7 protein-coding genes and 1 pseudogene are annotated in these 43,561 nt (G+C 75.0%); 6 read left to right on the top strand and 2 right to left on the bottom strand.

Going from position 1 to position 43,561, the window contains the following annotated elements:
- The first annotated feature begins 16 nt into the window (after window positions 1–16).
- The 5 genes and pseudogenes from ACH01S_RS38480 to ACH01S_RS38460 all read left to right on the top strand — a co-directional run bounded on the left by ACH01S_RS38480 (window position 17) and on the right by ACH01S_RS38460 (window position 33,582).
- Entirely contained in the window at window positions 17–10,801 is a 10,785-nt protein-coding gene (locus ACH01S_RS38480; protein ID WP_067904344.1) for a type I polyketide synthase, read from the top strand.
- Window positions 10,802–10,874: 73 nt separating this feature from the next.
- Window positions 10,875–16,181 (top strand): annotated as a pseudogene (locus ACH01S_RS38475) (type I polyketide synthase); the annotation flags it as partial.
- A gap of 30 nt (window positions 16,182–16,211) precedes the next feature.
- On the top strand, window positions 16,212–27,776 hold the full coding sequence (locus ACH01S_RS38470; RefSeq protein ID WP_067904339.1) for a type I polyketide synthase: 11,565 nt from the start codon (window positions 16,212–16,214) through the stop codon (window positions 27,774–27,776).
- A complete protein-coding gene (locus tag ACH01S_RS46695) occupies window positions 27,773–32,125 on the top strand; it encodes a type I polyketide synthase (RefSeq protein ID WP_067904336.1) in 4,353 nt (1,450 codons plus the stop codon). The genes ACH01S_RS38470 and ACH01S_RS46695 overlap by 4 nt, the downstream gene beginning before the upstream one ends.
- A complete protein-coding gene (locus tag ACH01S_RS38460; protein WP_067904333.1) occupies window positions 32,122–33,582 on the top strand; it encodes an FAD-dependent monooxygenase in 1,461 nt (486 codons plus the stop codon). The genes ACH01S_RS46695 and ACH01S_RS38460 overlap by 4 nt, the downstream gene beginning before the upstream one ends.
- Window positions 33,583–33,663: 81 nt before the next feature.
- On the opposite strand, the gene ACH01S_RS38455 is transcribed toward ACH01S_RS38460, so the two are convergent.
- On the bottom strand, window positions 33,664–33,876 hold the full coding sequence (locus ACH01S_RS38455; RefSeq protein ID WP_246236704.1) for a ferredoxin: 213 nt from the start codon (window positions 33,874–33,876) through the stop codon (window positions 33,664–33,666).
- Entirely contained in the window at window positions 33,870–34,943 is a 1,074-nt protein-coding gene (locus ACH01S_RS38450) for a cytochrome P450 (RefSeq protein WP_218010541.1), read from the bottom strand. Before ACH01S_RS38450 ends, ACH01S_RS38455 begins: the two co-directional genes overlap by 7 nt.
- A gap of 332 nt (window positions 34,944–35,275) precedes the next feature.
- Between ACH01S_RS38450 and ACH01S_RS45585 the strand changes: the two genes are divergently transcribed.
- Window positions 35,276–43,561 (top strand): type I polyketide synthase (locus ACH01S_RS45585; protein WP_067904327.1); only part of this gene is annotated, 8,286 nt, incomplete at its 3' end.

The following is a 43,561-nucleotide window of genomic DNA, read 5'->3' as shown; positions in this document are numbered from 1 at the left end:
GCAGGGTCAGCCCGCCGTGTCCCTCGCGTGGGGGCCCTGGGCGATGACCGGGATGGCCGGTGAGCTGACCGAGGCGGACGCGGCGCGGCTGGCCCGCAGCGGTGTCGCGCCGCTGTCGGCCGAGCAGGGGCTCGCGCTGTTCGACCTCGCGGTCGGCGCGGACGCGGCGGCGCTGGTCCCGGCGCGGCTGGTGCGGTCGCCGGGGCGGCGGGCGCGGCCGTCGTCGGCGGCCCGGCCGGGCGCCTCGAAGCTCGCGGGGAAGAGCCGCGCCGAGCTTGAGACCGTCCTGCTCGACCTGGTGCGGGAGGAGGCCGCGGCGGTGCTCGGGCACGCGACGGCCGAGGCCGTCGAGCCGACGCGCCCGTTCCAGTCGCTCGGGTTCGACTCGCTCACCGCCGTCGACCTGCGCAACCACCTCAGCCGGAGCACGGGGCTGCGGCTGCCCGCCGCGACGCTGTTCGACTATCCGACGCCCGAGGCGCTGGCCGCCCATCTCGCGGGCGAGCTGTCGGCCGAGTCGGCGGAGACGGCGGCGCCGGTCGCGTCGGCGATCGTCCAGGCGACCGACGAGCCGATCGCGATCGTCGGGATGGGCTGCCGCTTCCCCGGCGACGTCCGCGATCCCGAGGGCCTGTGGCGGCTGGTCGCCGAGGGCATCGACGCCGTGACCCAGTTCCCGGACGACCGGGGCTGGGACAAGGCCGCCCTCTACGACCCGACCCCCGGCACCCCCGGCCGCACCTACACGACGCAGGGCGGCTTCTTCGACGGCGTCGACCGGTTCGACGCGGACTTCTTCGGCATCAGCCCCCGCGAGGCCCTCGCGATGGACCCGCAGCAGCGGCTCATGCTGGAGACCGCGTGGGAGGCGTTCGAGCGGGCGGGCATCGACCCCGCGACCGTGCGCGGCAGCGCGACGGGCGTGTTCGCCGGGGTGGCGACCGCCGAGTACCTGTCCCTCCAGCACCACGGGCCGGAGGAGCTCGGCGGCTACCTGCTGACCGGCAACACGGCGAGCGTCGCGTCCGGCCGGATCGCCTACACCTTCGGGCTGGAGGGCCCGGCGGTCAGCGTCGACACGGCGTGCTCGTCGTCGCTGGTCGCGCTGCACCTGGCCGTTCAATCGCTGCGCAACGGCGAATGCGGGCTGGCGCTCGCCGGAGGCTCCACGATCATGGCCTCGCCGGGCATGTTCGTGGAGTTCAGCCGCCAGCGCGGGCTCGCCCCGGACGGGCGCAGCAAGTCGTTCGCCGCGTCCGCCGACGGCGTGGCGTGGGGCGAGGGCGCCGGGATGCTCCTGCTGGAACGGCTGTCGGACGCGAAGGCCAACGGGCATCCGGTGCTGGCCGTGGTGCGGGGCACGGCGATCAACCAGGACGGCGCGAGCAACGGCCTCACCGCGCCGAACGGCCCGTCGCAGCAGCGGGTGATCCGCGCCGCGCTCGCCAACGCCGGACTCACCGCCGACCAGGTCGACGCCGTCGAGGCCCACGGCACCGGGACGACGCTGGGCGACCCGATCGAGGCGCAGGCGCTCCTCGCCACCTACGGGCAGGCGCGGACGGCCGACCAGCCGCTCCGGCTCGGCTCGATCAAATCGAACATGGGGCACACGCAGGCCGCGGCGGGCGTCGCCGGGGTCATCAAGATGGTGCAGGCGATGCGGCACGGAATCCTGCCGAAGAGCCTGCACATCGACGCCCCCTCACCGCACGTCGACTGGGAGTCCGGGGCCGTCAGCCTGCTCACCGAGGCGATCGAATGGCCCGACTACGGCCATCCGCACCGCGCCGGGGTCTCATCGTTCGGGATCAGCGGCACGAACGCGCACGTCATTCTCGAAGAGGCGCCTCGGGCGGACGTCCCCGAGCCGGAACGGCCCCGGTATCCGCTGCCGGTGCTGCTCTCGGCCAAGACGGAAAGCGCGCTGTACGAGCAGGCCGCGCGACTGCGCGAATTCGTCGCCTCCGACCCGGCGGCCGACGTCGCGGACATCGCCCACACGCTCGCGAACGGACGCAGCCATTTCGCCCACCGCGCCGGGATCGTCGCCGGAAGCGCCGCGGAACTCGTCCGGGGACTGGACGACCTCCAACCGGTCGTCAGCCGTCCGGGCAAGGTCGCGTTCCTTTACTCGGGGCAGGGCGCGCAGCGCGCGGGAATGGGCCGGGAACTGTACGAGACGTTCCCGGTATTCGCCGAGGCGCTCGACGCCGCCTGCGAACACCTCGATCCGCGACTCAAGCAGATCATGTTCGCCGACGACCCCGAGGAACTGAACCAGACCCTTTACACCCAGCCCGCCCTGTTCGCCTACCAGACGGCATTGCACGCGCTGCTGGCCGACTGGGGAATCACGCCCCACTTCCTGGTCGGGCATTCACTGGGCGAAATCACCGCCGCCCACACTTCCGGGACGCTCTCCCTCGCGGACGCGTCCGCGCTGGTCACGGCACGTGCCCGGGCCATGCACGACACCCCGACCGGGGCCATGGCCGCCATCAACGCCACCCCGGACGAAATCACCCTCAGCGAGGGCGTCAGCATCGCCGCCGTCAACGCGGCACAAAGCACCGTCATCTCGGGCCCACGCGACGCCGTAGAGGAAATCGCCCAGCACTGGAAAGACCAAGGACGGCGCACCCGTCTACTCACCACCAACCGCGCCTTCCACTCGTCGCTCATGGACCAGGCCGTCGAGCCGCTGACCGAGGCGGCCCGCGGCCTCGTCCACAACCCGGCCGCGATCCCGGTGATCTCCAACCTCACCGGGGAGCCCGCCGAGCACACGCCCGAATACTGGGCCGAACACCTTCTCGGCACGGTCAACTACCACAAGGCCGTCCAATACCTCGACCGGAACGGCGTCACCGCCTTCGTCGAGATCGGGCCGGACGCCACCCTCGCCGCCCTCACCGCCGACACCGCCTCCGGCGCGACCATCGTCCTGCAGAATCCGAAACAGCCGCAGAGCACGGCGCTGCTCACCGGGGTCGCCGACGCGCACAGCGCCGGTGTCTCCGTCGACTGGCCGAAGGTCATTCCCGCCGGGCGGCAGGTCGAACTGCCGACCTATCCGTTCCAGCACGACCGCTACTGGACCACCAAGAGCCTCGCCGTCTCCGGGGCCACGAGCCACGGCCTGCAGAGCACCGACCATCCGTTCCTCACGGCCGTCACGGATCTGCCGGGCGAAGGCGGATTCCTCTTCAGCGGGCGGGTCTCGCTCGACTCCCACCCTTGGCTCGCCGACCACGCGATCCACGGCGCCGTACTGCTGCCCGCCACGCTCTACCTCGAACTCGCGCTGCACGCCGCGAGCCATGTCGGGTGCGACACGGTCGACGAACTGACCCTGCACGCGCCCGTGATCCTGGCGGCCGGTGAGGCGGCGCAGCTCCAGGTCATCGTCGACGACGACCGGGCGATCACCGTCCGGGCCCGCGCCTACGGCGATTCCGCCGACAAGCGGGAATGGACGATCTGCGCCACCGGCGGCGTCACGGCGACGGGGAACCCCGTCCACGCGGACCTGGCGGCCTGGCCGCCGCCCGGCGCCGCCCCGGTCGACATCACGGACCTCTACGACCGGCTGGCCGGGCGCGGCTACGTCTACGGCCCCCTGTTCCAGGGCCTCAAGGCCGCCTGGCAGGACGGCGGCGACATCTACGCGGAGGCGGAACTCCCCGAGGAGCCCGGCGCCGGATTCCACCTGCACCCCGCCCTCCTCGACGCCGTCCTGCACTCGACCCTCCTCTCCGGCGAGACCGGCGATCCGAACGCGATCCGGCTGCCGTTCTCCTGGAGCGGCGTCACGTTCGGCGGCACCGGGACGGGGACCCTGCGGGCCAGGCTCACCCAGACGTCCGCCGAGACGCTCGCCCTCCAGCTCGCCGACTCCGCGGGGACGCCGGTCGCGACGGTCGGGGCGCTGGCCACGCGTCCCGTCCGGACGGAGCAGCTCGTCAAGGCGGCGCCGCCGTCCATCTACCGGATCGAGTGGACGCCGAAGACCGTCACGCCCGAAGACCCGAGCGGCTGGGCGGCCCTGGGCGACCCGGCCGGATTCCTGGCCGACGACGAACCCGCCTACCCGGACCTCGCCGCGCTCCGGGACGCGATCGAGTCCGGCGCGGCGGCGCCCGGCCTGCTCTTCGTCCGCTGCGCGCCGGACGACGGCGCCGACCCGGCCGCCCGCGCGCACACCCTCACCAGGGACGTCCTTGCCCTCCTCCAGGACTTCCTTCCGGACGAGCGGCTCAGCGACGTCCGCCTCGCGGTCGTCACCCACGGCTCGGTCATGGACGACCCCGACCCCGCCACGGCGGCGGTGTGGGGGCTGGTCCGGTCGGCGCAGGCGGAGAACCCCGACCGCGTCGTCCTGCTCGACCTCGACGCGGACGCCACCCGCGCGGCGGTCGCGGCGGCCGTCGCGACGGACGAGCCGCAGCTCGCCGTCCGCGACGGCGGGACGCACGTCCCCCGCCTCACCCGGGCGGCGACGGACACCCCACCGGCCGTCCCGGCGTTCGACCCGGACGGCACGGTCCTGATCACCGGCGGGACCGGCGCGCTCGGCGGGCTGGTCGCCGGCCACCTCGCCGCCGACCACGGCGTGCGGCGGCTGCTGCTCGTCAGCCGCCGCGGACCCGACGCGCCGGGCGCGGCGGAGCTGGAGGCGGAGCTGACCGCGCACGGCGCGGACGTCACGATCGCGGCGTGCGACGTGTCCGACCGGCGGGCGCTCGCGGACCTGCTCGCCGAGCATCCCGTCACGGCCGTCGTCCACACGGCCGGGATCCTGGCCGACGCGACCGTCACCGGCCTGACCGCCGACCGGCTCGACGCGGTGCTGCGCCCGAAGGCGGACGCCGCCTGGAACCTGCACGACCTCACCGGCGACCTGGACGCGTTCATCCTGTTCTCGTCCGTGGCGGGCACGCTCGGCAGCCCCGGGCAGGCCAACTACGCCGCCGCCAACGCGTTCCTCGACGCGCTCGCGCGCCGCCGCCGCGCCGCCGGACAGCCCGCGACGTCGCTCGCCTGGGGGCCGTGGGCGTCCGACGGCATGGCCGCCGGGGCCGACGCGGACACGGCGGCGCGGATGTCCCGCGACGGGATCACCCCGATCGGCTCCGAGCAGGGGCTCGCGCTCTTCGACCTCGCCCGGTCGCTGGACGACGCCGTGCTCGCGCCCGTCCGGCTCGAACCGGCCGCGCTCGGCGGCCTCGGCGACGCGCTGCCCGCGGTGCTGCGCGGTCTCGTCCGCACCGGGGCCCGGCGGCCGGGACGCGGGTCGGCCGCGCTCGTCCAGCGGCTCGCGCGGCTCGGCGCGGAGGACCGGCGCGCCGCGCTCCTCGACCTGGTCAGGTCGGAGGTCGCGACGGCGCTCGGGCACAGGTCGGTCCAGGCGGTCGAGCCGGACCGGCCGTTCCAGGAGCTCGGGTTCGACTCGCTCACCGCCGTCGAGCTGCGCAACCGGCTCAAGCGGACAAGCGGGCTCGCGCTGCCCGCCACGCTCGTCTTCGACTATCCGACGCCCGCCGCGCTCGCGGACCTGCTCGGCGAGCGCCTCCTCCAGACGCGTCCTGAGACGGCGACCGCGCCCGCGGCGCGGCGCGTGGCCGTCGACGAGCCGATCGCGATCGTCGGGATGGCGTGCCGCTACCCCGGCGGCGTGCGCGGCCCGGGCGACCTCTGGGACCTCGTCACGTCGGGGACGGACGCCGTGTCGCCGTTCCCGACCGGGCGCGGCTGGGACGTCGCCGCGCTCTACGACCCGGACCCGGAACGTCCTGGCAAGAGCTACACCAGGCACGGCGGGTTCCTGCACGACGCCGACCACTTCGACCCGGCGTTCTTCGGGATCACCCCGCGCGAGGCGCTCGCGATCGACCCGCAGCAGCGGCTCCTGCTGGAGACGACCTGGGAGGCGCTCGAACGGGCGGGCCTGGACCCCGGCGGGCTGCGCGGCAGCCGGACCGGCGTCTTCACCGGGATCATGTACAGCGACTACGGGGGCCGCCTGGCCCGGCAGATCCCGAAGGACGTCGAGGGGTACGTCGGCACCGGCAGCTCCGGGAGCGTCGCGTCCGGGCGCGTCTCCTACACGTTCGGCTTCGAGGGCCCGGCCGTCACGGTGGACACGGCGTGCTCGTCGTCGCTGGTCGCCCTGCACCTGGCGGCGCAGGCGCTGCGCAACGGCGAATGCGACCTGGCGCTCGCCGGAGGCTCCACGGTGATGGCCACGCCGAGCACGTTCGTGGAATTCAGCCGCCAGCGCGGCCTTTCGCCGGACGGACGGTGCAAGTCGTTCGCCGCCGCCGCCGACGGCGTCGCGTGGGGCGAGGGCGCCGGAATGCTGCTGGTGGAACGGCTGTCGGACGCGCGGGCGAACGGCCACCCGATCCTCGCCGTCGTGCGCGGCTCCGCCATCAACCAGGATGGCGCGAGCAATGGCCTGACGGCGCCGAACGGGCCGTCGCAGCAGCGGGTGATCCGCGCCGCGCTCGCCAATTCCGGGCTTACGCCGGACGACATCGACGCGGTCGAGGCCCACGGCACCGGGACCACCCTCGGCGACCCGATCGAGGCGCAGGCATTGCTCGCCACTTATGGGCAGGAACGGCCTTCCGATCGGCCGCTGCGGCTCGGCTCGATCAAGTCGAACATCGGCCACACCCAGGCCGCCGCGGGCGTCGCCGGAATCATCAAAATGGTCGAGGCGATGCGCCACGGCGTCCTGCCGAAGACCCTGCACGTGGACGAGCCTTCACCGCACGTCGACTGGGAAAGCGGCGCGGTCAGCCTCCTCACCGAGCAGATCGACTGGCCGGAGAGCGACCGTCCCCGGCGCTCGGCGGTCTCGTCATTCGGGATCAGCGGCACCAACGCGCACATCATCCTCGAACAGCCCCCCGGCACCACGGACGCCGGACAGGCCGAGCAGCCCGCCCATCCGCTGCCGGTGCTCCTTTCGGCCAAGACGGAATCCGCGCTGCGGGAGCAGGCGGCGAGGCTCCGCGGTTTCGCCACCGCGAACCCCTCGGTCGGACTCCCCGACATCGCCCGGACCCTGGCGACGGGACGCGCCCATTTCCCGCAGCGTGCGGGCGTGGTCGCGAGCACCGTCGACGAACTCGTCCGAAAGCTGGACGACGACCTGGAGCCGGTCACCGCCAACCCCGGGAAAGTCGCGTTCCTGTACTCGGGCCAGGGTTCGCAGCACGCGGGAATGGGCCGGGAACTGTACGAGACGTTCCCCGTCTTCGCCGAAGCGCTCGACGCCGCCTGCGAACACCTCGATCCGCGACTCAAGCAGATCATGTTCGCCGACGACCCCGAGGAACTGAACCAAACCCTTTACACTCAGCCCGCCCTGTTCGCCTACCAGACGGCACTCCACGCCCTCCTCGCAGACTGGGGAATCACACCCCATTACCTGGTCGGGCATTCACTGGGCGAAATCACCGCCGCCCACATCTCCGGGACGCTCTCCCTCGCGGACGCGTCCGCGCTGGTCACCGCACGCGCCCGCGCCATGCACGACACCCCCGCCGGGGCCATGGCCGCCATCAACGCCGCCCCCGACGAAATCAACCTCAGCGACGGCGTCAGCATCGCCGCCGTCAACACGGCGCACAGCACGGTCATCTCGGGCCCGCGTGACGCCGTAGAGGAAATCGCCCAGCACTGGAAGGACCAAGGACGGCGCACCCGCCTGCTCACCACCAACCGCGCCTTCCACTCCTCCCTCATGAACGACGCCGTCGAGCCGCTGACCGAAGCGGCCCGCGCCATCACCCACAACCCGGCGTCCATTCCGGTGATCTCCAATCTCACCGGACAACCCGCCGAGCACACCCCCGAATACTGGGCCGAACACCTCCTCGGCACGGTCGATTACCACAAGGCCGTCCAATACCTGGATGAGCAGGGCGTCACCACCTACATCGAAATAGGCCCCGACACCACGCTCACCACCCTGACCGGTGAGACGACCACGAACACGACCATCGCCCTGCAGAACCCGAAACAGCCGCAGACCTCGACGCTGATCGGCGAAATCGTCCGGGCCCACAACACCGGAGTCCCGGTCGACTGGACGACGATCATCCCGGCCGGACGGCACGCCGACCTCCCCACCTACCCGTTCGAGGAACGGCGGTACTGGCTCGACAGCCCGGCCACGGGAATGGACCTGACCGCCGCCGGTCTCGACACGTCCGAGCACCCGTTCGTCGGGGCCGCCGCCGAACTCCCGGACGGCGGGCACCTGCTCACCGGCCGGATATCGCTCGACTCCCATCCCTGGCTGGCGGACCACGCCGTCCAGGGCACGGTCCTCCTCCCCGGAACGGCGTTCCTCGAACTGGCGCTGCACGCCGCGCGGCAGACCGGCGACGACACGGTGGACGAACTGACGCTCCACGCGCCGCTCGCGGTCACCGCCGACGACCCCGTCCAGCTCCGCCTTTCGCTGACGCCGCCCGACAACGACGGCCGGAGAACCGTCACCATTCATTCGCGCTCCGCCGCCACCGACTGGACGCACAACGCCACCGGCACGGTCACCGCCACCGGAGCGGTTCCCGAAAGCCCGGAGACCGCCTGGCCGCCCGCCGATGCCGCCCCGATCGACATCGACGGCCTCCACGCGAAACTCGCCGCGCAGGGGCTCACCTACGGTCCGGCGTTCCACGGTCTGAAAGCGGCCTGGCAGGACGGCGACGGCCACATCTACGCCGAAGCGGAACTCCCCGAGACCACCGGAGGCGACCCGACCGCCTACGGCCTCCACCCCGCGCTGCTCGACGCCGCGCTGCACACCCTCGCCGCGCGGCAAGGGGACGGCCCGGTCCGCCTCCCGTTCTCCTGGAGCGGCGTCACGCTGAGCGCCACCGGCGCGAAGAGCCTGCGGGTGCGGCTCGGGTTCGACCGTCCCGACGAGGTGAGGCTCGACCTCGCGGACGGGACGGGCCGACCGGTCGGCGCCGTGCGGGCGCTGGCGCTGCGCGAGGTCAGCGGCGAGCAGCTCGCGGCGGCCCGCACCGGCCGGGACTCCCTGTTCGGCCTCGACTGGACGCCCCTCCCCCTCGCCGCCGCGACGCCCGGCACCGAGTACACGACCCTCACCGTCGCCACCGACGAGGAGGACCCGGTCGCGGCGGCCCATTCCGTCGCCGAGAACGTCCTCGCCGAGATCCAGCGGTGGCTGAAGGACGAGCGCTCCTCCGACGCCCGGCTCGTCGTCGTCACCCGGGGCGCGGTCGCCGTCCGCCCGGACGAGGACGTCAGCGACCTGCCCGCCGCCACCGCCTGGGGCCTGGTCCGCTCCGCGCAGACCGAGAACCCGGGCCGGATCCAGCTCGTCGACGTGGGCGTCGGGGCGGGCGGCGCCGACGCGCTCCCCGCCGCCGTGGCGACGGACGAGCCGCAGCTCGCGCTCCGCGACGGCGCGGCGTTCGCGCCGAGGCTCGTCCGGGCCAGGCCGCCCGCCGAGCCGGAGGCCCCGTTCGACCCGGACGGGACGGTCCTCATCACCGGCGGCACCGGCACCCTCGGGATCCTGATCGCCCGGCACCTCGTCACGAACCACGGCGCCCGCCGCCTCGTGCTGGTCAGCAGGCGGGGCGGGAACGCCGGCACGGCGGCGGCGCTCGACGGCCTCGACGCCGACGTCACCGTCGCCGCCTGCGACACCACCGACCCGGAGGCGTTCGGCCGGCTGCTCGCCGAGCACACCCCGGCGACCGTCGTCCACGCCGCCGGGATCATCGACGACGCGACCGTCGACAACCTCACCCCGCACCAGCTCCACGCCGTCCTGCGGCCCAAGGTCGACACGGTCCGGAACCTGCACGACCACCCCCACCAGCCCGACCACCTCATCCTGTTCTCGTCGGCCGCCGCCACCCTCGGGAACCCGGGACAGGCGAACTACGCCGCCGCGAACACCTACCTGGACGCCCTCGCCCACCACCGCACCCGCGCCGGGCTGCGGACGACCTCGCTCGCCTGGGGCCTGTGGAACACGGCCAGCGGCATCACCGGCGACCTCAGCGCGGCCGACCTCGCCCGGCTGTCGGGGACGGGCGTCGTCCCGCTCGGCGCGGACGACGCGCTCGCGCTGTTCGACGTGGCGCTCGGCGGGGATCGGCCGCTGCTCGTCCCGGTGCGGCTCGACCTCGGGACGCTGCGCTCGCACGCCGCGTCCGGGATGCTGCCCGCGGTGCTAGGCGGGCTGGTCCCGGCGCCGCCGTCGCGGGCGTCCGCGAACGGGTCGGGGACGGCGGGGACGGAGCTGCGCCGCCGCCTGTCCGGCAAGAGCGAGCCGGAGCAGATCCGGGTGCTGGTGGACGTCGTCAGGACGGCGCTCGCCGCCGTCCAGGGACGCCCGGAGGGCGAGACGATCCCGGCCGAGCGCAAGTTCCTCGACATGGGGCTCGACTCGCTCGGCGCCCTCGAACTCCGCAACCGGCTGAACGCGGCGACCGGCCTGCGGCTGCCCGCGACGCTCCTCTTCGACTACCCGAACCCGCTGGCGAGCGCCCACCACCTCCGCGCGGAGCTGGGCGTCGCCGCCGCCACCCCCGAGGACGCCGAGGAGGCCGAGATCCGCCGGACCCTCGCCGCCATCCCGCTCCCGAAGCTGCGCGAGTCCGGCCTGATGGGCGCCCTGCTGCGGCTCGCCTCCGGCGACGACGGCGAACCCGCCGGGACGGGCGGCGACGGGACGGACGCGATCCGCACCGCGGACGTGGACGACCTCGTCCGCCTGGCCCTCGGCGACACCGAATGACCACGGACCGGATGACCACGCACCACGAGCACCGACACATGACGACGACGGCGCACAGAACACGGAGCTGGCGATGAGCACGTCCCCCGACGGCAAGGTCGTGGCGGCGCTGCGCGCGGCGCTGCTGGAGAACGAGCACCTGAAGGCGGAGCGGCGGCGGCTCGCCGAGGAGGCGGCCGAGCCGGTCGCGATCGTCGGGACGGCGTGCCGCTTCCCCGGCGGGGTCGCGTCCCCGGCCGGGCTGTGGCGGCTCGTCGCGGACGGCGTGGACGCGATCTCGGAGTTCCCCACCGGACGCGGCTGGGACCTCGACGCGCTGTTCGACCCCGACCCGGAGCGGCAGGGCAGGAGCTACGTCCGCGAGGGCGGGTTCCTGCACCCGGCCGACCGGTTCGACGCCGACTTCTTCGGCATCAGCCCGCGCGAGGCGATGACGATCGACCCGCAGCAGCGGCTCCTGCTGGAGGTCGCGTGGGAGGCGCTGGAGGGCGCGGGCATCGTCCCCGGCGCGCTGCGCGGCAGCCGGACCGGCGTCTTCACCGGGATCATGTACGGGGACTACGGCGCGCGGCTCTACGGCCGCGTCCCGGACGGCTTCGAGGGCTACGTCGGGACGGGCAGCTCCTACAGCGTCGCGTCCGGCCGGGTCGCGTACACGCTGGGGCTCGAAGGCCCGGCGGTGTCGGTGGACACGGCGTGCTCGTCGTCCCTGCTCGCCATCCACCTGGCCTGCCAGTCGCTGCGCGACGGCGACTGCGAGCTGGCGATGGCGGGCGGCGTGACCGTCATGGCGACGCCGACGACGTTCGTGGAGTTCAGCCGCCAGCGCGGGCTCGCCCCGGACGGGCGCAGCAAGTCGTTCGCCGCGGCCGCCGACGGCGTCGCGTGGGGCGAGGGCGCGGGGCTCGTCCTGCTGGAGCGGCTGTCGAACGCGCGCCGCAACGGGCACCCGGTGCTCGCGGTGATCCGCGGCTCGGCGGTGAACCAGGACGGCGCGAGCAACGGCCTCACCGCGCCGAACGGCCCGTCGCAGCAGCGGGTGATCCGCGCCGCGCTCGCCAACGCCGGACTCGCACCGAAGGACGTCGACGCCGTCGAGGCCCACGGCACCGGGACGACCCTCGGCGACCCCATCGAGGCGCAGGCCCTCCTCGCCACCTACGGGCGGGAGCGTCCCTCCGACCGGCCGCTGCTGCTCGGGTCGATCAAGTCGAACATCGGCCACACGCAGGCCGCCGCGGGCATCGCCGGGGTCATCAAGATGGTCGAGGCGATGCGGCACGGCGTCCTGCCGAAGACGCTGCACGTGGACGAGCCGACCCCGCACGTCGACTGGACGTCCGGCGCGGTCAGCCTGCTCACCGAGACGACCCCGTGGCCGGTGGAGGGCGACCGTCCCCGCCGCGCGGCGGTGTCGTCGTTCGGGATCAGCGGGACGAACGCGCACATCGTCCTCGAACAGGCGCCGGACGCGGCGGCACCGGCGGAGCCCGGACCGGCGCGGCCGACCGTGTGGCTCGTGTCCGGCCGGGACGAGACGGCGCTGCGCGCCCAGGCCGAGCGGCTGAGCGCCCGCCTCCGCGACGACCCCGGCCTCGACCCGGCGGACGTCGGCCTCACCCTCGCCACCGCGCGGACGCACTTCGAGCACCGCGCCGCCGTCGTCGGCGACGACCGGGACGCGCTGGAACGCGGCCTCGCCGCGCTGATCCGGAACGAGCCCGCCGCCGAGCTGGTGCGCGAGCCGCGGAGCGGCGCGGGCGGCAGGGTCGCGTTCGTCTTCCCCGGCCAGGGCGCGCAGTGGGCGGGCATGGGCGTGGAGCTGATGGCGGAGTCCGCCGTGTTCCGCGAGCACGTGGACGCGTGCGCGGACGCGCTCGCCCCGCACGTGGACTGGTCGCTGCACGACGTCCTGCGGCAGGCGCCCGGCGCGCCCACGCTCGACCGCGTCGACGTCGTGCAGCCCGCGCTGTTCGCGCTGATGACGTCGCTGGCCCGGCTGTGGGAGTCGCTCGGCGTCCGGCCGGACGCCGTCGCCGGGCACTCGCAGGGCGAGATCGCCGCCGCGTACGTGTGCGGGGCGCTGTCGCTGGACGACGCCGCCGCCGTCGCCGCGCTGCGCAGCCGGGCGATCGCCGGGCTCGCCGGGCGGGACGGGCGCGGCACGATGGCGTCGGTCCCGCTGCCGTCGCGGGACGTGGAGAAGCGGCTGAACGGGCGGGTCAGCGTCGCCGCCGTCAACGGGCCGTCCGCGACCGTGGTGTCCGGCGACCGGGACGCCGTGCTCGACCTCGTGGAGTCCTACCGGGACGAGGGCGTCCGCGCGAAGGCGATCCCGGTCGACTACGCGTCCCACTCGCACCAGATGGAGGAGATCCGCGCCGAGATCCTCGACCGGCTGGCCGGGATCGCGCCGCGCACCGCCGAGATCGCGTTCTACTCGTCGCTGACCGGCGGGCGGCTGGACGACACGGCCGCGCTCGGCACCGACTACTGGTACGACAACCTGCGCGGGACCGTCCAGTACCAGCGGGCCGTGCAGGCGCTGCACGCCGACGGGCACCGCCTGTACGTCGAGACGAGCCCGCATCCGATCCTCACCGGCGCGACGGCCGAGACGCTCGGCGACGACGGCGTGGTCGTCGAGTCGCTGCGCCGCGACGACGGCGGGCCGCGCCGGTTCCTCGCGTCGCTCGCGCACGCGCACACGGGCGGCGCGGACGTCGACTGGGCGGCCTGGCACGCGGGGACGGCGGCGCGGCGCGTCCCGCTGCCGACCTACGCCTTCCAGCACCGCTCGTACTGGCTGGACGGCTCGGCCGCCGCGCGCGACGCGGCCGGGCTCGGGCTGGAGCCCGCCGGGCATCCGCTGCTCGGCGCGGTCGCGGACCTGCCGACCGGCGGGCACGTGTTCAGCGGCCGCGTCTCCGCCGACGCGCTCGGGTGGGCGGGCGAGCACACCGTGCGGGACGCCGCCGTCCTGCCGGGCTCGGTGTTCGCCGAACTGGCCCTGCACGCCGCCGCGCACACCGGTTTCGGCGGCGTCGAGGAGCTGACCGTGCACGCGCCGCTGGTGCTGCCCGAGCGCGGCGGCGTCCGGCTGAACGTCACCGTCCGGGACGGCGCCGTCGCCGTCTACGCCAGGCCGGACGACGAGGGCCTGGCCGCCGAATGGGTCGAGCACGCCAGCGGCACGCTCGGCTCCGGGCGGCCCGTCGAGGACGGCTTGGCGGAGTGGCCGCCGCAGGGCGCGGAGCCCGTCGACGTCGACGGCCTGTACGGGCGGATGCTCCGGGCGGGCCTCGCCCACGGGCCGGTCTTCCAGGGGGTCCGGGCCGCCTGGCGGCACGACGGCGAGGTCTTCGCGGAGCTCGACCTGCCGGACGGCACCGACGTCGCCGGGTACGGCCTCCACCCGGCGCTGCTCGACGCGGTCCTCCAGCCGGTGCTGCTCGGCGACGACGGCGGGATCCGGGCGCCGTCGCGGTGGACGCGGCTCGCGCTCGCGGCGCCGGGCGCGTCCCGGCTGCGGGCCCGGCTCGTCCCCGGGCCGGACGCGGTGGAGGTCACCGTGGCCGACGACGCGGGCGCGCCGGTCGCCGCCGCGTCCGTCGAGCTGGCGCCGCTCGACACGGGACGGCTGCGCGGCGGCCGCGACCCGCTGTACCGGGTGGAATGGCAGCCGGTCGCGCCGGCGGCGGCGTCCGGCGACGTCCCGTACGAGACGCTGACCATCGACACCGAGGCCAACGATCCGGCGGCCGGGGCGCACACCGCCGTGGAGGACGTCCTCGCGCGGCTCCAGGCGCTCGACTCGCCGCTGGTCGTCGTCACGCGCGGCGCGGTCGCGGCCCGTCCCGGCGAGGACGTCCGCGACCTTCCGGCCGCCGCCGTCTGGGGGCTCGTCCGCTCGGCGCAGACCGAGAACCCGGGACGCGTCCAGATCATCGACGTGGACGGCGACCCGGCCGACGTCGCCGCGGCCGCCGCCACGGGCGAACCGCAGCTCGCGGTGCGGGACGGCGTCGCCTACGCGCCGCGCCTCGTCCCGGCCGCCTCCGGCGCGGACGGCGAGACCGCCCTCGACCCGGACGGCGCCGTCCTGATCACCGGCGGCACCGGCACGCTCGGCCGCCTCGTCGCCCGGCGGCTGGTCGCCGAGCACGGCGTCCGGCGGCTGCTGCTGGTCAGCCGCCGCGGCCCGGACGCCGAGGGGCTGGACGAGCTGGCCGACCTGCCCGCCGGCGTGGACGTCACCGTCGCCGCGTGCGACGCCGCCGACCGCGACGCGCTCGCCGCGCTGCTCGCCGAGCATCCGGTGCGCGCGGTCGTCCACACCGCGGGCGTCCTGGACGACGCGACCGTCGGCTCGCTGACGCCCGAGCAGGTCCACCGGGTGCTGCGGCCGAAGGTCGACGCGGCGTGGAACCTGCACGAGCTGCTCCCCGACCTGGACGCCTTCGTGCTGTTCTCGTCGGCGGCGGGCGTCCTCGGGAACCCGGGGCAGGCCAACTACGCCGCCGCCAACGCGTTCCTCGACGCGCTCGCCGCGCACCGGCACGCCGCCGGGCGGCCCGCCGCCTCCCTCGCCTGGGGCCTGTGGGCCACGGCGAGCGGCATGACCGGCGGGCTCGGCGACGCGGACCTCGCCCGGCTCTCCGGCAGCGGGATCGTCCCGCTCGGCACGGAGGAAGCCCTCGGGCTGTTCGACAGGGGGCTGCGGGGCGGGGCGCCGCTGCTCGTCCCGCTGGGGCTCGACCCGGCCGCGCTGCGGGACCAGGCCGCCGACGGGATGCTGCCGCCGGTGCTGCGCGGGCTCGTCCGGACCCCGGCGCGGCGCGCCGACCGGTCCGGGCCGCCGCTGGCCGCGCGGCTCGCCGCGCTGCCGGAGGAGGAGCGCGGCCCGCTGCTGCTCGACCTCGTCCGGTCGCACGCGGCGACCGTCCTCGGGCACGCGTCCGCCGACGCGATCGCCCCCGACCGCGCGTTCAAGGACCTCGGCTTCGACTCGCTCACCGCCGTCCGGTTCCGGAACCAGGTCAACGCCGCCACCGGCCTCCAGCTCCCGGTCACGGTCGTCTTCGACTTCCCGAGCTCGGCGGCGCTGGCCGACCACCTCGCGGCGGAGCTGGTCCCGGCGGGCGCCGACCCGGCCGACCGGCTGATCACCGAGATCGACCGGCTCGACGGCGTCCTGCGCGACGCCGCGCCGGACGCCGCGGCCCGCACGAGGATCGCCAACCGGCTCCGGGCGCTGCTGTGGAAGGTCGGCGACGTCCCGGCGGCGGGCGGCCCGGCGGCGGGCGGCGATCTCGACACGGCGTCCGACGCCGAACTGTTCGACGTGCTCGACAACGAGCTCGGTGTGTCCCACGACTGAGACGTCCGTTTCCAGGAGGCGACGCCAGGCATGAACCAGGAGAAGCTGCGCGACTACCTGCGGCGCGCGACCGCCGATCTCCGGCTGACCCACCAGCGGCTGCGGGAGGCGGAGGCACGCGACCACGAGCCGGTCGCGATCGTCGGCATGGGCTGCCGGTTCCCTGGCGACGTGCGGTCCGCGCGGGACCTGTGGCGGCTCGTCGCGGACGGCGTCGACGCCCTTTCGCATTTCCCGGACGGACGGGGATGGGACGTCGACGCCCTTTACGACCCCGACCCCGAACAGCGCGGGACGACGTACGTCCGGGAAGGCGGATTCGTCTACGACGCCGACCGGTTCGACGCGGACTTCTTCGGCATCAGCCCCCGCGAGGCCCTTGGAATGGACCCGCAGCAACGGCTGCTGCTGGAGACCGCGTGGCAGTCGTTCGAGGACGCCGGGATCGACCCGGCGTCGCTGCGCGGCAGCCGCACGGGCGTCTTCGCCGGGACGAACGGGCAGGACTACGTCCGGCACGCGCTGAACGGCCTCGACAAGGTCGAGGGATATCTCGTCACCGGCACGTCGGTGAGCGTCGCCTCCGGCCGGATCGCCTATTCGTTCGGTCTGGAGGGCCCGGCGGTCACGGTCGACACGGCGTGCTCGTCGTCGCTCGTCGCCCTCCACCTGGCGATGCAGGCGCTGCGGCGCGGCGAATGCGACCTGGCGCTCGCGGGCGGCGTGACGGTGATGTCCACCCCCGATATCTTCCTCGAATTCAGCCGCCAGCGCGGACTGGCGGCGGACGGGCGGTGCAAGGCGTTCGCCGCCGCCGCCGACGGGACCGGCTGGGGCGAGGGCGCGGGCCTCCTCCTCGTCGAACGGCTGTCGGACGCCGAGGCCAACGGCCACCGCGTCCTCGCCGTCGTGCGCGGTTCCGCGCTCAACCAGGACGGCGCGAGCAACGGCCTCACCGCGCCCAACGGGCCGTCGCAGCAGAGGGTGATCCGGGACGCGCTCGCCAACGCCCTCCTGACCCCGGACGACATCGACGCGGTCGAAGCGCACGGCACCGGGACGACGCTCGGCGACCCGATCGAAGCGCAGGCGCTCCTCGCCACCTACGGGCAGGAGCGGCCCGCGGATCGTCCGTTGTGGCTGGGGTCGATCAAGTCAAACATCGGCCACACCCAGGCGGCGGCGGGCGTCGCCGGAATCATCAAGATGGTCGAGGCGCTGCGGCACGGCGTCCTGCCGAAGACGCTGCACATCGACGAGCCGACCCCGCACGTGAAATGGGAGTCGGGCGCGGTGCGCCTGCTCACCGAGACGGCCCCGTGGCCGGAGCGGGACCGGCCCCGGCGCGCCGCCGTCTCCTCGTTCGGCATCAGCGGGACGAACGCGCACATCGTCCTCGAACAGGCAGCGGACGCGGACGTCCCCGAACCGGAGCAGCCCCGTCATCCGCTGCCGGTGCTCCTGTCGGCGAAGACGGAGCCCGCCCTGCGGGAGCAGGCGACGCGGTTGGCGGAATTCGTCGCCGAGAACCCTGGGACGAGCCTGACCGACATCGCCCACACCCTGGCGAACGGACGCGCCCGCCTCCCGCGGCGCGCCGCCGTCGTCGCCGGTTCCACGGACGAACTCGTCTCGGGCCTGCGAGAGCTGAGTCCCGCGAGCGCCACGCCCGGAAAGGTCGCGTTCCTTTATTCGGGCCAGGGCTCGCAGCACGCGGGAATGGGGCGGGAACTGTATGAGACGTTCCCGGTATTCGCCGAGGCGCTCGACGCCGCCTGCGAACACCTCGATCCGCGACTCAAGCAGATCATGTTCGCCGACGACCCCGAGGAACTGAACCAGACCCTTTACACCCAGCCCGCCCTGTTCGCCTACCAGACAGCGCTCCACGCGCTCCTCGCAGACTGGGGAATCACACCCCACTTCCTGGTCGGGCATTCGCTGGGCGAAATCACCGCCGCCTACACCTCCGGCACCCTCTCACTGGCCGACGCGGCGACGCTGGTCACCGCCCGCGCCCGCGCCATGCACAACACCCCCGCCGGGGCCATGGCCGCCATCAACGCCGCCCCCGACGAAATCACCCTCACCGAAGGCGTCAGCATCGCCGCCGTCAACGCGGCACAAAGCACCGTCATCTCCGGCCCCGCCGACGCCGTTCAAGAAATCACCCAGTACTGGAAAGACCAAGGACGGCGCACCCGCCTGCTCACCACCAACCGCGCCTTCCACTCCTCCCTCATGGACCAAGCCGTCGAGCCGCTGACCGAAGCGGCCCGGGCCATCACCCATAACCCGGCGTCCATTCCGGTGGTCTCCAACCTCACCGGACGCCCTGCCGAGCACACGCCCGAATACTGGGCCGAGCACCTCCTCGGCACGGTGAACTTCCACAAGGCCGTCGAGTATCTCGATGGGCAGGGCGTCACGACGTTCATCGAGATCGGGCCCGACGCCACGCTCACCGCTCTTGCCGGCGAGACGGCCACCGGTGCGGCCATCGCCCTCCAGAACCCGAAGCAGCCGCAGAGCACGGCGCTGCTCACCGGGATCTCCCGCGTCCACAACAGCGGCGTGGACGTCGACTGGTCCACGATCCTGCCCGCCGGGCGCCACACCGACCTCCCGACCTATCCGTTCCAGCGGGAGCGGTACTGGCTCGACCGGGGCCCGTCCGCCGGGGACGTCGACCAGGCGGGTCTCACCCCGGCCGACCATCCGCTCCTGGCCGCGACGACGCTGCTCGCCAACGACAACGGCCACCTGCTCACGGGGCGCATCTCCCTCAAGGACCAGCCGTGGCTGGCCGAGCACGCGATCCACGACTCGGCCGTGCTGCCCGGGACGGCGTACGTCGACCTGGCGCTGCGCGCCGCGCAGCGCGCCGGATGCGACACCGTCGAGGAGCTGACCCTCCAGACGCCTTTGGTGCTGCCGCCGAAGGACGGCGTCCAGATCCAGGTCTACGTCGACGCGGCGGACGCCGAGGGGCGCCATTCCATCACGATCCATTCGCGGCGCGAACCGTCCGATCCCGACGACGCCGACGGGCCCTGGACGTGCCACGCGACCGGCCTCCTCCGAGCGGGCGGCCCGACCCCGCCCCCCGCCGAACAGGAGAGCTGGCCGCCCGCCGGCGCGACGCCGCTCGACGTCGGCGACGTCTACGGCACATTCGAGACGATCGGCCTGCGCTACGGCCCGCTTTTCCAGGGGTTGAAAGCGGGCTGGCGTGACGGCACCGACATCTGCGCGGAAGTGGAACTGCCCGACGACACCGACGTCGAGGGTTTCGCGGTTCATCCGGCGCTTCTCGACGCGTCCCTGCACGCGACCCTTCTCGCGGGGGACGCCGACGCGCTGAAACTGCCGTTCTCGTGGAGCGGCGTCTCGGTCCACTCCGTGGGCGCGGTCGCCGTCCGGGTCCGGCTCAGCCGGGGCGACGGCGACACGGTGTCGCTGGCGGTCACGGACCCGGCCGGTGGTCCCGTGGTGACGGTGGACGCGCTGGCCGTGCGTCCGATCACGAACGAGCAGTTGTCGGCCGCGCGGACCGGGCCGTCCGAGCCCGCCCACCACGTCGAGTGGACGTCCATCGACGGCGGCCCCGAAACGCCGTGGACGGCGATCGGCGAACCGTTCCCCGCCCTCACCGGCAAGGCCGCGAAGGAATTCCCGGATCTCTCCGCACTGCGCGAAGCGCTCGCCGCAGGCGAGGACGTCCCCCCGACCGTCCTTTTCTGCCACCACTCCGACCAAGAGAACGGCGACCATCTCGAAAGCGTCCACGACGCGGCGGTGCGGCTGCTGGAACTGGTCCAGAGCTGGCTTTCCGACGACGCGTTCGCCGACCTGACCCTGGTCGTCGCCACCCGGGGCGCGGTCGCCGCGCAGCTCGCCGAGCCGGTCAGCGACCTGGCCGCCGCCCCGGCGTGGGGCCTCGTGCGGTCCGCGCAGGCCGAGCACCCGGGCCGGCTCCGCCTCGTCGACCTGGACGACCGCGCCGGGGACGCCGCCGCCCTGCCCGCCGCGCTCGGCCGCGACGAACCCCAGCTCGCGCTGCGCGACGGCGGCGTCTACGCCCCCCGGCTGACGCGCAGCGACCCGGCCCTCGCGCCGCCCGCGGACACCGACCGCTGGCGGCTCGGGATCACCGAGCCGGGAACCGTGGAGAACCTCGTCCTGTCCGCCAACCCGGACGCGGCGCGCCCGCTCGGCCCGGACGAGGTGCGCATCGCCGTGCGCGCGGCGGGCGTGAACTTCCGCGACGTGCTGATCAGCCTCGGCATGTATCCGGGAGAGGCGGTCATCGGCAGCGAGGCCGCCGGAATCGTCACCGAGACCGGGTCCGCCGTCACCGAGCTGGCGGTCGGCGACCGCGTCATGGGAATGGTCGACGGGGCCGTCGGCCCCACGGCCGCCACCGACCGGCGGCTGCTCGCCCGCGTCCCGGACGGGTGGTCGTTCGTCCAGGCCGCGACGACGCCGATCGTGTTCCTGACCGCCTACTACGGCCTGCGCCACCTCGCCGAGATCGAGCCGGGCCAGCGCATCCTGATCCACGCCGCCACGGGCGGCGTCGGAATGGCCGCGACGCAGCTCGCCCGGCACTGGGGCGCGGAGGTCTACGGCACCGCGAGCCCCGGCAAATGGCACACGCTCCGCAAGAACGGCTTCGACGCCGACCACATCGCCAATTCCCGCACGCTCGACTTCCACGACGCGTTCCCCGGCGGCATGGACGTCGTCCTCAACTCCCTCACCGGCGACTTCATCGACGCCTCGCTCGACCTCCTGAAACCGCGGGGCCATTTCCTCGAAATGGGGAAGACCGACCTCCGCGACCCCGAGTCCCTGCCGGACACCGACTACCGCCCGTTCGACCTCACCGAGGCCGGGCACGACCGCATCCAGGAGATGCTCGCCGCCCTCGTCGAGCTCTTCGAGGCGGGCGCGCTCACCCCGCTGCCCGTCACGGCGTTCGACGTGCGGCAGGCGCCGCAGGCGTTCCGGTACCTGAGCCAGGCCCGGCACATCGGCAAGGTCGCGCTGACCGTGCCGCGCCCGATCGACCCGGACGGCACAATCCTGATCACCGGCGGCACCGGCACGCTCGGCGCCCTCGTCGCCCGGCACCTCGTCACCGCGCACGGCGCCCGCCGCCTGCTGCTGGTCAGCAGGCGCGGCCCGGACGCCGACACCGCCGCCGACACGGCCGCCGCCCTGCGCGCCCTCGGCGCGGACGTCACCGTCGCCGCCTGCGACGTCGCCGACCGCGCCGCGCTGGCCGCGCTGCTCGCCGCCGTCCCCGCCGAGCACCCGCTGACCGCCGTGGTCCACGCGGCGGGCGTCGTCGACGACGGGACGGTCGACGCCCTCACCCCGGAGCGCCTCGCCCCGGTGCTGCGCGCCAAGGCCGACGCGGCCTGGAACCTGCACGAACTCACCGGCGACCTGGACGCGTTCGTCCTGTTCTCGTCCGCCGCCGGGACGCTCGGCAACCCCGGGCAGGCCAACTACGCCGCCGCCAACACCTACCTCGACGCCCTCGCCCACCACCGCGTCCACCGGGGAGAGCCCGCCGTCTCGCTCGCCTGGGGGCTGTGGAAGACCACGAGCGGCATCACCGCCACGCTCGACGGGACGGACCAGAAGCGCCTCGGCCGCAGCGGGCTCGTCCCCCTGCCGGACGAGGACGCGCTCGCCCTGCTCGACACGGCCCAGCGATCGGGACGTCCCGCCTCCGTGCCCGCGCGGTTCGACCTCGCCGTCTTCCGGCGGCTCGCGGAGGCGGGGGTGCTGCCGCCGATGCTGCAAGGGCTGTTCCGCGCGCAGCCCGTGCGGGCGAGGGCGCGCCAGGCCGGGGCCGGGACGCTGCGCGACCGGCTCGCCGGACGCCCGCGCGCCGAGCAGGACCGGGCCATGCTCGACCTGGTCCGCGAGCACGTCGCGGCGGTCCTCGGCCACACCGCGCCGGACGCGATCGACCCCGACCGCCAGTTCCAGGAACTCGGCTTCGACTCGCTGAGCGCGGTCGAGTTCCGGAACCGGCTGAACGGCGCGACCGGGCTCCGCCTCCCGCCCACGGTGATCTTCGACCGGCCGACCGCCGCCGGGCTCGCCGTCCACCTGCGCACCCTCCTCCTCGGCGAGGACGCGGACGCGGGACCGGCCGCGCCCGCGCGGGCCGCCGCGCCGGCCGGCGACGCCGAGCCGATCGCGATCGTGGCGATGGCGTGCCGCTTCCCCGGCGGCGTCCGCACGCCGGAGGACCTGTGGAGCCTCGTCGCGGACGGCCGCGACGCGATCACCCGGTTCCCCGACACGCGCGGCTGGGACCTCGACCGCCTCTACGACCCGGACCCCGACCGGGCGGGCACCACCTACGTCCGGGAGGGCGGGTTCGTCGCCGACGCCGACCGGTTCGACGCCGAGTTCTTCGGCATCAGCCCGCGCGAGGCGCTCGCCACCGACCCGCAGCAGCGGCTCCTGCTGGAGGTCGCCTGGGAGACGCTGGAGCGGGCCGGGATCGTCCCGGCGTCGCTGCGCGGCAGCAACACCGGCGTGTTCGTCGGCCTGACCCCGCAGCACTACGCCATCGACTCGGGCGAGCAGACGTCCGCGCTGGAGGGCTACCTGCTCACCGGGACGATGGGCAGCGTCGCCTCGGGCCGGCTGTCCTACAGCTTCGGGCTCGAAGGACCGGCGATGACCGTCGACACGGCGTGCTCGTCGTCGCTGGTGTCGCTGCACCTGGCGTGCAAGTCGCTCCGGAACGGGGAGAGCGACCTCGCGCTCGCGGGCGGCGTCACCGTCATGGCGGTGCCGGGCATCCTGGTGGAGCTGAGCCGCCAGCGCGTCCTCGCCCCGGACGGGCGCTGCAAGTCCTTCGGCGCCGGAGCCGACGGGACGGGCTGGAGCGAGGGCGTCGGCATGGTCCTCGTGGAGCGGCTGTCGGACGCCGTCCGCAACGGGCACCGCGTCCTCGCCGTGATCCGCGGGTCGGCGGTCAACCAGGACGGCGCGAGCAACGGCCTCACCGCGCCGAGCGGACCGGCGCAGCAGCGCGTCATCCGGGCGGCGCTCGCCGACGCGCGGCTCGGCCCCGACGACGTCGACGCCGTCGAGGCGCACGGCACCGGGACCACGCTCGGCGACCCGATCGAGGCGCACGCCCTGCTCGCCACGTACGGGGCGGGACGGCCCGCGGACCGTCCGCTGCACCTCGGCTCGATCAAGTCGAACCTCGGGCACACGCAGGCCGCCGCCGGCGTCGCCGGGGTGATCAAGATGGTGCAGGCGATGCGGCACGGCGTCCTGCCGAAGACGCTGCACGCCGACGAGCCGACCCCGCACGTGGACTGGGAGTCCGGCGCGCTGGCCCTGCTCGGCGAGTCGGCGCCGTGGCCGCGGGACGGCCGCCCGCGCCGCGCCGCCGTCTCCTCGTTCAGCATCAGCGGGACCAACGCGCACCTCATCCTCGAACAGGGCCCCGACCCGGACGACGCGCCCGAGCCCGGGCCGGAGCCGGAGCTCGTCGCATGGCCGGTCTCGGCCCGCACCGGGCCCGCCCTCCGGGAGCAGGCGCGGCGGCTCCGCGGCCACGCCGGGCAGGACCCGGTCGCGGTCGCGCACGCGCTCGCCACCACCCGCGCCGTGTTCGGCCACCGGGCGGTGGTACTGGGCGACGGCCCCGAGGAGTTCCGGGCCGGGCTGGCGTCGCTCGCGTCCGGGGAGCCGGACCCGAACGTGATCGAGGGGACGGCCCTCCCGTCCGGGCACCGCACGGCGTTCGTGTTCCCCGGCCAGGGCTCGCAGTGGGCCGGGATGGCGCGGGAGCTGCTCGACACCGCGCCCGCCTTCGCCGCCAAGGCGCGCGAGTGCGCGGCGCAGTTCGGCCGCCATCTCGACTGGTCCGTGCTCGACGTGCTGCGCGGCGAGCCCGGCGCGCCGTCGCTGGAGCGGGTGGACGTCGTCCAGCCCGCCCTGTTCACGATGATGGTGTCGCTGGCGGCGCTGTGGCGGTCCGCGGGCGTCCACCCGGACGCGGTCGTCGGGCACTCCCAGGGCGAGGTCGCCGCCGCGCACGTCGCGGGCGGCCTCGACCTGCCGGACGCCGTGCGGATCATCGCGCTGCGCAGCCAGGCGTGGCGGCGGCTCGAAGGGCGCGGCGGGATGCTGTCGGTCTCGCTCCCCGAGGAGGACGTCACGGAGCGGCTCGTCCGGTGGGGCGACCGGCTGTCGGTCGCGGCCGTCAACGGGCCGACGGCGGTCACCGTGTCCGGCGACCCGGCGGCGCTCGACGAGCTGGCGGCCGGGCTCGACGCGGACGGCGTCCGCAACCGGCGCATCCCCGGCGTCAACACGGCCGGGCACTCCGCGCAGGTGGAGGTGCTCCGCGACCAGGTCCTCGCCGACCTCGCCGAGGTGGCGCCGCGCTCGTCGGACGTCCCGTTCTACTCCACCGTGACCGGCGCCCTCCTCGACACGGCCGAACTGGACGCCGCGTACTGGTACCGGAACCTGCGGGAGCCGGTCCGGTTCGCGGACGCGTTCACCGCGCTCGCCGGCACGGGCGGCCTGCTCGCCGTCGAGGTCAGCCCGCACCCCGTCCTCGCCCCGGCGATCCGGGAGAACCTCGACGGCGTCGACGGCGCCGCCGACGTCATCGGGACGCTGCGCCGCGACGGCGGCGGCCGCCGCCAGGTCCTCACGGCGCTCGCCGAGGCGCACACGCGCGGGACGGCGGTCGACTGGCCGTCCGTCCTGCCGGAGCCGCGCGGCGCGGCGGCGGAGCTGCCGACCTACCCGTTCCAGGGCGAGCGGTACTGGGTGGTGTCGACGGGCGGCGCGGGCGACGTGTCCGCGGCGGGCCTCATCGGCACCGGGCACCCGCTGGTCGGCGCGGCCGTCCAGCGCGCCGACGACGACGGCCGGGTGCTGACCGGGCGGATCTCGCTGAGCCGCCACCCGTGGCTCGCCGACCACGCCGTCATGGAGACCGTCGTCCTGCCCGGCACCGCCTACCTGGAGATCGCCGCGTACGCGGCGGACCAGGCGGGCTGCGACCGGGTCGACGACCTGACGCTGCTCGCCCCGCTGGTCCTGGACGACGCCGCCGACGTCCGCTTCCAGGTCCTCGTCGGCGCGCCGGACGGCGACGGCCGCCGCACGGTCACGATGCACTCCCGCGCCGACGACGAGCCGGACACCGAGTGGGTGCGGCACGCCACCGGGATCCTGTCGGCGGGCGGGCCCGCGGCCGAGCCCGCCGCCGACCTCGCGGCGTGGCCGCCGTCCGGGGCGACCGCGATCGGCGTCCACGACCTGTACGAGGAGCTGGTCGGGCACGGCCTCGGGTACGGGCCCGCGTTCCAGGGCGTCCGGGCGGCGTGGCGGCGGGACGAGGAGGTCTTCCTCGACGTCGACCTGCCCGCCGACGTCGGCACCGACGGCTACGGCCTGCACCCCGCCCTGCTCGACGCGGCGCTGCACGGCATCGCGATCGGGCGGATCGGGGCGGACGACCAGACCGTCCGGCTGCCGTTCTCGTGGTCCGGCGTGTCCGTCCACGCGGCCGGGGCGCGGGCGCTGCGGGTGCGGCTCGCGCCGACCGGCGGCGAGGGCGTCCGGCTGGACCTCGCCGACGAGGCCGGACGCCCGGTCGCGACCGTCGAGTCGCTGGAGCTGCGGCCGGTGACCGCCGAGCAGCTCGCGTCGGTGGGGTCGGCGCGGGGCGGCGCGCTGTACCGCCTCGGCTGGCACCCCGCCGACCTGCACGCCGAGGACGCGGGTACGTGGGCGGTGCTCGGCGACGCTCCCATCGACGACATCCCGGCGTACGCCGACCTGGACGCGCTGCGGGCGGCGGAGCCCGTCCCGGACGTCGTCATCGCGCCGTTCCGCTCCCACGACGCCGATCCGGCGGCGGGGACGCACGCGATGGCGGCGTCCGGGCTGGCGCTGTTCCAGGAGTTCCTGGCCGACGAGCGGTTCGCCGGATCCCGGCTGGTCGTGCTCACCCGCGGCGCCGCCGGGCCGGAGGTGGACGACCTGCCCGCCGCCGCGCTGTGGGGGCTGGCCCGCTCCGCCCAGTCGGAGAACCCGGGGCGCGTCCAGCTCGTGGACGCCGACGGCGACTCCGCGCTCCGGGCGGCGGTCGCGTCCGGCGAACCGCAGCTCGCGGTGCGCGGCGGCACGCCGCACGTCCCCCGGCTCACCGCCGCCGAACCGGCGGACGCGGCCCCCGCGTTCGGCGCGGACGGCGCCGTCCTGATCACCGGCGGCACCGGCACGCTCGGCCGCCTCATCGCGCACCGGCTGGTGACCGGGCACGGCGTCCGGCGGCTGGTGCTGGCGAGCCGCCGGGGCCCGGACGCGCCCGGCGCCGACGACCTGGCGGCGGAGCTCGCCGCGCTCGACGCGGACGTCACGATCGCGGCGTGCGACGCCGCCGACCGGGACGCGCTCGCCGCGCTCCTCGCCGAGCACCCGGTGACCGCGGTCGTCCACACGGCGGGGACCCTGGACGACGGCACCATCGGCTCGCTCACCCCCGAGCGGGTGGACGCCGTCCTGCGCCCGAAGGTCGACGCCGCGTGGAACCTGCACGAGCTGACCCGCGACCGGGAGCTGAGCGCGTTCGTGCTGTTCTCGTCCGCCGCGGGCCTGCTCGGCAGCCCCGGGCAGGGGAACTACGCGGCCGCGAACACCTTCCTTGACGCGCTCGCCGCGCACCGGGCCGCGCTGGGACTGCCCGCGACGTCGCTCGCGTGGGGGTTCTGGGAGGCGACGAGCGGCATGACCGGCGAGATGGCGGGGGCCGACGTCGCGCGGCTCGGGCGGCTCGGCCTCGCGCCGCTCGCCACCGAGGACGCGCTCGGCCTGTTCGACGCGTCCCTCGCCGCCGGGGCGGCGTCGCTCGTGCCCGTCCGGCTGGACCTGCCCGCGCTCCGCGCGCAGGCCGCCGCCGGGCTGCTGCCCCCGGTGTTCGGCGGGCTGGTGCGCGTCCCGGCCCGCCGGTCGGACGTCGCCGGGCCGTCCCTCGCCGAGCGGCTCACCGGGCTGAGCGAACCGGACCGGCACGACCTCGTCGTGGACGTCATCCGCGGCCACACGGCGGCCGTGCTCGGGCACGGCTCCCCGCTGTCGGTGGACGCCAAGCGCGCGTTCAAGGAGCTCGGCTTCGACTCGCTCACCGCCGTCGAGCTGCGCAACCGGCTCCAGGTCGCGACCGGGCTGCGGCTGCCCGCGACGCTCGTGTTCGACTTCCCGACGCCGGACGCGCTCGCCGGGCACGTCCTCGCCGAGGCGGCGCCGCCGGAGCGGTCGCCCTACGAGCACGTGCTGAGCGAGCTGGACCGGCTGGAGTCGGCGCTCGCCGCCGTCCGCCCGAACGGCGCCGGGAACGGAAACGGGAACGGCGGCGGGAACGGGCACGGCCGGGACGGCGGCGCCGAGATCACGCGCCGCCTCCAGGCGCTCGCCGCCGCCTGGCAGGAGACCGGGGACGGCGCCGTCGAGGAACGCCTCCACGCGGCGTCCACCGAGGAGATCTTCGACTTCATCGACACCGAACTCGGACGGCAGGGATGACCAACGCCAGCGAAGAGAAGCTCGTCGACTACCTCAAGTGGGTCACGGCCGACCTGCACCGGACCCGGCAGCGCCTCGCCGAGGCCGAGGCGGCGGCCCGCGAGCCCATCGCGATCATCGGCGCGAGCTGCCGTTTCCCGGGCGGGGTGCGCTCCCCCGAGGACCTGTGGCGGCTCACCGCGGCCGAGACCGACGCGGTCTCGGCGTTCCCCGCCGACCGGGGCTGGGACGTCGCCGCGCTCTACCACCCGGACCCCGACCACCCCGGCACCTCGTACGCGCGGGAGGGCGGCTTCCTCTACGACGCCGCCGAGTTCGACCCGGAGTTCTTCGGCATCAGCCCGCGCGAGGCGGTGACGATCGACCCGCAGCAGCGGCTGATGCTGGAGGCCGCCTGGGAGGCCGTCGAGCGCGCGGGCATCCCCGCCGACGCGCTGCGCGGCAGCGACACGGGCGTCTTCGCCGGGTTCATGTACGGGGACTACGGCGCGCGCCTCATGGGACGGGCCCGTCCGGAGCACGAGGGGCTGCTCGGCAACGGCAGCGCGGGCAGCATCGCGTCCGGGCGCGTGTCGTACACGCTGGGCCTTGAGGGACCGGCCGTCACCGTCGACACGGCGTGCTCGTCGTCGCTCGTCGCCATCCACCTCGCCGCGCTCGCGCTGCGCAACGGCGAATGCGGGCTGGCCCTCGCGGGCGGCGCGACCGTCATGTCGACGCCGATGCTCTTCGTCGAGTTCAGCCGCCAGCGCGGGATGGCCCCGGACGGACGCTGCAAGTCGTTCGCCGCCGCCGCCGACGGGGCGGGCTGGTCCGAGGGCGCGGGCGTCGTGCTCCTGGAACGGCTGTCGGACGCCGTCGCCAACGGCCACCGCGTGCTCGCTGTAATCCGCGGGACGGCCGTCAACCAGGACGGCGCGAGCAACGGCCTCACCGCGCCGAACGGCCCGTCGCAGCAGCGGGTGATCCGCGCCGCGCTCGCCAACGCCGGACTCACGCCCGACCAGGTCGACGCCGTCGAGGCGCACGGCACCGGGACGATCCTCGGCGACCCGATCGAGGCGCAGGCGCTCCTCGCCACCTACGGGCGGGAGCGGCCCGCCGACCGGCCGCTGCTGCTCGGGTCGATCAAGTCGAACATCGGGCACGCCCAGGCGGCGGCCGGGGTCGCCGGGGTCGTCAAGATGGTCGAGGCGATGCGGCACGGCGTCCTGCCGAAGAGCCTGCACATCGACGCCCCCACACCGCACGTCGACTGGGAGTCCGGGGCCGTCAGCCTGCTCACCGAGGCGACGGCCTGGCCCGACTACGGCCACCCGCGCCGCGCCGGGGTCTCCTCCTTCGGGATCAGCGGGACCAACGCCCACGTCATCCTCGAACAGGCGCCCGACGCGGACGACGTCCCCGAGCCGGTGCGGCCCGCCCACGCCCTGCCGGTGCTGCTGTCGGCGAAGACCGAGTCCGCGCTGCGGGAGCAGGCGGCGCGGCTGCGCGACTCCGTCCACGACCAGCCGCTCTCCGACATCGCCCGGACCCTCGCGACCGGGCGCAGCCACCTCCCGCACCGGGCGGCGGTCATCGCGTCCGACCACGAGGACCTCCGGCAGCGGCTGGGCTTCCTCGCCGAAGGGACGCACGCGGGCAACGTCATCACCGGAACGGTGAAACCGGCGGGAAAGGTCGCCTTCCTCTATTCCGGGCAGGGCTCGCAGCACGCGGGAATGGGCCGGGAACTGTACGAGACGTTCCCGGTCTTCGCCGAGGCCCTCGACGCCGCCTGCGAACACCTCGACCCGCAGCTCAAGCAGGTCATGTTCGACGACGACCCCGAACGGCTCAACCAGACCCTCTACACCCAGCCCGCGCTGTTCGCCTTCCAAACGGCGCTCCACGCGCTGCTCGTCGATTGGGGAATCACGCCGCATTTCCTCGTCGGGCATTCGCTGGGCGAACTGACGGCGGCCTACACCTCCGGGACGCTGTCCCTCGCGGACGCGTCCGCGCTGGTCACCGCCCGCGCCCGCGCCATGCACGACACCCCGGACGGGGCCATGGCCGCCATCAACGCCGCCCCCGAGGAGATCACCCTCCCGGAGGGAGTGAGCATCGCGGCCGTCAACACGGCACGCAGCACGGTCGTTTCGGGGCCGCCCGAGGCCGTGCGGGAAATGGTCCGGCACTGGAAAGGCGAAGGGCGCCGCGCCCGCCTGCTGACCACCGAGCGCGCGTTCCACTCGGCGCTGATGGAACGGGCCGTCGCACCCTTGACCGAGGCCGCCCGGGGAATCACGCACAACCCTCCGGCGATTCCGGTCGTCTCCAACCTCACCGGGCTGCCCGCCGAGCATCAACCCGACTATTGGGCCGAGCATCTGCTCGGAACGGTGAATTACCACAAGGCCGTCCAATACCTCGACGAGCAGGGCGTCGCCACCTATATCGAGATCGGGCCCGACACCACGCTCACCACCCTGACCAGCGACATCACCACCGCGACCGCCATCGCGCTCCAGAATCCGAAGCGGCCGCAGAGCGCGGCGCTGCTCACCGCCGTCGCGAACGCGCACAACACCGGCGTCCCCGTCGACTGGACGAAGATCCTGCCCGCCGGACGCCACACCGATCTGCCCACCTACCCGTTCCAGCGCCGCCGCTACTGGATCGACGCCGGAGACGCCGACGCGCCCGGCGGCGCGAACGGAGAGGAGCGGTTCTGGTCGGCCGTGGAAGGCGCGGACGTCGACGCCCTGGCCGCCGAACTGCGGCTGGCCCCCGCCGACCGCGCCGCGCTCGACGCGCTGCTCCCCGCGCTCGCCGCGTGGCGCCGCGGCCGGGACCGGCTCTACCGGCTCGGCTGGGAGCCGATGGCCGACCCGGCGGAGTCCGTCGCCGGACGGACGTGGCTGCTCCTGACGACGGAGAAGGACCCGGCGACCGACCTCGCCGACGCCCTCCAGGCGCAGGGCGCCCACGTGATCACCACCGAGGTGGACCTGGGCGGCGCGGACGGCCCGGAGACCGTCCTGCGCCTGCGCGACCGGCTCGCCGGGAAGCCCGCCGTGGACGGCGTCCTCTCGCTGCTGGCCCTGGAGGACGACCCCCACCCCGCCTACGCGGCGGCGTCCACCGGCCTCGTCGCGACCGTCTCGCTGGTGGACGCCCTCACGGAACTGGGCGTGTCCGCGCCGGTCTGGGTCGCGACGCGCGAGGCGGTGTGCGCCGCGCCGTCCGACCCGCCCGACGATCCGCTGGGCGCCCAGCTGTGGGGGCTCGGCCCGTCCGCCGGGTACGGGCTGGTCGACCTGCCGCGCGTGCCGGTCGCGCGGATCGCCGAGCGGCTCGGCCGGGCGCTGGCCCAGGGCGCGGAGCGCGAGCTGGCGATCCGCCCGGCGGGGCTGTTCGCGCGCCGCCTGACGCCGTTCGCCCCGTCCGGGGAGGAGCGGTGGCGGCCCGAGGGCACGGTCGTGCTGTCCGGCGCCGACACCCCGCTCGGCGAGCACCTCGCGCGCTGGCTCGGCGAGCAACCGGAGACCCGCCCGGTGCTCGTGGCGTCCGGGTCCGGCGCCCCGGAGGTCGAGGGTCCCGTGGCGGCCGTCCTGCACGTGTGCGGGCCGCCGGACGCGGACGGCGACGACCCCGGCCTCCCCGATCTCGACCGGGACGCCGCCGCCGCGACCGAGGCGGCCGACCTGGCCCGCGACCTCGACCCGGGCGTCGTCCTGCTCGTCTCCGACACGGCCCGCTCGCTCGGCCTGCCCGGCAGCGGCGGCGGCCCGCGCCGCGCCGTGCTCGACGCGCTGGCCGCTCGGCTGCGCGCCGCCGGGACCCCGGCCGTCTCGCTCGGCCTGGCAGGCATGGAACCCGAGCTGGTCGCGCCCGTCCTGGAGCGGCTGCCCTCGCTGGACGTCCCCGCCGTGGTCGCCGCCGACCTCGACTGGGCGGCGCTCGCGGCCGAGGCGGCCCCGCCCCGGCTGCTCGCCGGGATACCGGCGGCGCGGCGGGTCCTGGACGCCGCCGCCGACGGACGCGCCCCGGTCGTCCGCAGGCTCGCGGACGTCCCGGACGACGAGCGCCCCGCGTTCCTGCTCGACCTCGTCCGCACGGAGGCCGCCGCCGTCCTCGGCTACGCCGCCGCCGACGCGATCGGCGCGGACGACGACCTCCTCGGCCTCGGCATGTCCTCGTTCACCGCGCTGGAGCTCAGCACCCGCATCCAGCCCGCCGGGCCCGCGCTGTCGCCCGCCGCGATCTTCGACCATCCCACCCCCGCCGCGCTCGCCCGGCATCTCCTCGACGGGATCTCCGGCGGCGGCACCGCCAACACCGGAAGTCAAAGGAGTCCCTCATGAGTGAACGTGTCATCGTCGCCGGAGCCGGCCCGGTCGGGCTGATGCTCGCCGTGGAGCTCGGCCTCGCCGGGGCGGACGCGGTCGTCCTGGAGCGGCGCGACCGGCCGAACGAGCGGTCCCGCGGCATGGTGATCAACGCGGCGGTGGTCGAGCTGCTCGACCAGCGCGGCGTGATGGACGAGCTCCGCCCGCACGGCCTCGAATTCCCGCAGGCGCACTTCGCGCAGCTCTGGCTCGGGCCGACGCGGCTGCGGGAGAAGCACGCCTACGCGTTCGCGATCCCGCACTCGCGGATCGAGGCCGAGCTCGCCGCCAAGGCCCGCGACCTCGGCGTCGACATCCGCTACGACGCCGAGATCGTCGCGCTGGACCAGGGCGCGAACGGCGTGACGGTGAAGACCCGGTCCGGCGAGTCGTTCGAGGGCGCCTACCTCGTCGGCTGCGACGGGACCGACAGCACCGTCCGCGGCCTCGCCGGGATCGGCTTCCCCGGCGACGACCTGCCGTTCCGCGGCATCCTCGGGGACGTCCCGGTCGAACCGGGCGACCCGCTGTTCACGCTGCTCGGCGCGCACGAGAACGAGGGCGGGCTGTTCGCGGTCGGCCCCGTCGACCCGCACACGCTGCGGGTGATGGCGGGCGAGTTCGGGGTGGAGGCCGTCCCGAACGACACGCCGGTGACCTACGCGGAGCTGCGGGAGAGCTTCGAGCGGCTGTCGGGCGCGGAGCTGACCGGCGGCGAGGCGCGCTGGCTGTCGCGCTGGAACGCCCCGACCCGGCACGCGGAGCGGTACCGGTCCGGGCGGGTGCTGCTCGCGGGCGACGCCGCGCACGTCCACTTCCCGCTCGGCGGGCAGGCGCTCAGCACCGGCATCGAGGACGCGGTGAACCTCGGCTGGAAGCTCGGCGCCGACGTCCTCGGCCGCGCCCCGGACGGCCTCCTCGACACCTACCACGACGAGCGCCACCCGGTCGGCGCCCGCGCCTGCCTCACGACGCGGGCGCAGGTCGCGCTGCTGCACCCGCTGTCGGCGGTGTCCCCGCTGCGGCAGGTGCTCACCGAGCTGATCGCCTACGACGACGTCAACGAGCACTTCGTGAAGATGGTCGGCGGGCTCGACATCCGCTACGACTACCCGTACGACGCGGGCGACCACCCGCTGCTCGGCCGCAGGCTCCCCCAGGTGACGGTCGGGGAGACGCCGATCGTGCGGCTGCTGGAGACGGGCCGCGGCCTGTTCCTGGAGTTCGCCGCCGACACCGGCCGGACCGGCGAGGCCGCCGCCTGGTCGGGACGCGTCGACACCGTCACCGCGCCCGCCACCGCCGAGATCGACGCGGCCGCGCTGCTGCTCCGCCCGGACGGCCGCGTCGCCTGGGCGACCCGCGCGCCGTCCGGCGCGGACGGCCTGGCCACCGCCCTGCGCACCTGGTTCGGCGAGCCCGGCCAGAGCTGAACACGAAACCCGGACAGCCCGTGCGGAATCCGCACGGGCTGTCCGGTTTGTCTACCGGTCGGCCGGGAGGCCGCCGGACGGTCAGTCGTCCGACAGGGTGAGCGCGCCGGTCGGGCAGAACTGGACGGCGCGCCGGACCGCCGCCGTCACCTCCGGCTCCTCGTCCGGGCCGGTCAGCAGCAGGACGCGGCCGTCGTCCTCGTCCTGGTCGAACAGGTCGGGCTCGGTGAGGACGCACCGTCCCGCCCCGAGGCAGAGCTCCCGGTCGACCTGGAGCCGCACTGTCTTCACCATGTCACCGGCACCTCGTGGATTCCGTACACCTGCTCGGTGTCCTTGTAGGACAGCTCGTCGGCCGGCTTCGCCAGCCGCAGGTCGGGGACCCGCCGGAAGAGCGTGTTCAGGACGATCTCCAGCTCCTCCCTCGCGAGGTTCTGGCCGAGGCAGTTGTGCCCGCCGTGGCCGAAGGCGACGTGGTGGCGCGCCTCCTCGCGGTGGATGTCGAGCTGGTGCGGGTCGGTGAAGACCTCCGGGTCCATGTTGGCCAGACTCGGCCGCGCGATGACGCCCTCGCCCGCGCGGATCGTCTCGCCGTCCATCTCGATGTCCTCGGTCGCGACCCGGCCGACGGTGAGGTCGACCACGCTGAAGTAGCGCAGCAGCTCCTCGACGGCGTGGGCGGTGAGGTCCGGGTCCGCGCGCAGCTCGGCGAGCTGCGCCGGGTGCTCCAGCAGCGCCACCACCGACAGCGAGATCATGTTCGTGGTCGTCTCGTGGCCCGCGTTGAGCAGCATCGTGGCGGTGTTGACCATGTAGGCGTGGTTGTAGCGGCCCGCCTCGCGGTACTTCACGATCGCCCGGCCGAGCAGGTCGTCGCCCGGATCCTTCTCCTTGAGCGTGATGAGCTCGTCGAAATAGCCGATGAGCTCCCCGAAGCCCTTCCGCATTTCCGCCGCGCTGTTGTGCCGGTCGAGCAGTTTCTGGGTGCGCGCCTTGAAGAAGTCACGGTCCGTGTACGGGACGCCCAGAAGTTCACACACCGCCATCGAGGGCACCGGGACCGAAATGGTCTGGACGAGATCGGCCGGCCGCTCGCCGGCGAGCAGGTCGTCCACGCATTGGTCCACGATTTCCTGAATGCGGGGCCGCAGTTGGCGCATCCGCCGCACGGTGAACTCGTTGACGAACATCCGGCGGTGCGCCGTGTGCTCGGGCGCGTCGAGGGTCACCATCGGCAGCGTCTCGTCGGGCGGGTTGCCGACCGGCACCGGCGCCATGTGCGGGAACCCAGGTCGTCGGCGGTCCGAGCTGATCCGCGGATCGGCCAGCAGCCGCCGCACCCGCTCGAACCCCGAGACCACCCAGGCGGTCCCTCCGGTGGGCAGGGTGACCCGCGTCAGGGGCGGTTCGGCAGCCGGTCCGGCGGCCCGCTCCGGCCCCCCGAAAGGACAGCCCCGGGGCACCGGGAAAGGCGGATGGTCGGTGGTCAGGTCGTCGGCCATATTGTTCCGCTCCCTATCGTCGGCGGCAGGAATTCCGCAGCGGAATCGAGTTCCGCCAATGCACCAGGCATCCCTAAGGCGCGGATAAGGCAGGGCTGAAGCTGCCCGGCCAAGTACCGGATTAGCGCTGCTTAAGGAGCATTTCGGAGAGTGTTCGATGCTGCCGCATCGGAAGAGAGAAGCCACGCACGATGACTGTCACGCTCGATCACCCGGACGGCACGATCGCCATCGTCGGGATGTCCTGCCGGTTCCCCGGCGCGGCCGGGCCGGACGCCTACTGGGCCCTGCTCCGGGACGGCGTCGACGCCGTCGCCGCGCCGCCGCCCGGCCGCCGCGCCCTGCCCGGCGGCGGCCCGGACCGGGCCGGGTTCCTCGACGGCATCGAGATGTTCGACCCGGCGTTCTTCGGCGTCTCGCCGCGCGAGGCGGAGGTCATGGACCCGCAGCAGCGGCTCATGCTGGAGCTGGCGTGGGAGGCGCTGGAGGACGCCGCGATCGTCCCCGGCGACCTCGCGGGCAGCGCCACCGGCGTGTTCGCGGGCGCGATCGGCGACGACTACAGCGTCCTGCTGTCCCGGCTCGGGCGGCGGGGCGTCACGCAGCACACCATGACCGGCACGAACCGGGGCATCATCGCCAACCGCGTGTCGTACACGCTCGGCCTGCACGGGCCGAGCCTCACGGTCGACGCGGCGCAGGCGTCCGCGCTGGTCGCGGTGCACATGGCGTGCGAGAGCCTGCGCTCGGGCGAGTCGGCGCTGGCGCTCGCGGGCGGCGTGAACCTGATCGCCGGGCCGGACGGGACCCGCCGCGCCGCGCGGTTCGGCGGGCTGTCCCCGGACGGCCGCTGCTTCACCTTCGACGCCCGCGCCAACGGCTACGTGCGCGGGGAGGGCGGCGGGTGCCTCGTCCTGAAGCCCCTCGCCCGGGCGCTCGCGGACGGCGACACCGTGCACGGCGTGATCCGCGGCAGCGCGGTCAACAACGACGGCGCGACCGACGGGCTGACCGTGCCGAGCGTGTCCGCGCAGGCGGAGGTGCTGCGGCGGGCGCACGCGCGGGCGGAGGTGGACCCGGCGGACGTCCAGTACGTGGAGCTGCACGGCACCGGCACCCCGGTCGGCGACCCGATCGAGGCGGCGGCGCTCGGCGCCGCGTTCGCCGGGCCGCGCGGCGCGGCGCTCGCCGTCGGGTCGGCGAAGACGAACGTCGGGCACCTGGAGGGCGCGTCCGGGATCGCCGGGCTCATCAAGGCCGTGCTGAGCGTCGCGCACCGCGAGCTGCCGCCGAGCCTGAACTACGAGCGCCCCAACCCGGAGATCGATCTCGACGCGCTCAACCTGCGCGTCCAGGACGCGCTGGGCGCGTGGCCCGACCCGTCCGCCCCGCTGGTGGCGGGGGTCAGCTCGTTCGGGATGGGCGGGACGAACTGCCACGTCGTCGTCGGCGAACCGCCCCGCGCGGAGCCCCCGGAGGCCGAGGAGTCGGACGAGCCGACGCCGTGGGTGCTGTCGGCCCGGACGGCCGCGGCGCTGCGGCGGCAGGCCGAGCGGCTGCACGCGCACGTGTCCGCCCGCCCCGAGCTGTCCCCGGCCGACGTGGGCTGGTCGCTCGCCACCACCCGCACCGCGTTCCGGCACCGGGCCGTCTTCGTCGAGAGCGACCGCGCCGCGTTCCTCGGCGCGCTGGAGGGCTTCGCCGCGACGGGCGACGCTCCGGGCGCCGTCCAGGGCACGGCCCACGACGACCCCGGCGGGCCGGTCTTCGTCTTCCCCGGCCAGGGGTCGCAGTGGGCCGGGATGGGCGTGGAGCTGCTGGAGTCGTCCGAGGTGTTCCGGCGGGAGATGGACGCCTGCGCCGCGGCGCTGCGCCCGCACGTCGACTGGTCTCTGCTCGACGTGCTGCGCGGCGTCCCCGGCGCGCCGTCGCTGGACCGGGTGGACGTCGTCCAGCCCGTGCTGTTCTCGATCATGGTGTCGCTGGCCGGGCTGTGGCGGTCGCTCGGCGTCGAGCCGGCGGCGGTCGTCGGCCACTCGCAGGGCGAGATCGCGGCGGCGTGCGTCGCGGGCGCGCTGTCCCTGGACGACGCCGCCCGCGTGATCGCGCTGCGCAGCCGCGCGCTGGTGACGCTGAGCGGGCGGGGCGGCATGGCGTCCGTCCCGCTGCCCGCCGGGACGGTCGAGTCCCGCCTCGCCGCCTGGGACGGCCGCCTCACCGTCGCCGCCGTCAACGGCCCCGGCTCGACGGTCGTCTCCGGCGAGGACGCCGCGATCGGCGAACTGGTCGAGGCCCTCCAGGGCGAGGGCGTCCGGGCGCGCCGGATCCCGGTCGACTACGCCTCCCACTCCCCCCACATGGACGACATCCGCGACGACCTCGTCTCGGCGCTGGCCGGGATCGAGGCGCGGTCGTCGGACGTCGCGTTCTACTCCACCGTGACCGGCGAGCCGATCGACACGGCCGGGCTGGACGCGGAGTACTGGTTCGCCAACGGCCGCCGGACCGTCCGGTTCGAGTCCGCCGCGCGCGCCCTGATCGACGCGGGGCACCGGGTGTTCGTCGAGGTCAGCCCGCATCCGGTGCTGACGCTCGGGCTCCAGGAGACGTTCGAGGACGCCGGGGCGGCCGGGGCCGCGTGCGTCGCGGTCGGGACGCTCCAGCGCACCGAGGGCTCCGGCCGCACGGTGCTGGAGTCGGCGGCGCGGCTGCACGTCGCCGGGCTGTCGCCGTCGTGGCCCGCCGTGTTCGCCGGGCGGCAAGTCAAGCGGGTGCCGCTGCCCACGTACGCGTTCGAGCGGGAGCGCCACTGGCCGGACGGCGCCGGCGCCGAGGACGGGGGCGGCGGGTCCCCGGCGGAGCGCCGGTTCTGGTCGGCGGTGGAGGAGGGCGACCTCGACGCGCTGACCGGCGAGCTTGAGGTCGGCGGCGACGAGCCGCTGCGGGACGTGGTCCCCGCGTTGGCGGAATGGGCGCGGCGGCGGCGCCACGAGACGGTGCTCGGGCCGTGGCGGCACCGCGTCCGCTGGACGCCCGTCTCCGGCCTGCCCGAGAAGGTGTCGCTGTCCGGGCGGTGGCTGCTGGCCGCCCCGCCCGGTTCGGCTCCGGCGGTGGAGCGGGCGCTCACCTCGCATGGCGCGGAGGTCGTCTTCGACGCCGACGGGCCGCTCGCCGGAGCGCTGTCCCTGTCCCCGGACGGCGCGTTGCCCGGCACGGTCGGCGAGGACGTGCCCGTATGGACGTCCGCGCCCGGCGGGCGCGGCAGGCAGATCGTTCTCCCCGAGGTGCTCGACGAGCGCGACGGGGCCGCGCTGTGCGCGGTGCTCGCGGGCCTGGCGGGCGCCGAGGTCGCGGCCGTGCGCGGCGGCGAGGTGCTCGTGCCCTCGCTGGAGGCCGCGCCGCGCGACGCCGCGTCCGGCGCGGACGCGGGAGCGCCGGTGCGCGGCGGCACCGTCCTGGTGGCGGCGGGCGCGTGGAGCGAGGAGATCGCGCGGGCGCTGACGCGGCGCGGCGCGGCGGAGGTCGTCGTCGCCGAGCCGTCCGCGGGCTGGGGGCTCGACGTCCCCGGCGTGACGGCCGTCGTGGCGGTGGGGAGCGCGGCTCCCGGCCGGGCCGCCGCGATCGCCGCGCACCTGGACGCGCTGGTTCGCCCGCACCGCGACCGTGGCGCGGCGGGCGCGTCCGTCGTCGTCGACCCGGCGCTGGACGCGAGCGCGGAGCTCGTCGTCGCGGCCGTCTGGCAGGCGCTCGACGAAGGGGGGTCGGCGCTCGTCCTGACCGAGCCGCCCGAGGCCCCCGCCCGCGCGGACGAGAGCCCGGCGGAGGACGCGGCCTTCGCGGCGCGGCTGCGCGGGCGGCGCCCGGCCGAGCGCGAGCAGGCGCTCCGCGAGCTGGTCCGCACGCAGGCGGCGGTCGTCCTCGGACACGTCACGCCGGACGTGGTGGAGACCGACCGGTCCTTCAAGGAGCTGGGCTTCGACTCGCTGATGGCGGTCGAGCTGCGCAACCGGCTGGCGTCCGCGACCGGCCTCACGCTGCCCCGGACGCTGGTCTTCAACCGGCCCACGCCCGCCGAGCTGGCCGGGCACCTGCTGACCGAGCTGACCGGCGAGCCCGACCCCGGGACCGCCGCCGTGCCGGCCGCGCCGGTGGACGCCGACGAGCCGATCGCGATCGTCGGAATGGCGTGCCGCTACCCGGGCGGCGTCCAGACGCCGGAGGACCTGTGGCGCCTGGTCGACACCGGGACGGACGCCATCTCCGGCTTCCCGACCGACCGCGGCTGGAACCTGGAGCGGCTCTACAACCCCGACCCCGAGCACGCCGGGACGACCTACACCCGGCACGGCGGATTCCTCACGAACGCCGCCGAGTTCGACGCCGCGTTCTTCGGCATCAGCCCGCGCGAGGCCCTGGCCATCGACCCGCAGCAGCGGCTCCTCCTCGAAACGGCGTGGGAGGCGGTCGAGCGCGCCGGGATCGACGAGTCCGCCCTGCGCGGCAGCGCCACGGGCGTGTTCGTCGGCGCGATGACCCAGGACTACGGGCCCCGGCTGCACGAGCCCGCCCAGGGCCTCGACGGCTACCTGCTCACCGGCGGGACGGCGAGCGTCGCGTCCGGGCGCATCGCCTACACGTTCGGGCTGGAGGGCCCGGCCGTGACCGTGGACACCGCGTGCTCGTCGTCCCTGGTCGCCCTGCACCTGGCCGCGCAGGCGCTGCGGCAGGGGGAGTGCACGGTCGCGCTGGCCGGCGGCGTCGCGGTCATGGCGACCCCCGGGATGTTCGTCGAGTTCAGCCGCCAGCGCGGGCTGTCGGCGGACGGGCGCTGCAAGTCGTTCGGCGCCTCGGCGGACGGGACGGGCTGGAGCGAGGGCGCCGGAATGCTCGTCCTGGAACGGCTGTCGGACGCCGAGGCCAACGGGCATCCCGTCCTCGCCGTCATCCGCGGGTCCGCCATCAACCAGGACGGCGCGAGCAACGGCCTCACCGCCCCGAACGGCCCGTCGCAGGAGCGCCTCATCCGGCAGGCCCTCGCCAACGCCGGACTCCGGCCGGACGACGTGGACGCCGTCGAAGCCCACGGCACGGGAACGACGCTCGGCGACCCGATCGAGGCGCAGGCCCTGCTCGCCACCTACGGCCGGGAGCGTCCCGCGGACCGGCCGTTGCGGCTGGGGTCGATCAAGTCGAACATCGGCCACGCCCAGGCGGCGGCGGGCGTCGCCGGGGTCATCAAGATGGTCGAGGCGATGCGGCACGGCGTCCTGCCGAAGACGCTCCACGCCGACGAGCCCTCGCCGCACGTGGAATGGGAGTCCGGGGCGGTCAGCCTGCTCACCGAGCGGACGGAATGGGCCGCGGCCGAGCGTCCGCGCCGGTCGGCCGTCTCCTCGTTCGGGATCAGCGGGACGAACGCCCACGTCATCCTCGAACAGGCGCCCGCCGCCGACGAGCCCGCGACGGAGAGCGGCGACCCGCTGCCCTGGCTCCTGTCCGCCAAGACCGAACCGGCGTTGCGCGCGCACGCCGCGCGGCTCCGCGCCTACGCGCGGGACGATGCCGGGCTCGATCTCAACGGCGCCGCCCGCGCGCTGGCGGCGCGGACGCATTTCCAGCACCGCGCCGCGATCCACGCCGCCGACCGCGACGAACTCCTCGCGGCGCTGGACGACCTGGCGAACGGGACGCCGTCGTCCAACGCGGTTCAGAACGTCGCCGCGTCCGATCCCAAGGTCGTGTTCGTCTTCCCAGGCCAGGGCAGCCAGTGGCCTGCCATGGCCACCGAACTCATTCAGACCTCGCCCGCGTTCGCCGAGCACATCCAGGCGTGCCACGACGCGCTGGCGGCCCACACCACCTGGTCACTCCTCGACCTGCTCACCAACCCCGACCCCGAAGCGCTCAACCACGTCGACATCGTCCAACCCGCGCTGTTCGCCGTGATGACCAGCCTCGCCCACCACTACCGCACCACCTACCGGATCACCCCGCACGCCGTCATCGGACACTCCCAAGGCGAAATCGCCGCCGCCTACACAGCGGGCGCGCTCACCCTCCCCCACGCCGCGAAAGTCATCGCCCAGCGCAGCCAAGCGCTCACGACCCTCCAGAACACCGGGACGATGGCGTCGATCCCGTTGCCGCACGACCAGATCCCCGCTCAGCGTGACCTGCACATCGCCGCCGTCAACGGGCCCAGCACCACCATCGTCTCCGGGCCCACGGAGGTGCTGGAGGAACTGGTCGCGGGCTACAACGAGCGGAACGTCCAGGCGCGGCTGATCCCCGTCAACTACGCGTCGCACTCCTCCTACATCGACTCCATCCGGGAACGGCTCCTCACCACGATCGAGGACATCGCGCCGAGAACGTCGGAGATCCCGTTCCACTCGACGGTGCTGGCCGAGGAGTTCGACACCGCGGGGCTCGACCCGGACTACTGGTACCGCAACGCGCGGCACACCGTCCGCTTCCAGGAGACCATCCACAACCTCCTCAACACCGGACACACCCTCTTCATCGAGACCAGCCCCCACCCCGTCCTCACCACCGCCATCCAAGACACCATCGACACCACCGACCACCACGCACACGCCATCGGCACACTCCGCCGCGCCAAACCCGCCACCCACCAATTCACCCGCGCCGTCGCCACCGCCTACACCCACGGACTCCACCCCACCTGGCCCACCACCCCCACCACACCCGCACACGACCTCCCCACCTACCCCTTCCAGCGGGAGCGGTACTGGCTGCACGGTTCCGGGACGGCCGACGTGTCCACGGCCGGGCTCGAACCGACCGAGCATCCGCTGCTCGGCGCGACGGTCGAGGTCGCCGAGGGAGGCCAGGTCGTCCTGACGGGCCGGGTCTCGCTGAGCGAGCACCCGTGGCTCGCCGACCACGCGGTGCTCGGGACCGTCCTGCTGCCGGGGACCGCGTTCGTCGAACTCGCCCTCCACGCCGGACGCGTCGCGGGCCACGACTCCCTCGACGACCTGACCCTGGAATCCCCGCTGGTCGTCCCGGCGGAGGACGCGGTGGACCTCCAGGTCGTGGTGTCCGCGCCGGACGACGCCGGGCGCCGCCCGGTCTCCGTCCACTCGCGCCGCGACCGCACCTCGCCCTGGACCCGCCACGCGACCGGGTCGCTCGCCGAAGACGGCGCGGCGGCTCCGCGGAGCCTTCCCGGCGACCCGCCCGCCGACGCGGAGCCCGTCGACGTCGACGCGCTCTACGAGAAGCTCGCCGAAGACGGCTACGAGTACGGACCCGCGTTCCAGGGGCTGCACGCCGCGTGGCGGCGCGGCGGCGAGGTGTTCGCCGAGATCCGCCTGCCCGAGGACGCGGGCGGCCGGTCGTTCGGCCTGCATCCCGCGCTCCTCGACGCGACGCTGCACACGCTCGGCCTGACCGGGCTCCTCGGCCAGGACGACCGGGGCCGGATCCGGCTCCCGTTCTCCTGGACGGGCGTCACCCTGCACGCGCGGGGCGCGTCCGAGCTGCGCGCCCGCGTCCGCCCCGGCGGGCAGGACGCGGTGACGGTGACGATCACCGACGCGGACGGCGCGCCCGTCGCCCACGTGGAGCGGCTCACGACCTACGCGACCCCGGCCGCCGCGCTGGCCTCCACCGGCGACGGCATGTACGCGGTCGGCTGGACGGCGCTCCCCGAGACCGCCGACGAGTTCGGCGGCGAACTCGCCTTCGTCGGGGACGGCGCGCCCGAGGGCATCGCGTCCTACGCCGACTTCGCGTCGCTGCGCGAGAGCGGAAGCACGCCCGCGATCGTGCTCGTCGCGCCGCCGGAGGACGGCGGCGACCCGGTCGAGGCGGCGCACTCGGCGGCCCGCGCCGCGCTCGACCTGCTCCAGGCCCCGCACATCGGCGACGAGCGCCTCGTGTTCCTCACGCGCGGCGCGGTCGCCGTCCACGACGAGGACCCGGACGGGCTGGCGCAGGCGCCGGTGTGGGGGCTCGTCCGCGCGGCGCAGACCGAGAGCCCGGACCGGTTCGTCCTGCTCGACCTGGACGGGCCGCCCGGCGACCTGCCGATCGGCGCGCTCCGCAAGGCGCTGGCCGAGGACGAGCCGCAGCTCGCCGTGCGCGCCGGAGTGGTCCACGTGCCGCGGCTCGGCCCGGCCGGGCCGCCCGGCGGGCGGCCCGCGCTCGGGCCCGGCGACAGCGTCCTGATCACGGGCGGCACCGGCACGCTCGGCGGGCTGGTCGCGCGGCGGCTCGTGACCGGACACGGCGTCACCCGGCTGGTGCTGGTCGGCCGCCGCGGGCCCGCCGCCGCGGGCGCCGCCGAGCTGTCGGACGAGCTGCGCGGTCTGGGCGCCGACGTCACGATCGCCGCCTGCGACGCCGCCGACCGCGACGACCTGGCCCGGGTGCTCGCGCAGTACCCGGTCACCGCGGTCGTCCACGCGGCCGGGGTGCTCGACGACGCGACCGTGGGCGCGCTGACCGCC

The organism is Actinomadura chibensis NBRC 106107 (genome assembly GCF_001552135.1).
GTDB classification, from domain to species: domain Bacteria; phylum Actinomycetota; class Actinomycetes; order Streptosporangiales; family Streptosporangiaceae; genus Spirillospora; species Spirillospora chibensis.
The sequence above is the reverse complement of the archived record's forward strand: the minus strand, read 5'-3'. Positions and strand labels throughout refer to the sequence as shown.

Coding starts and splice junctions, on each gene's coding strand:
- ACH01S_RS38470 (WP_067904339.1), top strand. CDS start 16,212: ATGAACCAGGAGAAGCTGCGCGACTACCTGCGGCGCGCGACCGCCGAT.
- ACH01S_RS46695 (WP_067904336.1), top strand. CDS start 27,773: ATGACCAACGCCAGCGAAGAGAAGCTCGTCGACTACCTCAAGTGGGTC.
- ACH01S_RS38460 (WP_067904333.1), top strand. CDS start 32,122: ATGAGTGAACGTGTCATCGTCGCCGGAGCCGGCCCGGTCGGGCTGATG.
- ACH01S_RS38455 (WP_246236704.1), bottom strand. CDS start 33,876: ATGGTGAAGACAGTGCGGCTCCAGGTCGACCGGGAGCTCTGCCTCGGG.